The sequence below is a fragment of the Rhodococcus sp. T2V genome (assembly GCF_029269925.1).
In the GTDB taxonomy this organism is placed as follows: Bacteria; Actinomycetota; Actinomycetes; order Mycobacteriales; family Mycobacteriaceae; genus Rhodococcus_F; species Rhodococcus_F koreensis.
The window spans coordinates 1-57,671 of the sequence record NZ_JARJBD010000056.1; the positions used below are offsets into that span (position 1 = coordinate 1).

At 68.3% G+C, this 57,671-nt stretch carries 52 protein-coding genes, 2 tRNA genes and 2 pseudogenes (1 of these 56 running past the window's edge); 40 read left to right on the forward strand and 16 right to left on the reverse strand.

Features of this window, described 5'->3' with window-relative positions:
• Positions 1-137: 137 nt before the first annotated feature.
• Entirely contained in the window at positions 138-1,037 is a 900-nt protein-coding gene (gene mmsB, locus P3H15_RS34570) for a 3-hydroxyisobutyrate dehydrogenase (RefSeq protein ID WP_276141376.1), read from the forward strand.
• Entirely contained in the window at positions 1,034-1,810 is a 777-nt protein-coding gene (locus tag P3H15_RS34575; protein WP_276141378.1) for an enoyl-CoA hydratase, read from the forward strand. The genes mmsB and P3H15_RS34575 overlap by 4 nt, the downstream gene beginning before the upstream one ends.
• Positions 1,811-1,867: 57 nt before the next feature.
• Here P3H15_RS34575 and P3H15_RS34580 read toward each other — a convergent pair whose 3' ends face one another.
• Complete coding sequence (locus P3H15_RS34580) at positions 1,868-2,401, reverse strand: MarR family winged helix-turn-helix transcriptional regulator (RefSeq protein ID WP_072946034.1); 534 nt, start codon at positions 2,399-2,401, stop codon at positions 1,868-1,870.
• A gap of 54 nt (positions 2,402-2,455) precedes the next feature.
• Complete coding sequence (locus tag P3H15_RS34585; protein WP_276141379.1) at positions 2,456-3,706, reverse strand: multidrug effflux MFS transporter; 1,251 nt, start codon at positions 3,704-3,706, stop codon at positions 2,456-2,458.
• Between the two features lie 92 nt (positions 3,707-3,798).
• Here P3H15_RS34585 and P3H15_RS34590 point away from each other — a divergent pair.
• Positions 3,799-3,870, forward strand: a tRNA-Cys gene (locus P3H15_RS34590).
• A 55-nt stretch (positions 3,871-3,925) separates the two neighbouring features.
• Here P3H15_RS34590 and P3H15_RS34595 read toward each other — a convergent pair.
• Together P3H15_RS34595 and P3H15_RS34600 are read right to left on the reverse strand one after the other, a co-directional pair.
• A complete protein-coding gene (locus tag P3H15_RS34595) occupies positions 3,926-5,887 on the reverse strand; it encodes a glycosyltransferase family 39 protein (protein WP_276141380.1) in 1,962 nt (653 codons plus the stop codon).
• Positions 5,888-6,000: 113 nt separating this feature from the next.
• On the reverse strand, positions 6,001-6,609 hold the full coding sequence (locus P3H15_RS34600; protein ID WP_276141382.1) for a TetR/AcrR family transcriptional regulator: 609 nt from the start codon (positions 6,607-6,609) through the stop codon (positions 6,001-6,003).
• A gap of 99 nt (positions 6,610-6,708) precedes the next feature.
• Between P3H15_RS34600 and P3H15_RS34605 the strand changes: the two genes are divergently transcribed.
• The 3 genes from P3H15_RS34605 to P3H15_RS34615 all read left to right on the forward strand — a co-directional run bounded on the left by P3H15_RS34605 (position 6,709) and on the right by P3H15_RS34615 (position 9,753).
• Positions 6,709-8,496 (forward strand): amidohydrolase family protein, encoded by a 1,788-nt coding sequence (locus P3H15_RS34605; RefSeq protein ID WP_276141383.1) that lies wholly within the window; start codon positions 6,709-6,711, stop codon positions 8,494-8,496.
• Positions 8,493-9,341, forward strand: coding sequence for an alpha/beta fold hydrolase (locus P3H15_RS34610; RefSeq protein ID WP_276141384.1), 849 nt, complete (start codon positions 8,493-8,495; stop codon positions 9,339-9,341). Before P3H15_RS34605 ends, P3H15_RS34610 begins: the two co-directional genes overlap by 4 nt.
• Positions 9,342-9,405: 64 nt before the next feature.
• Complete coding sequence (locus tag P3H15_RS34615; RefSeq protein ID WP_276141385.1) at positions 9,406-9,753, forward strand: helix-turn-helix domain-containing protein; 348 nt, start codon at positions 9,406-9,408, stop codon at positions 9,751-9,753.
• A 9-nt stretch (positions 9,754-9,762) separates the two neighbouring features.
• On the opposite strand, the pseudogene P3H15_RS34620 reads toward P3H15_RS34615, so the two are convergent.
• Positions 9,763-10,152, reverse strand: a pseudogene (locus P3H15_RS34620) (ATP-dependent Clp protease proteolytic subunit); the annotation flags it as partial.
• A gap of 84 nt (positions 10,153-10,236) precedes the next feature.
• Here P3H15_RS34620 and P3H15_RS34625 point away from each other — a divergent pair.
• Positions 10,237-11,379 carry an RNA-guided endonuclease TnpB family protein gene (locus P3H15_RS34625; protein ID WP_276141386.1) on the forward strand — a complete coding sequence of 381 codons (1,143 nt, stop codon included), beginning with the start codon at positions 10,237-10,239 and terminating at the stop codon, positions 11,377-11,379.
• Between the two features lie 87 nt (positions 11,380-11,466).
• Here P3H15_RS34625 and P3H15_RS34630 read toward each other — a convergent pair.
• Positions 11,467-11,643 (reverse strand): annotated as a pseudogene (locus P3H15_RS34630) (ATP-dependent Clp protease proteolytic subunit); the annotation flags it as partial.
• A 208-nt stretch (positions 11,644-11,851) separates the two neighbouring features.
• Between P3H15_RS34630 and P3H15_RS34635 the strand changes: the two are divergent.
• Positions 11,852-12,544: a low molecular weight phosphatase family protein gene (locus P3H15_RS34635; RefSeq protein ID WP_276141387.1), complete on the forward strand. Its 693-nt coding sequence runs from the start codon at positions 11,852-11,854 to the stop codon at positions 12,542-12,544.
• Here P3H15_RS34635 and P3H15_RS34640 read toward each other — a convergent pair.
• Genes P3H15_RS34640 through P3H15_RS34650 form a run of 3 tightly spaced genes read right to left on the reverse strand, consistent with a single transcriptional unit; the run spans position 12,528 to position 15,665 of the window.
• Positions 12,528-13,685: a sulfotransferase gene (locus P3H15_RS34640; RefSeq protein ID WP_276141388.1), complete on the reverse strand. Its 1,158-nt coding sequence runs from the start codon at positions 13,683-13,685 to the stop codon at positions 12,528-12,530. The genes P3H15_RS34635 and P3H15_RS34640 overlap by 17 nt on opposite strands.
• A gap of 19 nt (positions 13,686-13,704) precedes the next feature.
• Positions 13,705-14,502, reverse strand: a complete 798-nt coding sequence (locus tag P3H15_RS34645) for an SDR family oxidoreductase (RefSeq protein WP_276141389.1) — start codon at positions 14,500-14,502, stop codon at positions 13,705-13,707.
• Positions 14,499-15,665: a hypothetical protein gene (locus P3H15_RS34650; protein ID WP_276141390.1), complete on the reverse strand. Its 1,167-nt coding sequence runs from the start codon at positions 15,663-15,665 to the stop codon at positions 14,499-14,501. The genes P3H15_RS34645 and P3H15_RS34650 overlap by 4 nt, the downstream gene beginning before the upstream one ends.
• 91 nt (positions 15,666-15,756) lie before the next feature.
• On the opposite strand from P3H15_RS34650, the gene P3H15_RS34655 reads away from it, so the two are divergent.
• From P3H15_RS34655 to P3H15_RS34680, 6 genes are all read left to right on the forward strand, one after another.
• Complete coding sequence (locus tag P3H15_RS34655; RefSeq protein ID WP_276141391.1) at positions 15,757-16,680, forward strand: helix-turn-helix domain-containing protein; 924 nt, start codon at positions 15,757-15,759, stop codon at positions 16,678-16,680.
• A gap of 123 nt (positions 16,681-16,803) precedes the next feature.
• On the forward strand, positions 16,804-17,721 hold the full coding sequence (cysD, locus tag P3H15_RS34660) for a sulfate adenylyltransferase subunit CysD (protein WP_276141392.1): 918 nt from the start codon (positions 16,804-16,806) through the stop codon (positions 17,719-17,721).
• Complete coding sequence (gene cysC / locus P3H15_RS34665; RefSeq protein ID WP_276141393.1) at positions 17,721-19,571, forward strand: adenylyl-sulfate kinase; 1,851 nt, start codon at positions 17,721-17,723, stop codon at positions 19,569-19,571. The genes cysD and cysC overlap by 1 nt, the downstream gene beginning before the upstream one ends.
• Entirely contained in the window at positions 19,561-20,691 is a 1,131-nt protein-coding gene (locus P3H15_RS34670; protein ID WP_276141394.1) for a 3'(2'),5'-bisphosphate nucleotidase CysQ, read from the forward strand. The genes cysC and P3H15_RS34670 overlap by 11 nt, the downstream gene beginning before the upstream one ends.
• Positions 20,688-21,089: a limonene-1,2-epoxide hydrolase family protein gene (locus P3H15_RS34675; RefSeq protein ID WP_276141395.1), complete on the forward strand. Its 402-nt coding sequence runs from the start codon at positions 20,688-20,690 to the stop codon at positions 21,087-21,089. Before P3H15_RS34670 ends, P3H15_RS34675 begins: the two co-directional genes overlap by 4 nt.
• 90 nt (positions 21,090-21,179) lie before the next feature.
• On the forward strand, positions 21,180-21,818 hold the full coding sequence (locus tag P3H15_RS34680; RefSeq protein ID WP_276141396.1) for a TetR/AcrR family transcriptional regulator: 639 nt from the start codon (positions 21,180-21,182) through the stop codon (positions 21,816-21,818).
• A gap of 7 nt (positions 21,819-21,825) precedes the next feature.
• Here P3H15_RS34680 and P3H15_RS34685 read toward each other — a convergent pair whose 3' ends face one another.
• Positions 21,826-22,452, reverse strand: a complete 627-nt coding sequence (locus tag P3H15_RS34685; RefSeq protein WP_276141397.1) for a TetR/AcrR family transcriptional regulator — start codon at positions 22,450-22,452, stop codon at positions 21,826-21,828.
• A 192-nt stretch (positions 22,453-22,644) separates the two neighbouring features.
• On the opposite strand from P3H15_RS34685, the gene P3H15_RS34690 reads away from it, so the two are divergent.
• Positions 22,645-24,021: an MFS transporter gene (locus tag P3H15_RS34690; protein WP_276141398.1), complete on the forward strand. Its 1,377-nt coding sequence runs from the start codon at positions 22,645-22,647 to the stop codon at positions 24,019-24,021.
• Between the two features lie 69 nt (positions 24,022-24,090).
• On the opposite strand, the gene P3H15_RS34695 is transcribed toward P3H15_RS34690, so the two are convergent.
• From P3H15_RS34695 to P3H15_RS34705, 3 genes are read right to left on the reverse strand one after another with little or no spacing between them, the layout of a single operon-like run.
• Complete coding sequence (locus tag P3H15_RS34695) at positions 24,091-25,098, reverse strand: NADP-dependent oxidoreductase (RefSeq protein ID WP_276141399.1); 1,008 nt, start codon at positions 25,096-25,098, stop codon at positions 24,091-24,093.
• Positions 25,099-25,103: 5 nt separating this feature from the next.
• Positions 25,104-26,696, reverse strand: a complete 1,593-nt coding sequence (locus P3H15_RS34700) for an AMP-binding protein (RefSeq protein WP_276141400.1) — start codon at positions 26,694-26,696, stop codon at positions 25,104-25,106.
• Between the two features lie 5 nt (positions 26,697-26,701).
• Complete coding sequence (locus P3H15_RS34705) at positions 26,702-27,181, reverse strand: MaoC family dehydratase (RefSeq protein WP_276141401.1); 480 nt, start codon at positions 27,179-27,181, stop codon at positions 26,702-26,704.
• Between the two features lie 160 nt (positions 27,182-27,341).
• Here P3H15_RS34705 and P3H15_RS34710 point away from each other — a divergent pair, with 160 nt between their 5' ends.
• From P3H15_RS34710 to P3H15_RS34755, 10 genes are read left to right on the forward strand one after another with little or no spacing between them, the layout of a single operon-like run.
• Positions 27,342-28,160, forward strand: a complete 819-nt coding sequence (locus P3H15_RS34710; protein ID WP_276141402.1) for an SDR family oxidoreductase — start codon at positions 27,342-27,344, stop codon at positions 28,158-28,160.
• Positions 28,157-28,969, forward strand: coding sequence for an enoyl-CoA hydratase-related protein (locus tag P3H15_RS34715; RefSeq protein WP_276141403.1), 813 nt, complete (start codon positions 28,157-28,159; stop codon positions 28,967-28,969). Before P3H15_RS34710 ends, P3H15_RS34715 begins: the two co-directional genes overlap by 4 nt.
• On the forward strand, positions 28,956-30,206 hold the full coding sequence (locus tag P3H15_RS34720) for an acyl-CoA dehydrogenase family protein (RefSeq protein WP_276141404.1): 1,251 nt from the start codon (positions 28,956-28,958) through the stop codon (positions 30,204-30,206). Before P3H15_RS34715 ends, P3H15_RS34720 begins: the two co-directional genes overlap by 14 nt.
• A gap of 1 nt (position 30,207) precedes the next feature.
• Entirely contained in the window at positions 30,208-30,990 is a 783-nt protein-coding gene (locus tag P3H15_RS34725) for an SDR family oxidoreductase (protein WP_276141405.1), read from the forward strand.
• Positions 30,983-32,017: a phosphotransferase family protein gene (locus tag P3H15_RS34730; protein ID WP_276141406.1), complete on the forward strand. Its 1,035-nt coding sequence runs from the start codon at positions 30,983-30,985 to the stop codon at positions 32,015-32,017. Before P3H15_RS34725 ends, P3H15_RS34730 begins: the two co-directional genes overlap by 8 nt.
• A gap of 17 nt (positions 32,018-32,034) precedes the next feature.
• Positions 32,035-33,225, forward strand: coding sequence for an acyl-CoA dehydrogenase family protein (locus P3H15_RS34735; protein WP_276141407.1), 1,191 nt, complete (start codon positions 32,035-32,037; stop codon positions 33,223-33,225).
• The gene (locus P3H15_RS34740; RefSeq protein WP_276141408.1) at positions 33,222-34,322 is read left to right on the forward strand and encodes an acyl-CoA dehydrogenase family protein; all 1,101 of its coding nucleotides are present in this window, start codon (positions 33,222-33,224) and stop codon (positions 34,320-34,322) included. Before P3H15_RS34735 ends, P3H15_RS34740 begins: the two co-directional genes overlap by 4 nt.
• 35 nt (positions 34,323-34,357) lie before the next feature.
• Positions 34,358-35,341, forward strand: a complete 984-nt coding sequence (locus tag P3H15_RS34745; protein ID WP_276141409.1) for an NADPH:quinone oxidoreductase family protein — start codon at positions 34,358-34,360, stop codon at positions 35,339-35,341.
• Between the two features lie 28 nt (positions 35,342-35,369).
• A complete protein-coding gene (locus P3H15_RS34750; protein WP_276141410.1) occupies positions 35,370-36,158 on the forward strand; it encodes a RhlG family 3-oxoacyl-ACP reductase in 789 nt (262 codons plus the stop codon).
• A 53-nt stretch (positions 36,159-36,211) separates the two neighbouring features.
• Positions 36,212-37,870, forward strand: a complete 1,659-nt coding sequence (locus P3H15_RS34755; protein WP_276141411.1) for an AMP-binding protein — start codon at positions 36,212-36,214, stop codon at positions 37,868-37,870.
• Positions 37,871-37,990: 120 nt separating this feature from the next.
• Here the strand turns inward: P3H15_RS34755 and P3H15_RS34760 are convergent.
• Positions 37,991-38,063 (reverse strand) — tRNA-Arg (locus P3H15_RS34760).
• 166 nt (positions 38,064-38,229) lie between these two features.
• On the opposite strand from P3H15_RS34760, the gene P3H15_RS34765 reads away from it, so the two are divergent.
• Positions 38,230-40,632 (forward strand): phosphoketolase, encoded by a 2,403-nt coding sequence (locus tag P3H15_RS34765; protein WP_276141412.1) that lies wholly within the window; start codon positions 38,230-38,232, stop codon positions 40,630-40,632.
• 9 nt (positions 40,633-40,641) lie between these two features.
• Here P3H15_RS34765 and P3H15_RS34770 read toward each other — a convergent pair whose 3' ends face one another.
• Positions 40,642-41,376: a DUF305 domain-containing protein gene (locus tag P3H15_RS34770; RefSeq protein ID WP_276141413.1), complete on the reverse strand. Its 735-nt coding sequence runs from the start codon at positions 41,374-41,376 to the stop codon at positions 40,642-40,644.
• A complete protein-coding gene (locus P3H15_RS34775; protein WP_072946102.1) occupies positions 41,369-42,289 on the reverse strand; it encodes a DUF3105 domain-containing protein in 921 nt (306 codons plus the stop codon). Before P3H15_RS34775 ends, P3H15_RS34770 begins: the two co-directional genes overlap by 8 nt.
• Positions 42,290-42,497: 208 nt before the next feature.
• Here P3H15_RS34775 and argS point away from each other — a divergent pair, with 208 nt between their 5' ends.
• The 14 genes from argS to P3H15_RS34845 form a co-directional block, all read left to right on the forward strand.
• Positions 42,498-44,150: an arginine--tRNA ligase gene (gene argS / locus P3H15_RS34780; RefSeq protein ID WP_276141414.1), complete on the forward strand. Its 1,653-nt coding sequence runs from the start codon at positions 42,498-42,500 to the stop codon at positions 44,148-44,150.
• Positions 44,147-45,568: a diaminopimelate decarboxylase gene (gene lysA / locus P3H15_RS34785; protein WP_276141415.1), complete on the forward strand. Its 1,422-nt coding sequence runs from the start codon at positions 44,147-44,149 to the stop codon at positions 45,566-45,568. Before argS ends, lysA begins: the two co-directional genes overlap by 4 nt.
• Positions 45,565-46,878: a homoserine dehydrogenase gene (locus P3H15_RS34790; protein WP_276141416.1), complete on the forward strand. Its 1,314-nt coding sequence runs from the start codon at positions 45,565-45,567 to the stop codon at positions 46,876-46,878. The genes lysA and P3H15_RS34790 overlap by 4 nt, the downstream gene beginning before the upstream one ends.
• Entirely contained in the window at positions 46,875-47,957 is a 1,083-nt protein-coding gene (gene thrC, locus P3H15_RS34795) for a threonine synthase (protein WP_276141417.1), read from the forward strand. The genes P3H15_RS34790 and thrC overlap by 4 nt, the downstream gene beginning before the upstream one ends.
• A gap of 44 nt (positions 47,958-48,001) precedes the next feature.
• The gene (gene thrB / locus P3H15_RS34800; RefSeq protein WP_095865910.1) at positions 48,002-48,946 is read left to right on the forward strand and encodes a homoserine kinase; all 945 of its coding nucleotides are present in this window, start codon (positions 48,002-48,004) and stop codon (positions 48,944-48,946) included.
• Between the two features lie 328 nt (positions 48,947-49,274).
• Complete coding sequence (rho, locus tag P3H15_RS34805; RefSeq protein WP_276141418.1) at positions 49,275-51,335, forward strand: transcription termination factor Rho; 2,061 nt, start codon at positions 49,275-49,277, stop codon at positions 51,333-51,335.
• Between the two features lie 229 nt (positions 51,336-51,564).
• Positions 51,565-51,807 carry a 50S ribosomal protein L31 gene (rpmE, locus tag P3H15_RS34810; protein ID WP_109328687.1) on the forward strand — a complete coding sequence of 81 codons (243 nt, stop codon included), beginning with the start codon at positions 51,565-51,567 and terminating at the stop codon, positions 51,805-51,807.
• A 92-nt stretch (positions 51,808-51,899) separates the two neighbouring features.
• Positions 51,900-52,979 carry a peptide chain release factor 1 gene (gene prfA / locus P3H15_RS34815; RefSeq protein ID WP_072946113.1) on the forward strand — a complete coding sequence of 360 codons (1,080 nt, stop codon included), beginning with the start codon at positions 51,900-51,902 and terminating at the stop codon, positions 52,977-52,979.
• A gap of 54 nt (positions 52,980-53,033) precedes the next feature.
• Complete coding sequence (gene prmC, locus P3H15_RS34820) at positions 53,034-53,963, forward strand: peptide chain release factor N(5)-glutamine methyltransferase (RefSeq protein ID WP_072946115.1); 930 nt, start codon at positions 53,034-53,036, stop codon at positions 53,961-53,963.
• Complete coding sequence (locus P3H15_RS34825) at positions 53,960-54,616, forward strand: L-threonylcarbamoyladenylate synthase (protein WP_276141419.1); 657 nt, start codon at positions 53,960-53,962, stop codon at positions 54,614-54,616. The genes prmC and P3H15_RS34825 overlap by 4 nt, the downstream gene beginning before the upstream one ends.
• Positions 54,613-55,797, forward strand: a complete 1,185-nt coding sequence (locus tag P3H15_RS34830; RefSeq protein WP_276141420.1) for a glycosyltransferase family 4 protein — start codon at positions 54,613-54,615, stop codon at positions 55,795-55,797. Before P3H15_RS34825 ends, P3H15_RS34830 begins: the two co-directional genes overlap by 4 nt.
• A 38-nt stretch (positions 55,798-55,835) precedes the next feature.
• A complete protein-coding gene (locus tag P3H15_RS34835; RefSeq protein WP_072946122.1) occupies positions 55,836-56,309 on the forward strand; it encodes a hypothetical protein in 474 nt (157 codons plus the stop codon).
• 312 nt (positions 56,310-56,621) lie between these two features.
• A complete protein-coding gene (gene atpB, locus P3H15_RS34840; RefSeq protein ID WP_276141427.1) occupies positions 56,622-57,416 on the forward strand; it encodes a F0F1 ATP synthase subunit A in 795 nt (264 codons plus the stop codon).
• A gap of 84 nt (positions 57,417-57,500) precedes the next feature.
• A protein-coding gene (locus tag P3H15_RS34845; RefSeq protein ID WP_012688412.1) for an ATP synthase F0 subunit C crosses the window boundary here: on the forward strand, positions 57,501-57,671 show its 5' portion. It continues 78 nt past the right edge of the window; only the first 171 of its 249 coding nucleotides appear in the window; the start codon lies at positions 57,501-57,503; its stop codon lies off the right edge, out of view.

Genomic DNA, 57,671 nt, shown 5'->3' on the forward strand with positions numbered 1-57,671 from the left:
CACCCGCCACCCTCGACGACGTGACCGACGCCGCCGTCGCACAGTTCTTCACCCCCCTCGGCGACCTCGAACTCGGCCTCACGGCCCCGCAGCCGCAGCACTGAACCATCAGCCACACGCGTCCAGGAGGGACTGCTATGAGCACTACCGTCGGATTTCTGGGACTCGGCCACATGGGTGGCCCCATGGCGGCCAACCTCGTCAAGGCGGGACACACGGTGGTCGGCTTCGACCTCGCCCCCGCCGCACTCGAGCAGGCAGTGAAAGACGGTGTCACTGTCGCTGATTCGGCTGTCGATGCCGTACGCGAGGTGGACGTCGTGATCACGATGCTGCCGAGCGGCAAGCACGTTCTCGGGCTCTACGCGGAGATCCTGTCCGCCGCGAAACCGGGAACCCTGTTCATCGACTCGTCCACCATCGACGTGGCGGACGCCCGGGCCGCGCACGACGAGGCCGTCGAGGCCGGACACCGCTCGGTGGACGCACCCGTCTCCGGTGGCGTCGTCGGCGCCACCGCGGGAACTCTCGCGTTCATGGTCGGCGGCACGGCGGACGACTTCGAGGCCGCGAAGCCGCTGCTCGACGTGATGGGCAAGAAGGTCGTCCACTGCGGCGACCCGGGCAACGGTCAGGCCGCGAAGATCTGCAACAACATGATCCTCGGTGTGTCGATGATCGCCGTCAGCGAGGCGTTCGTCCTCGGCGAGAAGCTGGGCCTGAGCAACCAGGCCCTGTTCGACGTCGCATCCAACGCGTCGGGTCAGTGCTGGGCGCTTACCACCAACTGTCCTGTGCCCGGACCGGTTCCGACGAGCCCGGCCAACAACGACTACCAGCCGGGGTTCGCCGCAGCGCTGATGGACAAGGATCTCGGTCTCGCCGCGAACGCGCTGAAGACCAACGGCGTCGAGGCCGAACTCGGGCTCCGCGCTGCCGAACTGTACAGCCGGTTCCACGCCGCCGGCGGTGGTGGCCAGGACTTCTCGGCCATCATCAACGACATCCGCGAACGTTCCACCGAGGGAGAGCAGTGACCGACTTCGAGACCATCCTCCTGGAGCGCAAGGGCCGGGTGGGGATCATCACCCTCAACCGTCCGAAAGCGCTCAACGCACTGAACTCCGAACTGATGCGCGAGGTCGTGTCGGCGGTCGAGGAGTTGGAGAAGGATTCGGAGATCGGAGCCATCCTGATCACCGGCTCCGACCGGGCCTTCGCGGCGGGCGCCGACATCAAGGAGATGCAGCCCAAGTCGTACATGGACGTCTACCTGGACGACTTCTTCGCCGCGTGGGATCGCCTCGCCGCGGCCCGCAAACCCATCGTTGCCGCCGTGGCGGGATACGCGCTCGGCGGCGGCTGCGAGCTGGCGATGCTCTGCGACATCCTGATCGCCGCCGACACCGCGAAGTTCGGTCAGCCGGAGATCAAACTCGGCGTCATCCCCGGCATCGGCGGCTCACAGCGCCTGACCCGCGCCGTGGGCAAGGCCAAAGCCATGGAACTGTGCCTGACCGGTCGGAACATGGACGCCGAGGAGGCCGAGCGCGCCGGGCTGGTGTCGCGGATCGTGCCTGCCGCCGATCTCATGGACGAGGCGCTGCAGACGGCGACCACCATCGCCGAGATGTCCCTCCCGGTCGCGATGATGGCGAAGGAAGCGGTGAACCGCTCCTTCGAAACCACCCTCACCGAGGGCGTCCGCTTCGAGCGCCGGGTGTTCCACTCGACGTTCGCCACCGAAGATCAGAAGGAAGGGATGGCGGCGTTCGTCGAGAAGCGTTCGCCCGTCTTCAAGCACCGCTGAAAGCCCTGAAACGACTGTCGCCCCGCACCGGACCAGGTGCGGGGCGACAGTCGTGCTTCACCACTTGGTGGGCGCGTCTCCGGTGTCGAAATCGCCTGCCTCGCGGCGCAGTTCGGCGAGGATGGCGACCAGTTGCTCCAGCTTGTCACCGGACACACCGGGGCGGGAGAACACCTGGGCGTTGAGCCGCTCGGTGGATTCGACTGCCAGTTTCCTTCCCGCGTCGGTGATTTCGATCAGCGTCGCCCGGCGGTCGCTCGGATGCGGAACACGCCGCACGAGATTCGCCGTCTCGAGCCGGTCGACGGCGTTGGTGACGCTCGTCGGGTGAACCTGAAGACGCGCGCTGGCCTTCGCCATCGGGAGTGCGCCGGTGCGCGTGAACGTCAGCAGTGTCAGCAATTCGTACCGTGCGAACGTGAGCCCCGACGGTTTGAGCACCTCTTCCACCCGCGCGATCATGATCTGATGGGCGCGCATCACCGAGGTCACCGCGGCCATGCCGTCGGCAACGTCACCCCAGCCGTGCTTGGTCCATTGCCGGTGGGCCTCTTCGATGGGGTCGAGATGAAGTGGTGACGGTGGTGGCATGCGTCGATCATCCCATGTCGGGTGATGGGCCGTGAAAGTCTGCCGAGCGTGTCGTCAGCGCGCGTCCGCCTTCGCTGCGGCCGCCAGCGCCGCCAACCCCAGTCCTGTGCACGCGGTCATGGTGACTGCAAGCGCGACGCCGGTGTTGCCGAGCACGCCGACCAGGGGAGCGATCAGGGCGCCGACAACGAATTGCAGGGCGCCGAGCAGCGCGGCAGCCGTGCCCGCGGCCTCCCCGTGCCTGCCGAGGGCCAGGGCCGGGGCATTCGGCAGGACGAAGCCGACACCGCCGAGGAGGAACCACAGGGGAACGACGAACCCGGCGAGCCCGCCGAACTCGAAATGCGCGGTGGTGATCAGCGCCAGCCCGGCCACCGTCGCGAAGCCGAGGGCCGACACCGTGATCTGCAGCGGTGACCAGCGCGCGAGGGCGCGGACGTTGAGTTGCGAGGCGCCGATCAGGGCGATCGCGCCGGAGCTGAACAGCAGCGCGAACTGCTGCTCGTCCAGGCCGTACTGGTCCTGGAACACGAACGACGCACCGGAGACGTACGAGAACAGCGATCCCATCGCCACGCTCGACACGAGCGCGAGCACCATGAACGCCCGGTCCCCGAGCAGGCCCGTGTAGGTGCCCAGCACGGCGACGAGGTTGCTTTTGCGGCGACGCTCCGGCGGCAGCGTCTCCGTTAGACCCCATGCGCCGATCAACGCAGTCAGAGTGCCGATCACGGCGAGGACGACGAAGATCCCGCGCCAGTCGAGGGCGATGAGGAGCGCCCCGCCGATACTCGGGGCGAGCACGGGTGCGACGCCGAGGACGAGCATCAGCCGCGACATCACGACGGCGACGGTGTTCCCCGAGAACAGGTCGCGGACCACGGCGAGCGCAACCACCGCTGCTGCGGCGGCGCCGATGCCCTGGAAGACGCGGAGCACCCCCAGCACTGCCACGGTCGGTGCGAACACCGCGAGCACGGACGCGGCGACGTGCACACCGATACCGGCGATGAGGGGGCGTCTGCGTCCGAGGCTGTCCGCCAGCGGTCCGACGATCAACTGTCCCAGCGCGAGGCCGAGCAGAGTTCCCGTGATGGTCAGCTGGACTGCGGACGAGGACGCGCCGAGGTCGGTTCCGATGTCCGGTAGCGCCGGCAGATACATGTCGATGGTGAAGGGGCCGAGGGCCACCATCGCGCCGAGTACGAGGATCACCCGAAGGCTGGGCCGAGTGGTTGTCCGCTCGCCGGTCGGGGCGGCGCGTTCTTCGGTGTCGGTCATGAAGCAACACAGCAACGAGGGCACGTGGTTTGTTCCCGCCCCGGCGTGTCGGTTCAGAATCACCGTGAGCACAACCCTCGCGCCCTCGGCGCCGGCCGGGCACAGTGGTCATCGATGCGGGTGTGACTGAGTGGTTGAGGTACCGGCCTGCAAAGCCGTTCACACGGGTTCGAATCCCGTCACTCGCTCGACGAGGACCGGCAGGTGATGCACCTGCCGGTTCTCCGCGTGCTCAACGGCGAACTATCCGGTGTAACCGGAGAGGTCGTACACGGTCGTGCCGCCCACTGTGACGGGCGTGAAATTGGCGGTCACCCACTCCTCGATCGCGCCGGACGTGCTGTCACCGGCGCGACCACCACCACCCGCGATGTAGTAGTGCACCTGACCGTTCTCGACGTAGGAGACGAACTGGTCGAGTGTCGGCGTGGGGTCGGAGCTCCATCCGCCGATGGCCATCACCGCGGTGTCGGCGGCCAGTTCATAGGTGGCAGCGCTCTGCGAACCGTTGGTCGCGGCCGACCACGTGGTGCCTGCCTCGGCGAGCAACGTCGTGAGCTCGGAACTCCTCCCACCGTCGTTGCCGCCCATGCCACCGCCCGGTGCCCGACCGCCGATGTCACCGCCCGGTGCCTGGCGACCGCCGATGTCACCGCCCGGTGCCTGGCGGCCGCCGCCTCCCATTCCGGTATCGGCGACTGCCCCGGACGGGCCGGCCGTGGGTATCGATCCGCTGTGCGCGGTGGCGGCGGTGGCGATCGCGTAGGACGCGGAGCCTCCGATTCCGGCGAGCGAGCCCAGCAGCACGCCGGTGACGGCGAGTTTCCGGACGCGGTTCCCGTCGCCGAGCGCGATCAGGGCGGCGCCGAGAACGGCGCCGGCGAGCAGGACCCACTTCAGGGCGGGTATCCACTCGGTGTTGCGGTGCAACAGGACCCAGCTCCACGTACCTGCGGCCACCATCATGAATGCGAGGCCGAACCGTCCGAGAATGCTGCCGCGCTTCTGCCACAGGGCGTACCCGCCGGTGCCGACCATCCCGGCGATCGCGGGGGCGAGCGCCACCGTGTAGTACGGGTGGATGGTGCCGGACATGTAGCTGAAAATCAGTCCCGTGACGAGGAACCATCCACCCCACACGATCAGGGAGGCCCGCACGCGGTCCGTCCGCGGAGCGCGTCCACGGGCGAGCAACCCGAAGACCAGGGCGACCAGCGCCGCCGGGATCAGCCACGAGATCTCGATGCCCATCTCGCTGCCGAACAGGCGATCCAGACCGGTGCTCCCGCCGAAGCTCGATCCCGCACTGCCGCCGGTCATTCCGCCGCCGCTGCCGGTGTTTCCGAAGATCCGGCCGAGTCCGTTGTAGCCGAGCACCAGATCCATGACGCTGTTGTCGGTGGAACCGCCGATGTAGGGGCGCGAGTCCGCGGGCCACAGCCACACGGCGAGAACCCACCATCCGGCCGCGGCGACGACAGCGGCGACACCCCCGGCCAGGTGCAGCAGGCGAAACCGCAACCGGGCATGTCCGGCAACCAGATAGGCCAGACCGAACGCGGGCAGCACCATCAGGCCCTGCAACATCTTGGTGAGGAACGCGAAGCCGAGCGCGACCCCGGTGAGGGCGATCCACATCGCGGCGCGGCGGCCGGTCTCCGTCTCGATCGCGCGGACCACGAAGTATCCGGCCGCGGACATCAGGAGCACGAGCAGCGCGTCGGGGTTGTCGAAGCGAAACATCAAGGCGGCCGCGGGAGTTGCGGCGAGAACGGCGCCGGCGATCAACCCGGCGGCCCTGTTCGTGACGCGGGTGACGGCCGCGTAGACGAGGGCGACCGACCCGACCCCCATGAGGGCCTGGGGGACGAGGAGGCTGGCGCTGGAGAACCCGAAGATCCGCCCGGACAGTCCCATCACCCACAGCGACGCGGGCGGTTTGTCGACCGTGATGAAATTCGAGGTGTCGAGCGAGCCGAAGAACCACGCCTTCCAACTCTGCGAACCGGCCTGCGCCGCCGCGGCGTAGAAACTGTTGGCGTAGCCGCTCGCGGTGAGATCCCACAGGTACAGCGCCGCGGTGGCGGCGAGTAGTGCGGTGAGGGCGAGTGCGGAACCGCGTCCGCGGATCCACGATTCCGACTCGGCGCGGTGGCCGGGCGATCCTGTTCTCCGGGGCGGAGCCGGAGTGAGAACGGCAGTCATCAGGTGGTCCCTTCGCGAGTTGCTGTCCTGACAACGTTCTCGCGTGGGGGCGTCACCCGGCTGGGAGGCGGCTGGAAGGTTCCTGTGAACCCGGACTCCGATCGCGATCCGGTTCAGCGTGTCGTGTCGAGTACGTCGACGTCGACGCCTGCTGCGGGAAGCAGGTGGTAGAAGGCGCGTTCGCAGAGGTCGATCATCTCGGTGCGTTCCATGGTCGGCTCGTCGAGCCAGGACAGCACGATCTCCTCCATGAACGCCTGCCAGCCCGAGATCGCGGCCTCGAGCGCGGGCGTCGTCGGCACGCCGAACTCGGCCAGCGACACGCCGATCCACAGGGTGAACGTCCGACGCATGCCGCGGTAGATCTGCCGCATCCTCTCGTCGCCGCTCCCGGCCATCCGCATGACCGCGAGATAGATGGTGGGGTGCTCGATCACCGCGTCCGCGAACGTTTCGACGCCCGCCCGGAGTTGCCCGTACACCGGGAGCGTCGCGTCGGGTGTCATTCGCCGCTGCAGTTCGGACGCCGAGGCTTCGAGGACGGCGTTGCGAAAGCCCTGCTTGTTCCTGAAGTAGTGGAACAGCAGTGGTGCCGAGACGCCCGCCTCGGCCGCCACCCGGTCGATCGAGAGGTCGTCGAACGGCACCGTCTCGAGGAGTCGGACGGCCACGTCGAGGATCTGCGCGCGCCGATCTTCGGGAGAGCGGGGTGCGGCGGCCACCCCTGCACTCTATTGACGACCCCCCGAGCCGTCCATTGACTTTTACTCAACCACATACGTAACCTCGGGTAACACATACAGAGTGTGAGGAGCGCAACAATGCCGGATTTCGATGTGGTCGTCAATGGTGGGCTGTGGTTCGACGGAACCGGATCCGCGCCGCTGCGCCGCAATCTCGGCATCCGCGACGGAATCGTCGTCCGGGCATCGACTCGCCCGCTGCCCGTCGGCCCCGACACCGAGGTCGTCGACGCCGCAGGCAAGTGGGTGCTCCCCGGATTCGTCGACGTGCACACCCACTACGACGCGGAGGTGCTCGTCAGCCCCGGCCTGCCGGAGTCGGTACGACACGGCGTGACCACCGTCGTCCTCGGAAACTGCTCCCTCTCCACCGTGTATTCGACGCCGCGCGAGTGCGCCGACCTGTTCAGCAGGGTCGAGGCCGTGCCGCACGACTCCGTGCTCGGGATCCTGGAGGAGAACAAGATCTGGCAGAGCCCGGCGGAGTACGTCGAGGCACTCGAGTCGTTGCCGCTCGGCCCCAACATCGCCGGGTTCATCGGACACTCCGACATCCGCACCCACGTCCTCGGTCTCGGCCGCGGCACCGACAAGCGGATCGAGCCGACCGCGCGCGAACTCGAGCAGATGGGTGCGATGCTCACCGATGCCGTGGACGCCGGCTTCCTCGGGCTCTCCTCGATGACCAACGCACTCGACAAGATCGACGGAGACGAATACCGTTCCCGCTCACTGCCGTCCACGTACGCGCGGTGGAAGGAGTTCCGCTTCCTCAATCGCATCCTGCGCGAGCGCGGCAAGATCCTGCAGAGCGCGCCGACGATCAACCTGCACCCGAACATCGCCGGATTCTTCGCAGAGAGTTCGGGCCTCGGGCGGCGCAAGCCCCTCAAGACGTCGCTGCTGTCGGCAGCGGACTCGAAGGCCTACCCGCCGATCGTGTACTTCATGCTCGCCGCGGCGCCGCTGCTGAACCGCTTCGCCAAGACCGATTTCAAGTGGCAGCACCTGCCGGTGCCGTTCACCGTCTACGCGGACGGGATCGACCTCGTGGTGTTCGAGGAATTCGGCGCCGGCGCGGCGGCCCTGCACCTCAAGGGCCAGGTGGAGCGAAACGCCTTGCTACAGGACGAGTCCTACCGACGCCGGTTCCGCACGGACTACGACAACAAGTTCAGCCCCCGCATCTGGCACCGCAACTTCTACGACGCCGAAATCGTCGGGTGCCCCGACGAGACGCTGATCGGCCAGACGTTCGGCGCCGTGGGTGATCTCCGCGGTGTGCACCCGGTCGACGCATACCTCGATCTCGTCGTGAAGTACGGCACCGACCTGCGGTGGCGAACCACCATCGCCAACCATCGCCCCAGGTTCGCGAAGAAGCTCGCGGCCAGTTCCGGGGTGCAGATGGGATTCGGCGACGCCGGCGCCCACCTGCGCAACATGGCGTTCTACAACTACCCGATCCGGTTGCTGAAGAAGGTCAAGGACGCGCAGTCCGACCGCAAGCCGTTCCTGACCGTCGAGCGGGCCGTTCACCGGCTGACCGGCGAGCTGGCCGACTGGTACGGCATCGACGCCGGCCACCTCCGCGAAGGTGACCGCGCCGATCTGGTCGTCGTCGACCCGGCGGGTCTCGACGCCACAGTGGACGGATTGTTCGAGGCGGAGGTCCCCGAATACGGCGGGTTGCGGCGGATGGTGAACCGCAGCGACGGCGCCGCGGTCGCGACGGTGATCAACGGCAGGCTCGTCTACCGCGACGGCGAATTCACCGGTGGATTCGGCGTGACCAAGACGGGACGCTTCCTCCGCGCCGGAGAGTCGGCCTCAGACCGCAGCGAGCGTGAGACGATCGTCGGATGAGTCGCACGGAGCGGATCGGCACGTTCACCCGCGACGGACTGGTGTTCGACGTCCGCGACGAGGGCCCGATCGACGGCACACCGGTCGTGCTGTTGCACGGGTTTCCGCAGGACTCGCGGTCGTGGGAGGCGCTGGCGCCGCTGCTGCACCGGCGCGGGTTCCGCACCCTGGCCCCGGATCAGCGCGGCTATTCGCCCGGTGCCAGGCCCCGCGCCCGCCGGGCGTACCGCAGCACGGAACTGATCGCGGACGTCGTCGCGCTCATCGACCGGGCAGGCCTCGGCCCGGCGCACGTGGTCGGACACGATTGGGGCGCGGCCGTGGCCTGGGGTCTCGCCGCCGAACGCCCGGACCGGGTCCGGACGCTGACGGCGCTGTCGGTGCCGCACCCGGCGGCGTTCGTGCGGGCGATGCTCACCAGCCGTCAGATCCTGAAGTCCTGGTACATGTTCGCGTTCCAGCTGCCGTGGATCCCGGAGCGGGTGCTCACCCCGGACGGCTTCGGCTACCGGGCCCTGGTCGCCAGCGGCCAGTCGCCGGACGACGCGAAGCGCGACCTCGGGCCCATGCGCGACCGGACGCGCGCCCGGGGCGCCCTGAACTGGTATCGCGCGATGCCGTTCACCGCCCCCCGATTCGCCTCGCGGAAGGTCCGGGTGCCCACGCTGTTCGTGTGGAGCGACGGCGACACGGCGATCGGTCCGGTGGGGCCGAAGCTGACCTCCCGATTCGTCGACGCCCCGTACACATTCGAGGTGCTCCGCGGCGTGAGCCACTGGATCCCGGACGAGGCCGCCGAACGCGTCGACGAACTACTCGGAAACCACCTGCTCGATCAGTCGTGATCGGTTGTCCGCTGTCGGTGAACGTCGCGGCGTCAGGGTGCGTGGTCTGGAAGACTCCGGAGGTATGGAAGCTCAGCGCAGACTGACGCTGGTCGCGGCCGCCCCCGAGCGGTCGCGGGAGGAGCCGCTGGTGCGCGAGCTCTACGGGCGGGTGCTCCGCGAGGCGCGCCGGGACCAGGACCGGAGTCTCGAGGACGTCGCCGCCGCGGTCGGTATGTCGAAGCAGTACCTCTCCGAGATCGAGCGCGGGAAGAAGGAGCCGTCCTCCGAAATGCTGCGCGCAGTGTGCGGCGCCCTCGGTCTCCCGGTCGAGCACCTGCTGTTCCGGTCCGGGCGCCGGCTCGGCGCGGCGAACCGGAACTCGGCGACCGGGAACCCGAACCGGCAGGTCCCCACCGTGCTCGCCGCCTAGTCTTCGCAGTCACTCCGCGACGAGCGTGTCGGCCAGGCCGTAGTCGATGGCCTCCTGGGCCGTGAAGATGCGGTCCCGGTCCGTGTCCCGGCGCAGGCGTTCGACGGTCTGGCCGGTGTGTTTGCTCAGAATCGTCTCGGTCTGCGAACGAACCCGCATGATCTCGGCGGCCTGCAGCGCCAGGTCGGAGATCGTGCCGTTGCCCTGCGTCGACGGCAGGTGCAGCAGTACCCGGGAATGCGCCAGGACGTGGCGGTGTCCCTTGGTTCCCGCTGCCAGGAGCACCGCCGCCGCGGACGCGGCCTGCCCCATGCAATAGGTGGCGATGGTCGGGCGCAGGAACTGCATCGTGTCATAGATGGCGAGCATCGCGGTCGTGGAGCCGCCGGGGGAATTGATCCGTGAGTCTTCGGTGCAGCCAAGTCCTTCAGGTCCGGGATAGCCGATCTGGTTTTGTCGGACTGTGTGGCTAGTGTCTGGGTTGTGACGGGGAGGGTGGTGAAGCGGGCGTTCAAGTTTCGTTTCTATCCGACTGTGGTGCAGGCGGAACAGCTTGCTCGGACGTTCGGGTGCACCCGGTATGTCTACAACCGGGCGTTGGCCGAGCGGTCCCGGGCGTGGTCGCAGGAGCAGCGGCGGGTGACCTATGCGGATACCTCGAAGATGCTCACCGGATGGAAGCGGGATGCTGAGACGGAGTGGTTGGCGGAGCCGTCGAAGGGGCCGTTGCAGGAGTCGCTGCGGCAGTTGCAGGGTGCGTTCGAGAGGTTCTGGCGCGGGCAGGCCCGTTACCCGCAGTTCAAGAGGAAGGGGCGGTCGAAGGATTCGGCGACCTACTTCGCGAACTGCTTCACCTATCGCGGTGGGCAGGTCCGGTTGGCCAAGCAGTCCGAACCGCTGGATATTCGGTGGTCGAGGCCGCTGCCGGAGGGGGCGGTGCCGTCGCAGGTGACGGTGTCGCGTAATGCGCGTGGTCAGTACCACATCTCGATCCTCGTCGAAGACGTGATTCCCGAGCTCGCGTCGACTGATCGGGTGGTCGGGCTCGACGCCGGGATCACCAGCCTGTACACGCTGTCGACGGGGGAGAAGATCACCAACCCGCGTCATGAACGCGCGGATCGTGCGCGGTTGGCGAAGGCGCAGCGGGTTCTGGCCAGGAAGGAGAAGGGGTCGCGTAACCGGGCCAAGGCCCGACTGAAGGTCGCGAAGGTTCATGGCCGGATCGCTGATCGGCGGCGCGATTATCTGCATAAACTCTCGACTCGTTTGGTGCGCGAAAATCAAGTGATCGCCATCGAGGATCTGAGTGTGCGGAACATGGTGAAGAATCGGTCGTTGTCTCGGGCGATCTCGGATGCGGGGTGGTCGGAGTTCCGGTCGATGCTCGAGTACAAGGCCGACTGGTACGGGCGGCGGGTGGTGGCGATCGACCGGTTTCATCCGTCGTCGAAGACCTGCTCGGTGTGCGGGGAGGTCGCGTCGACGATGCCGCTGGACGTGCGGGAGTGGACGTGCCGGTGCGGCGTCGTCCACGATCGGGATGTGAATGCGGCGAGGAACATTTTGGCCGTCGGACTGACGGTGGCAGCCTGCGGAGACGGTGTGAGACCACCTCGCACATAACGTGCGGGGCGGCGACTGTCGGTGAAACAGGAACCTCGGGACGCGAGTCTGGAGGGGATTCTCGGTCGTTCACGGCCGAGAGGAAGTCAAGTACAGCACGATGTCGCGTTTGGGATCGGCGGCCGCGAGCAGCACCAGTTCGGAGCAGGCGCGCTCGGCCATGGCATCGTCCACCTCGCCGGTGAGGAGGATCGTGCGCTGGCGAAACAGTCTGTCCGCCAACAGGTCGCGGTAGTTCAGGTCGGGTAGTGCGGCTGTGGTCATGTCTCCAGTTCTACTGCCGCGCCGGCGCAGGACCGCCAGTTGTCTGCTGTGGGCAGACGACGGGGTGCCGGGTGTTCGTGAATCGACGTGACCGTGAGGAGTCCAGCAGATGAACGACCCACCACTTGTGGGTGAACTGTAAGAACAGACCGCTCGGACAGTGGAATCGGGCTCGCATGTGGGCGAAGTCGCTGGTTAGGGTTCCCTCATGCACGTTCTGTTCGTCTGTAGCGGGAACGTCTGCCGCTCGCCGATCGCAGAGCGGCTGACATACGCGTACGCACTCGCCCGCGATCTGCCGCACCTCACCGCGGAGAGCGCCGGCGTCCGTGCCCTCGTGGGCTTTCCGATCGAACCCGTCGCCGCCCGCGTCATCGAGGGCCTCGGTGCGAGCGCCGACGGCTTCCGGGCGCGCCGCCTGCAGCCCGAGATGATCAAACGCGCCGACCTCGTCCTCGCGATGACCGAGCAGATCCGGGACCGTTCGATGGAACTGCTCCTCGGGACGAGCCACTGCACGTTCACCCTGCGGGAGGCACGCAGGATCGCCGTCGCAACCGGGGCCCGCACCGTCGCCGAACTCGCGGTTGCCCGCCGGGACTACGGGACGGTCGAGGAGCCGAACATCAGCGACCCGGTGGGTCTGGCCGAGTCGGCGTTCACCGAGGTGGGCGACCGGATCGCCGCCGAGTTGATACCGCTGCTCGACGCTCTCGACCTCGACAGCGGTACGACGTGGTCGCCGGAACCGGAAGCCGAACCGGATCCCCGACCCGAGCCCGAGCCCGAACCCGAGCCGCCGCTTCCCCCGGTCGTCCACCTGCCGCTGTCACCCAGGCCGCTGATCGCGGCGCGGGCGGCGTCGTCGATCCTCGACTATCCGGTCAGCTGGACGCGCTGAACTGGTAATCGGCGAATCTCTCGTCCACCTGCTCGGCCGTCAGCCCGAACTCCTCGAGCGTGTACTTGTGCGAGGGGCGTCGGTCGCCGCTGCGGCTCTCGGCGTGCATCGCCTCCATCGCCGCCCGGGCGGGCCCACCGAGATCGAGCCCGAAGTGCGTGTAGACCCCCTCGACGGTGCCGAGCGGATCGGCCACGAAATCCCGGTAGTCGACGTCGACGAACTGGGCGGGGTCGTGCCGGGCGCGGGCCGCGGTGAATTGTTCGAGCCCCCGGGCCCACAGCTCGAGCTGGCTCTCCCCGATGACGCTGCCCCGGAACTTCGCCGACCACCCGTCCGTCGCCTGTTCCGCGAGGCTGCACACCGACGGGACGATCGTGCGCGGCGGCCGGTGGGTCTGGACGATCAGCGCGTCCGGGTAGACCTCGAGCAACTCGTCGAGCGCGAACAGGTGACTGGGGTTCTTCAGCACCCAGCGGCGGTCCCGGTCGGGCAGTCCGATCAGCTGAAGGTTCTTCTTGTGCCGCTGATAGGCGTTGGTCCAGTCCTGATGTTCGAGCCAGCGGGAGTACGTCGGGAGCGACGCCAGGCACTCGTAGGAGATCGACTTGAACGTCTGCCGCAGCAGTTGCCAGCATTCCTCGACCTCGCTCGCCGACATGTAGTGGACGCCCATGAATTCGGGACGTTCGATGTGGTGGCGGCTGAAGCCCTCCTCGATCTTCTGGAACACCGGATTCGATTCCCAGGTCTCACGCGGCGGCCGGGGTTGCGGCATCTCGGTCAGCCACATCTCCAGGCCCTGATGGGACGGGTCCGCGGTGAGCAGTCGGTGCAGCGCGGTCGTCCCCGTGCGGGGAAGACCGGTGACGAAGATGGGCCGCTCGATCCGCACGTCCGCGTGCTCGGGTTTCTGCTTCCACGCCGCCTCACTCAGCAGCCTGGCCACCAGGGCGCCGCGGAGGAACACCCGGGACACCTTGCTGCCGAGCGGTGTCAGTTGCTCGTCGGTGTGATACGAATCCAGCAGGACGCCGAGGGCTTCGGTGTAGTCGTCCACGCCGAAGTCGGTGAGACCGGTCAGCCGGGTGGCCGAGGCGTGCAGGTCCTCGACCGTGCCGACCGTGGTGCGCTCGCTCATGATGCTCCGGTTCTGTTCGCTAGTGGTGGAATTCGCCGCAGTTGACGTCGAGGCACTGGCCGGTCACGGCGCTCGCCAACGGGGAGGCCAGGAAGATCACGGCGTCGGCGACCTCCTCGGTCGTGGGGAGCCTCTTCAGATCGGTGTTCGCGGCGGTGTGCTCGTAGATCTGCTCGACGGTCGTCCCGTACTTCTCGGCCTGGTGCGTGAAATACTGTTTCAACGTGTCTCCCCAGATATAGCCGGGAGCAACGGAATTGACGCGGATGCCCTGCGGTCCCAGTTCCGTGGCGAGCGACTGCGACGTCGCGAGCAGAGCGGATTTGGCCATCTTGTAGCTGCCGTACCGTTCCTGGGAGTGCCGGAGCACCATCGAGTTGATGTTCACCACCGCGCCGTTCGCCTCGGCGAGTGCGGGAGTGAACAGCTGGGTCAGCCGCAACGCCCCGAGCACGGTCAACTCGAAACTGCTGCGGATGTGATCGAACTCCGTGCGGGCCAGCGGTTTCATCGACGGAACCGAGAACGCGTTGTTGATCAGCACGTCGACCGTGCCGTACGCGTCGACGGCCGCGGACACCAGGTTCTCGGCCGAGGCCTGGTCGGTGATGTCGGTCGGGACGGTCACCGCGCGCCGACCGACGGCGATGATCTCCTTGCCCACTTCGTCGAGGCGCGACGCGGTCCGGGCGGCCAGCACCACGTCGGCGCCGGCGGTTGCGCAGCGGACGGCGAGGGTGCGGCCCAGGGCCGGTCCGACGCCGGAGATGACGACGACCTTGTCCTGCAGCAGTTGTGGAGTAGTCATGGCGGTCATCCCAGCATCCGGTCGGCCACCGCGGCCTGGCGTGCGGCGATGCGTGCGGCGAAGTCCTCGGGGGAGATCTTGTTGGAGTCGTAGTACGGCAGGCTCCGGTGGATCTCGTCGAACTTCACGACCTCGACCCGGGGACCGTCGTCCGGGGTCAGTTCGCGGGAGACGCGCTGCCAGCGGAACTGCAGGTAGCCCCGGAGATGCCCGACGGTGGCGATCCAGTTGGCGACGCCGGGATTGCGCTCGCACACGACGAGACGGATGTGGTCATCGGGATCCACCTGCGACTGCGCGACGTTCAGCGACGTCTGGTGGTTGACGTAGTCGAGGGAGATGTACCACATGCTGCCGAGCTGAAAGCCCTGGTAGGGCACGTCGGCTTTGGGGACGGTGATGACGACGGCTTCGTCCTCGGCGAGTTCGTAGTGCCCGACGGACGAGTACTGGGTGGCGAGACCGCCCGGAGTGAGCCGCGGTTCGGTCATCGTGTTCACCGGCAGGTTCAGGTAGAACCACTCCGGGAACTGCAGCCACGTCTTCACCCGCGCGACGAGGGCCTTGCCCGCACGCGCGTACCGCTTTTCGACGGTCTCGCGGGTGAGCGGGCCCGGGGCGGTGCCGACCGTATCTGCCCTGGCGATGCGAATGGTGCCGCGCCGCTGACTCCAATCGCTGTACACCTCCCGGACCACCAGTTGTGACGAATCCGGCGCGAGGGTGAAGTAGTTTCGCCGGCCCGCACTGTCGTCCGGGCCGAACCGCACCTCGAACGAGCCGTCGGGTTCGATGTCGATCTCCCGGTCGTCGAATGCCGTGACGCTCCCGGGAACGTGTGCGGCCGTGTAATTTCCGTTCAGCACCTGGAAGCTCAGGTCCGCCGTGGTGCCGCGTCGTCCGGTGACCACGTATTCGACGTCGTCGTCGATCCGCGCACCGAAGTACAGGGTGTCCGGGTTGTCCAGGCCCATCTTCATGTACGGGCCGGTGCCCGAGATGAACGTCGGGTGCGACCGTTCGGTGGCCCAGGCCGCGTGCGTCGTCGCGAGGATTCCGCCGGCGAGGTACTGGTAGCCCTCCAGCAGGTCCTGTTCGGTGCGGATGTGGGGGGCGCTCTCGATCAGTTTCTCGGCCTCGGCCATGGCGTCGGCGAATGGGTCGGTCAGCACACCGTGCTCCTCACGAGGGGTGGTACAAATATGTACCTGCGTGGTAGAACATTGATGAACCGACAATAGAACGTGTTCTAAGGAGTGGTCAATGGGGCACGAGGGCGAGATGTCCGACCGGGCGCAGGGCCGGCGGTCGCCGCCGACCGAGCGGGTGGTGCAGGTGCTGGACTTCCTGGTGGCCCGCAAGGAGCACCGATTCGGGCTGTCGGAGCTGGCCCGGCAACTCGACATCAGCAAGCCGACGTGCCTGGGCATCCTCACCGAGCTGGCCCGCGGCGGCTACCTCGTCCGGGATCCGGCCACGAAGACGTACGGTCTCGGGCCTGCCCTCATCGCGGCGGGCCGCGCGGCCCAGCAGGGGTTCGCCGCCGGGCCGGTGGCACGCAGGCATCTCGCCGTGCTCAGCGACGAGTTCCGGACCACCTGCACGGCGTCGGCGGTGGTCGGCGACCGCATCGCCGTCCTGGAGCTGACGAGTCCGCCGGGGGTGCGGGCTGCCGCCAAGGTGGGGGAAATGTACCCGTTCGCGCCGCCCGTCGGCCTGATGTACGTGCTGTGGGACGGCGACGACGCCCTGCAGTCGTGGCTGCGGCGCGAGCCCACACTGCCGGTGCGCCTCGACCGCGACCGGTTGCGCACGGTCGTGGACGAGTGCTCCCGCACTGGGTACCTCGTGGAGACGCTCACCCCGGTCGGGCAGCGCCTGCACACGCTCATGGCGGGGGTGGCCGCGCACGATCTGCCGCCGGAGCTGCGCGACGTGCTCGGCGAGATGGTGTCCAGCCTGGGGGAGCGGGTGTACCTGGACGCCGAGCACGCGGACCCCGCGTCGCCGCACCCCGTCAGCCTCATCGCGGCGCCTACGTACGACGCCGAGGGTCACCAGGCCATGGTCCTCACCCTCTACGTGGGTACCGAACTCGCCCCGTCCGAGATCGCGCGGCGGGGCAAGGCCCTCGCCGCGGCCGCGGACGCGATCACGACGGAGGTGGGTGGCCGCCGGCCGCGGTGACGGGCGGGAGGCATTGACCGCAATCTGAAACACGTTCTATTCTCGGAGGTGCATTCGTTTTCGACCGGGCTGGTCCAAATATGGAACAGCGACCGGTAAGGAACTCGCGACGAGGAGTCGCCCATGACCGCACCGCCCGTATACGAGTTGTCCCACCTCGGCGCGCTCGAAGCCGAAGCCGTGCACATCTTCCGAGAAGTGGCCGCCACATTCGAGCGACCGGTCCTGCTGTTCTCCGGCGGCAAGGACTCGGTGGTAATGCTGCACGTGGCCGCCAAGGCGTTCTGGCCCGCGCCGCTCCCGTTCGCCGTCATGCACGTCGACACCGGCCACAACTTCGACGAGGTCCTCGAGTTCCGCGACCGGACCGTCGAACGCCTCTGCCTGCGGATGGTGGTGTCGAGTGTGCAGGACGACATCGACGCCGGTCGCGTCAGCGAGGAGACGGGTCCGCGGGCCAGCCGCAACCGGCTCCAGACCACCGCGCTGCTGCGCGGCATCCGCGCCCACGGGTTCGACGCCGTCTTCGGCGGCGCCCGGCGCGACGAGGAGAAGGCCCGCGCGAAGGAGCGGGTCTTCAGCTTCCGGGACGAGTTCGGGCAGTGGGATCCGCGGGCGCAGCGCCCGGAACTGTGGAGCCTGTACAACGGCAGGCACCGCAAGGGGGAGCACATCCGGGTGTTCCCGCTGTCCAACTGGACCGAGCTCGACATCTGGCAGTACATCAGCGAGGAGGGGATCGAGCTTCCGTCCCTGTACTACGCGCACCGCAGGGAGGTCGTGCTCCGCGACGGAATGCTGTTGGCGCACACCCGGTTCCTGACCCTGCTCCCCGGTGACGAACCGTACGAGGCCCTCGTCCGCTTCCGGACCGTCGGCGACGCCACGTGCACGGGTTGCGTCGAATCGTCGGCAACCAGCCCCGAGGCCGTCGTCACCGAGGTCGCCGCGAGCAGGCTGACCGAGCGCGGGGCGACCCGGGCGGACGACCGGATCTCCGAGGCCGGCATGGAAGACCGCAAGAAGGAAGGGTACTTCTGATGCCGCAGTTACTCCGGGTCGCGACCGCGGGCAGCGTCGACGACGGCAAGTCCACCCTCATCGGCCGGCTGCTCTACGACTCCAAGGCGATCTTCGAGGATCAGCTCGAGGCGGTCGAACGCACCAGCCGCGAACGGGGCGACGAACACGCGAATCTGGCTCTGCTCACCGACGGCCTGCGCGCCGAACGCGAGCAGGGCATCACCATCGACGTCGCGCACCGCTATTTCGCCACGCCGCACCGCAAATTCATCATCGCGGACACGCCAGGGCACGAGCAGTACACGCGGAACATGGTGACCGGCGCGTCGACTGCCGACCTGGCCCTGATCCTCGTCGACGCCCGCAAGGGGATCCTCGAGCAGACCCGCCGCCACGCCTTCATCGCCAGCCTCCTCGGGATTCCGCACCTCGTGCTGTGCGTCAACAAGATGGATCTCGTCGGGTGGTCCGAGGAACGCTTCGAGGAGATCAAGGAGGAGTTCCGGCAGTTCGCGATCAAACTCGAGGTCCACGACCTCACGTTCATCCCGGTGTCGGCGCTGCGCGGCGACAACATCGCGCAACGTACCGTCAACATGCCCTGGTACGAGGGAGCGTCGCTGCTGCACTACCTCGAGCAGGTGCACGTGGCGTCCGACCGCAACCTGATCGACGCGCGGTTCCCGGTGCAGTACGTGGTCCGTCCGCAGCGCCAGACCGATTCGGCGTTGCACGATTTCCGCGGCTACGCGGGGACGGTCGCCAGCGGGGTGTTCAAGCCGGGCGACGAGGTGGTGGCCCTGCCGTCGGGATTCACGTCCACCGTCAGTGCCATCTGGGGTCCCGGCGGAACCCGCCTCGACGAGGCGTTCGCACCGTCGGCGGTGTGCGTGCAACTCGCGGACCAGTTGGACGTGAGCCGCGGAGACGTGCTGTGCCGTCCCAACAACCGTCCGCTCGTCGGGCAGGAACTCGACGCGATGGTCTGCTGGTTCAGCGAACAGTCCGCGCTGACACCGGATGCCCGGTACACGCTGCTGCACACCACCCGTGCCACCACGGCGTCGATCACGCGGCTCGACTACCGGCTGGACGTGAACACACTGCACCGCGACGAGTCCGCACAGTCGCTGTCGCTCAACGAGATCGGCCGTGTGCAGCTGAGAACGTCGCAGCCGCTGATGTTCGACCCGTACCGCCGCAACCACGTGACGGGCAGTTTCATCCTCGTCGACGAGTCGACCCACAACACGGTCGCCGCCGGCATGATCACCGGGCCGACGCTGTCGCGGTCGAAGGTGGTGTGGCACGCGGCGGCCGTGTCGCGGGAGGAGCGGGCGACGCGAGGTCGCACCGTGTGGCTGACCGGACTGTCGGCGTCGGGAAAGTCGACGGTCGCGGTGGAACTCGAGCGCCGCCTGGTCGCGTCCGGGGTGCCCGCCTACCGGCTCGACGGCGACAACCTGCGGCACGGCCTCAACGCCGACCTCGGGTTCAGCGCGCAGGACCGCGCCGAGAACGTCCGGCGCGTCGGCGCCGTCGCGCAACTGCTCGCCGACTCCGGGGTGGTCGCGATCGCATCGCTGATCAGCCCCTACCGCGAGGACCGGGATCGCGTCCGGGAACAGCATCGGGCTGCCGGGCTCGACTTCGTCGAGGTGTTCGTCGACACGCCGGTGGACCAGTGCGAGGCGCGCGATCCCAAGGGCATGTACGCGAAGGCCCGCGCCGGGGAGATCACGGGATTCACCGGGGTCGACGACCCGTACGAGGCGCCCCGGAACGCCGAACTCGTGCTGCGGCCCGAGGACGGCACGCCGACCGAACAAGCCGCGAGAATTATGGAATTGTTGACACGTGATCACTGACGCACGACTCGCGGCCGACATCGCCTCCGGTGCCGGCGCCCTGCTGCTGGACATCCGCACCGCGGGACTGGGATCGGCCGACGGTCGTGAACTCGGCAGGCGTGGCGACATCGCCGCCGATGCGTTCATCCTCGGCAAGCTCGCGGCGGAGCGACCCGAAGACGCGATCCTCTCCGAGGAGTCGGCCGACGACCGGTCCCGGCTGGAGCGGTCCCGGGTGTGGATCATCGACCCGCTCGACGGGTCCAAGGAGTACGGACTGCCCGGGCACTCGGACTGGGCGGTGCACGTCGCGCTGTGGGAACGCGGTCGCGGCATCACGGCGGCCGCGGTCGCGCAACCGGCACTGGGCGCCGTGTACGCCAGCGACGACGACAGCCACGCGGTCCATGCCGAACAGCTGCCTGCCCGCCCGCGGATCGTCGTGTCCGCCAGCAGGCCGCCCGCGTTCGTCGACGCCGTCGCGACGGACATCGGTGCCGAGGTCTCCACCATGGGTTCTGCGGGCGCGAAGGCGATGGCGGTGCTCCGCGGGGACGTCGACGCGTACATCCATGCGGGCGGGCAGTGGGAATGGGACTCGGCGGCCCCCGTCGGCGTCGCCGTGGCCGCGGGCCTGCACTGCTCGCGGATCGACGGAACCCCGTTGGACTACAACGAATCCCACCCCTATCTCCCCGACCTGCTGATCTGCCGGCCGGAACTCGCCGCGCCCCTGCTCGCGGCGATCGCGAAACACGCCACCGACACGGCCGACAGTGGACGCGTCGCGATGGCCAGGGCCTACATCGACGCCCTGGTCAGTCACGACGCCACCAAGGTGCGTCTCGCGGACAACGCGTGGCGGGTGGAGAACGGGCAGCACACGGGCGAATCGGGGGCGTTCATCCGGGACGAGCTCGAGAACGGACTGCAGTACCAGGCCATCCAGGCCGTGCGCGACCTCTCCTTCCACGAATGGGGCGACAACGTGGTGGCCCGGTTCGTGCTCGACCTCGGGGCCACACCTACCGAGGTGACGTCGGTCCGGATCACGGAACATTTCGACATCCCGGCCGGGGCGATCCAGTCCGTCATGGCCATCATCGAACCGTTCGCGATCGAGAGGGAGAACCGATGACCCCGGACCAGCTGGTCACCCAATTCTGCGCCGAGTGGATCGAGCCCGATCCGGCGAAGATCGCCGAATACTTCGCGGAAGACGCCGTCTATCACAATATTCCGATGGAACCGGTCATCGGTCGTGACGCGATCCGCGAGTTCGTCGCCGGCTTCACCGCGGCCTTCGGCGGCATCGACTTCCGCGTGCACCGGCAGGTCACCGACGGCGGCCAGAGTCCCAACGCCGAGGAGTCGAGCGGGGTGGTGATGAACGAGCGGATCGACGTGTTCACCCTCAACGGCACCGTCGTCGAACTGCCCGTCGTCGGGGTCTTCGAGATCACCGGCGGCAAGATCACCACCTGGCGCGACTACTTCGACATGGCGCCGATCCAGGCCGCGGCCGGTGGTGGGTGACTCACCGCAGTAAATGTTGACGTCAGGTTCAAGTTGGCTCTACGCTGACCCCGGGGGTATGACGACCGTCACACCGGAGAGGCGAATGGCATGTCGCGCCCGCGAACCGCACCCACACCGCCGGTCACCGCCCGGGGTGTCCGCACCCGCGATCGCCTCGTCGCCGCGGCCCGGGTGGTGTTCGAGCGCGAGGGATACCTCGACGCCCGCCTCGTCGACATCAGCAAGGAGGCCGGACTCTCGACCGGCTCCTTCTACACCTACTTCGCCGGCAAGGAGGAAGTGTTCGCGGCGGTCGTGGAGGTGACGCAGAACGACCTGCTGCATCCCGGGATGGGGCGGGTCGAGGACGAGGACGACGTGCACGCGGTCGTGGAGGCGAGCATCCGGGCATACCTGCACGCGTGCCGCCGGAATGCGCGTCTGCTGGCCCTGCTCGAGCAGGTCGCGCACGTCGACCCCGCATTCCGTGAACTGGAGCGCACTCGGGACGAGACGTTCTACCTGCGCAACGCGAGGGCGATCGCCGATCTGCAGGCTCGGGGTCTCGCCGACGCGTCGCTCGACCCGATGCTGACGTCGAAGGCGTTGTCCGCCATGGTCGGGAGAATGGCCTACGGCTATTTCGTCGGACCGCCGAGCGAGCGGCGAGCACTCACGTTCGAAGAACTGAACGCCGGGCTCGCGCGGATGTGGACGAACGCGCTGCGCGTCCCGGACCGCGTGTGAGGGGCCGTCAGAAGCCGGGGGCGTGGAGGATGCGCAGAACCAGAGCGGCGTTGATGTCGCCCAGTTCCTCCGGCGTGAATTCGCCGTCGGGGCTGTACCAGCGGCAGATGTCCACCGCGAGGGACATGATCGCCAGAACGGCGACGCGGGGGTCGGGAATGAGGAACACACCCTGATCGAGCCCGTTCTGCACCTCGCGCATCGCGGCGACCCGGATCTGGAGCCGGGTCTCGGCTACCGTCTCGCGATGTTCGGGACTGAGATGCCTGCTCTCGTACTGGGCGATGCGCGCCCGGCGAAAGTTCCGGGCGTGCATGATGCTGAACTCGCGGACCAGGGCCCGGACGCGGTCGATCGGGTCGGTGAACGGTGCGACCGCGCTGAGCACCAGCGCGAGGGCGCGCTCGTTCGACCGGCGGACCAGTTGGAAGAGCAGATCCTCCTTCGACGGGAAGTGCACATACATCGCGGAGGGGCTCATTCCCGCCGTCGTGGAGATGTCCCGCGTGCGGGTGGCTTCGAAACCCTTGTCGGAGAACAGCGTCGTCGCCGCGCGGAGCAGGCGCTCCTCGGAGGTCGGCGGACCCGGGCTGGCCTGCTCGGTCGCGAACACGTCGTCTCGCAGTTCGGTCATCGGTGGTCCTCTCCGCCGCATCGAGCTTCGTCCGTGCCGGCGGGATTCGGCAAGACCAATCCCCTCGAGTGATTGACATCACATCACTGTTCACACACACTAAGCAAGCGCTCACTGACTTGAAGTTGGCGTCAGGTTCTGAAAAATCGCGATCCCACATCCACCCGTAGACCTATCTCGAGGAGTGATCGGATGACTTCATCCGCGGTGCAGCCGAGTAAGGACGCGGCCGGCGACACGGCCGTCTCGCGCACGCGTGCACATCGGAAACTGCTGGCGGCGGGCCTGGTCGGCAGCTCGATCGAGTGGTACGACTTCTTCCTGTACGGAACCGCTGCGGCACTGGTCTTTCCCCACGTCTTCTTCCCCGGCGCGTCGGCGTTGGTGGGCACCCTGCTCTCGTTCAGTACCTTCTGGGCCGGCTTCGTCGCCCGCCCGCTCGGCGGCCTCGTCGCCGGTCACTTCGGTGACAAGTACGGCGGCAAACCGGCGGTCGTGACCTGCCTGCTGTTCATGGGGCTGGCGACGTTCCTGATCGGCTGCCTGCCCGGCGCCGCGACCATCGGGATCGCGGCCCCGATCCTGCTGGTGGTCCTGCGGTTCGTCCAGGGCCTCGCGTGCGGGGGTCAGTGGGGTGGGATCGTGCTGCTGCTGACCGAATCGGCCAGTCCCAAGCGCCGGGGATTCTCCGGCACCTTCGGGCAGATGGGTGTCTCGTTCGGTGTCCTGCTCGGCAACCTCGTGTTCCTCGGCGCCACCGCGGCGATCTCGAACGAGGCGTTCCTCAGCTGGGGCTGGCGGATCCCGTTCTTCGCCAGCGCACTGCTGTTCCCGGTCGTGCTGTACATCCAGACCAAGGTCGAGGACACCCCCGAATTCCGTCACCTGCAGGAGGAGGCGGAGAAGAAGAACGGGACCGTCGTCCGCGCACCGCTGACCCAGGCGATCAGGGACCACTGGCGCAAGATCCTGCTCGGCTGCGGCCTGCTCGCGGCCACCAACTCGCTGTTCTACATTTCCATCGCCGGGGTGCTCAGTTACGGCACCGCGGAACTGGGGATGAAGCGCAACGACCTGCTCGCGATCTCGCTGCTCAGCGCGGCGCTCACGGTCGGTGTGGTGCTGTGGTCCGGGCACATGTCCGACAAGATCGGGCGCAGGCCGATGATCCTGATCGGTGCGGCGATGATCATCGTGTGGGCGTTCCCGTATTTCTGGTTGATCAACACCCGGAACCTGGTGCTGTTCTTCATTGCCGTCACGGTTGGCAGCGTCTTCCAGTCCATGACGTACGGGCCGATCGCCGCGTACATGGGTGAGTTGTTCGCTCCCAACGTCCGGTACTCCGCCGCCTCGCTGGCGTATCAGCTGGCCGCGATCACGGTGAGCGGCGGCACCCCGTTCATCATGACCGCGCTGATCGCCAAGACCGGGACCACCACGTTCGTCGCCGTCTTCGTCGCGTTGATGGGGCTGGTCACCTTCCTCTGCGCGTGGAAGCTCCGCGAGACCAACACTGCCGAGGTCCGCAGCGATCCGACTGCCGTGCCCGGTGCCCAGTTCTACTAGACGGCCCGCCCCTTTCACGACGATGCCCACCGCCGGATCTCGGCGGTGGGCATCGTCGTCACCTCTCGCTCAGCTGATCTTCAGTACCAGCTTGCCGGTGTTGGCGCCGTCGAACAGCAGGTTGAGGGTGCGGCCGAACGCCTCGACGCCCCCGGTCTCGACCTGTTCGCGGGTCACGATCTCGCCGGCACGGATCCACTCCGACATCGCCTCCATGCCCTCGGGGAACCGGTCGAGGTAGTCGAACACGATGAACCCCGTCATCGACGCACGGTTGACCAGCAGCGACAGGTACCGGGACGGCCCGGGCTGCGGGTCGGTGGCGTTGTATCCGGAGATCGCGCCGCACAGCGCGACCCGGGCGTTCTTGCGAAGCCGGGCCAGCGCGGCGTCGAGGATCTCCCCGCCGACATTGTCGAAGTAGATGTCGATCCCGCCCGGTGCGGCGGCGCGCAGCGCCTTCCCGACCGATTCGGACTTGTAGTCGATCGCCGCGTCGAAACCCAGATCCTCGGTCAGCCACGCGCACTTCTCGGGGCCGCCTGCGATGCCGATCACCGTGGCGCCCTTCAGTTTGGCGATCTGTCCGGCGATGCTCCCGACCGCTCCTGCCGCGCCCGAGATGAGCACGGTGTCGCCCTTCTCCAGTCTGCCGACGTCGGTGAGGCCGAAATAGGCGGTCATGCCGGGAAATCCGAGTGCGCCCAGCCACGTCGGTGCCGGGGCGAGCGACTCGTCGACGGTGAGCGCGCCGCGGCCGTCGGAGAGCGCGTACTCCTGCACGCCGAACTGCCCGGACACGAGCTGTCCTTCGGGGAACTTCGCGTTCTTCGACGCCACCACCCGGCCGACGGCGTGGGTGCGCATCACCTCGCCGATCGCGACCGGCGGCACGTACGACTTCACGTCGTCGAGCCACCCGCGCATCGCCGGGTCGAGGGACACGTAGTCCACCTTCACGGTGAATTCGCCGTCCGAGGGTTCGGGTATCGGCTCCGACGTGATCTCCCAGGTGGAGTCGTCGGGACGGCCGACCGGACGCTTCGCCAGTCGGACCTGCCTGTTCACGGTTGTCACGGTGTTCACCTTTCGGGTGCTTCTGCGGTCAGTGCGTCGTTTCTCAGCGCGGTCCTGTCGATCGACCGTTTGAGGATCTTTCCGGTCGAACCCTTCGGAAGGGAGTCGACGATCGCGACGATCCGGGGAATCTTGTATGCGGACAGCCGTTCCCGGGCCCAGCCGGTCAGTTGGGCGCCGTCCAGCCCGGAACCGGGGACGGTGGCCACGACCGCAGCCACCTCCTCGCCGTAGTGATCGTCGGGGACGCCCACGACGGCGGCCTCGACGATGTCGGGGTGCGTGTACAGGACCTCCTCGACCTCACTCGGGTACACGTTGTAGCCGCCCCGGATAATGAGATCCTTCACCCGATCGACGATGCGCAGATCCCCGTCCGCATCGATCTCGCCCAGGTCCCCGGTGCGCAGCCAGCCGTCCGGGTCCAGGACGGCGGCGGTGTCGGACGGCCGGTTCCAGTAGCCCTTCATCACCGTCGCCCCCTTCACGAACACCTCGCCGACGGTCCCGGGCGGGCAGGCGAGCCCGTCGTGGTCCCGCGCCTCGACCGCAAGCCGGGGCACCGCGCGACCCGTGTAGCCGATCTTCCCGCCGCGGTCGATGTCGTTGAACGTGCCGAACGCGGTGGTCTCGGTGAGCCCGTAGCCCTCGAGGATGGTGCACCCGAAGTGGGACTCGAATTCGCGGGCCACCTCACCCGGAAGTGACGCGCCCCCGGAGATGGCGATGCGCAGTTGCGTGAAATCCTGCGAGTCGGCGCCGTCCGCGGCATGCAGCATGGCGTTCCACATCGTCGGCACACCGGCCATGATCGTCAGGCGGTCGCGGCGGAGCAGGGCGAGCATCGCCGCCGGATCGAATCGGGCCAGCAGCGTCAGCGACCCACCGCCGGTGAACGTCGCCATCATGACCGAGGCCTGGCCGAACACATGAAACAGGGGAAGTCCGGTGCCGGTCCGGTCTTCGCTCGAACCGCGACTGCATTCGGCGCCGATCTCGCCGCCGGACAGCAGGTTCCCCACCGTCAGCTCCGCGCCCTTCGGCCGCCCGGTGGTGCCGGACGTGTAGAGGATGGCGGCGGTGTCGTCGCGGTCCCGCTCGGCGACGGCAGCCGGCTCGGTGTCCGGCGACGCACTGTCGGGGGTGAGCGTCCAGACCGGGATGTGCAGTGCGGCGGCCGCGTCGGCGATCGCGGGCCCGAGTTCGTGCCACACGATGGCGATCGCGGGCCCGAGTTCGTGCCACACGATGGCGAGTGCGGCGCCGGCATCGGTGAGGACGTACTCGGTCTCGGGCCGGGTCGACATCGTGTTCACCGGCACCACGACGCACCCCGCCGCCTGAATGCCCAGGTACGCGACCACGAACTCGGGCACCGAGGGTGCGGCCAGAAGGATTCGGTCGCCGGGGGACAGGCCCGCTTCGGTGAGCGCTCCCGCGTACCGGGTGCTCGCGGCGCGCAACTGTCCGTAGGTCAGGGTGCTGTCCGCACCTCTCAGCGCGATGTTGTCGGGAGTGGCGTCGGCGTGGCGGGACACCGGATCGAGCACATTCGCCCGTGAGTAGTTGTCAACCGCGGGCGGTTCACAAGTGCTCACGGCTGCTAGCCGGCCTCGACGACGCGGGCGACGGACTCGGACACGACCACCGGTTTGTCGGAGCCCTCGCGCTCGACGACCTGGGACATGGTCACCTGGATGCCGCCCCCGACCTGTTCCGCGGATCGGATGGTGGCACGCATCCGGATGCGCGAACCTACCGGCACCGGCGCGGGGAAGCGGACCTTGTTGTAGCCGTAGTTGAGGCTGTGTGCGAAGCCGTCGAAGCGCAGCAGGGTAGCCGACAGGGCCGGTCCGAGGGACAGGCTGTAGAGGCCGTGCGCGATGGTGCCGCCGAGCGGGCCGGCGGCAGCGCGCTCGGTATCGATGTGGATCCACTGGTGGTCGCCGGTGGCGTCCGCGAAGGCGTTGACGCGTTCCTGGGTGACGTCGTGCCAGTCGGTGGGGCCCAGCTCCTTGCCGATCAGCGCCGTGAGCTCGTCGAAGCTCGCGGGGCGAACGGGCAGTGCGGTGGTGTCGGTCATCTGTCTCCCTCGATTCCGGGTGGTGCAGGGCCTGGATGTGTCACGTTGGCTGCATCGGAAGTCGTGTGTTGCCGACCCCAAACACTTGAACTTGACGACGGATTCAACTATACAAAAGAGAGACGCGAGTCACAACGCACGGCGAAGGAGAGGACACCTCGTGAAGGTTGCACAGAAGGTCGCCATCGTGACCGGCGGTGGCGGCGGAATCGGCGGGGCGATCGCGGACCGTCTCGCCGAACAGGGCGCCAAGGTGCTGGTCGCCGATCTCGACCCGGACGCAGCCGCCGTCGTCGCGGACGGCATCAACGCCCGCCACCCGGGATCCGCCGTCGCCGACGGTGGCGACGTCGCGGACGCCGATCAGATCCGGCGCATCATCGACCGTGCGGAGACCGAGTTCGGGCCGGTCGATCTCTACTTCGCCAATGCCGGCATCGCGGGAGCGCCCGGCCTCGACGCCGGCGACGCCGACTGGGACCTCGCGTTCGACGTCAACGTCCGCGCCCACATTCGCGCCGCCCGGCAACTCGTGCCGAAGTGGATCGCGCGCGGCGAGGGCTATTTCGTGTCGACCGCCTCTGCCGCCGGCCTCCTCACCCAGATCGGCTCGGCGACCTACGCGGTCACCAAACACGCGGCCGTCGCGTTCGCCGAATGGCTGTCGGTCACGTACGGGGACGACGGGGTTCGCGTCAGCTGCCTCTGCCCGATGGGAGTCGAGACGAAGTTGATGCGCTCGGGCGAGAACTCGGGTGATCCCCTCGGCGTCGCCGCCACGAAGGCCGTCGTCTCGGCGGGGGAGGTGCTGCAGCCCGAGCAGGTCGCCGACATCGTGCTCGACGCCGTGGACCGGGAGACGTTCCTGATCCTGCCGCACGAGAGCGTCCTCACCATGTACCGGCAGAAGGGGTCCGACTACGACCGCTGGCTGCGCGGAATGCGCCGTTTCCAGAGTTCGCTGCTGGAGCACGCGTGACCGACGAGCCCGCAGACCTGGTCCTCGCCGAGCGGCGCGGACCGGTCCTGGTACTGACATTCAACCGGCCCGGCAAGCTGAACGCCTGGACCGACGACCTCGAGGACCGCTACTTCACGCTGCTCGTGGACGCCGAGGACGACCCGGACGTGCGCGCGATCGTCGTGACCGGAGCCGGGCGCGGGTTCTGCGCCGGCGCCGACCTCGGCCGCCTGCAGGCCGTCGGTGACGTGTCCGACGCGGACCTCCTCCGCCCGCGCCCCCGCGACCTTCCCGCAACGCTGCGGAAACCGCTCATCGGGGCGATCAACGGGGTCGCGGCCGGACTCGGCATGGTGGAGGCCCTCTACTGCGACGTCCGGTTCGCGTCCGCATCGGCACGGTTCACGACCGCGTTCGCCAAGCGCGGGCTGATCGCCGAATACGGCATCTCCTGGCTGCTGCCCCGACTCGTGGGGCGCAGCCGGGCCACCGACCTGCTGCTGTCGAGCCGCATGGTGGACGCCGAGGAGGCGCTGCGCATCGGACTCGTCGACCACCTCGTGCCGGACGGTTCGGTCGTCGACGCCGCGGTCGCCTATGCCGCGGACCTGGCGGCGAACTGCTCGCCGACGTCGATGGCCGTCATCAAGGACCAATTGCACCGCGATGCGGACGGCACCTACGCCGACTCCGTGGCCCGAGCGGAAGGCCTGATGGTGCAGGCGTTCCGCGGGGCCGATCTCGTCGAGGGAGTCCAGAGCCACCTCGACAAGCGCACACCCGTGTTTCCCTCACTACCCGTCAGGAGTTCCCATGTCCCTGTTTGACATTTCCGCACGCGCCCAGCAGTTGCAGGTCGTTCTGCTCGAGTTCATGGATTCGCACGTGTATCCGGCGGAGGCGGTGTACGAGAAACAGATGCGGGAGTCGGGGGATCCGCATTTCCAGCCGCCGGTTCTGGAGGAGCTCAAGGCGGAGGCACGGCGCCGGGGGCTGTGGAATCTGTTCCATCCGCACCCGGGCACGGGCGCGGGGTTGACCAACCTCGAGTACGCCCCGTTGGCGGAGATCATGGGGCGCAGCCACATTGCGTCGGAGGCGTGCAACTGCAATGCGCCGGACACGGGCAACATGGAGGTACTGGAGCTGTTCGGCACGGCCGAGCACAAGGAGAAGTACCTGAAGCCGCTTCTCGACGGGACGATGGCGTCGGCGTTCGCGATGACCGAGCCCGCGGTGGCGAGTTCGGACGCGACCAACGTGGAGTTGTCGATGGTGCGTGACGGCGACGAGTACGTGCTGAACGGCCGCAAGTGGTTCGCGTCGAACGCGTTGCACCGCAACTGCAAGGTGCTGATCGTGATGGGCAAGACGGATCCGTCGGCGGCGCCGCACCGGCAGCAGTCGATGATGGTGGTGCCGATCGATGCGCCCGGGGTGACGGTGATGCGGGGGCTGCCGGTGTTCGGGTATCAGGACCGTGAGGGGCACGCGGAGATCGATTTCGCCGATGTGCGGGTGCCGGTGACGGACGTGCTGAAGGGCGAGGGCGAGGGATTCGCGATCTCCCAGGCCCGGCTGGGGCCGGGCCGGATCCACCACTGCATGCGGGCGATCGGGATGGCGGAGCGGGCACTCGAATTGATGTGCCGCCGGGCGTCGTCGCGGGTGACGTTCGGGAAGCCGGTCAGTGAGAACGCGAACATCCAGGACTGGATCGCGGAGGCGCGCATCGAGATCGAGATGATCCGGTTGCTGACGCTGAAGGCGGCGTATCTGATGGACACGGTGGGAAACAAGGAGGCGCGGACGGAGATCGCGGCGATCAAGGTGGCGGCTCCGAACATCGCGTTGAAGATCGTGGACCGGGCCATTCAGGTGCACGGCGGTGCGGGCGTCACCGACGACTTCCCCCTCGCCATGGCCTGGGCGCATCTGCGCACCCTGCGCCTGGCCGACGGTCCCGACGAGGTCCACAAGCGCGCCATCGCGCGGCAGGAACTGCGGCAGTACCGCGACGCCGCCCACGCTTCCACCAACGGACACAAGGTTGCGGTGAGCTGACATGGCCGGACTCGACCTCACCGGACGCACCGCGATCGTCACCGGCGCCTCGCGGGGTATCGGCCTGGCCGTCGCCCGGGCCCTCGCGGCCGCCGGTGCCAACGTGGTGCTCACCTCACGCTCCCAGGAATCGGCCGACGCCGCCGCAGCGCAGGTCGGGGGGACCGCGATCGGCGTCGCCGCGCACGCCGTCGACGAGGACGCCGCCCGGCGCTGCGTCGACACCACCGTCGAACGCTTCGGCAGCCTGGACATCCTCGTCAACAACGCGGGAACCAACCCCGCCTTCGGACCGGTCATCGACCAGGACCACGCACGGTTCGCCAAGACCTTCGACGTGAACCTGTGGGCGCCGGTGCTGTGGACCGGCCTCGCCACGAAGGCGTGGATGGGCGAGCAAGGCGGCGCCGTGGTCAACACCGCGTCCATCGGCGGCATGGCGTTCGAGGCGAACATCGGCCTGTACAACGCATCGAAGGCCGCCCTGATCCACCTCACCAAGCAACTGGCACTGGAACTCTCACCCAACGTGCGGGTCAACGCCGTCGCTCCCGGTGTCGTGCGGACCAAGCTGGCCGAGGCGCTGTGGAAGGACCACGAGCAGGCCGTGTCGGCGTCCACGGCGCTGGGGCGGATCGGCGAACCCGAGGACATCGCGTCCGCGGTCGCGTTCCTCGTCTCCGATGCCGCGAGCTGGATCACCGGCGAAACCATGGCGATCGACGGCGGGCAACTGCTCGGCGACGCAACTCCGTTCCGGCAGGGGGCTCAGCTCGGTGTCTAGCGTGGACGTCGTCGGCATCGACACCGAGGCCGTGAGCCGCTGGATCGGCGCGCTCGGCATCGACACTGCCGGACCGCTGACCTTCGACCGGATCGGCCTCGGCCAGTCGAACCTCACCTACCTGGTCCAGGACCGGGCGGGTCGCAGATGGGTGCTCCGGCGCCCACCCCTCGGGCACCTGCTCGCGTCGGCCCACGACGTCGCCCGCGAGGCGCGGATCCTCTCCGCCCTCGAGGACACCGCGGTGCCCACCCCGCGGGTGTTCGGGCTCACCGACGACCCGGAGGTCACCGAGGTACCGCTGCTGCTGATGGAGTTCGTCGACGGACAGGTCGTCGATCGCATGTCGATCGCGGAGTCCCTGACCCCGGAACGTCGCCGGGCGATCGGCCTGTCGCTGCCGCGGACGCTGGCGAAGATCCATGCGGTGGACCTCGAGGGCACCGGTTTGATCGACCTGGCCAGCCACAAGCCTTACGCGCAGCGTCAGCTCAAGCGGTGGTCGGGTCAGTGGGAGAAGTCGAAGACCCGCGAGCTGCCCGCCCTCGACGACCTGACCGGACGACTCACCGACTCGGTGCCGGAACAGCGGGAACTGACTCTCGTGCACGGCGACTTCCACCTGCGCAACGTCATCACCTCCCACGCGACCGGAGAGGTGACCGCCGCCCTGGACTGGGAGCTGTGCACGCTGGGCGACCCGCTCGCCGACGTCGGCAGCCTGCTCGCGTACTGGCCGGAGCCGGGTGAGACCACCGGCGGCGACTTCCCGGCGTCCACCCTCGACGGTTTCCCGGACCGGGTGGAGATCGCCGGGGTGTACCTCGACGAGACCGGACGCGACCCGAAAGCCCTGGCGTTCTGGCACGTCCTCGGCCTGTGGAAGGTGGCGGTCATCGCGGAGGGCGTCATGCGCCGCGCCCGGGACGAACCGGAGAACAAGGCGGCCGCGGGCACCCCGACCGTCGAGCGCATCGACGACCTCGTGGCCAAGGCGTGCGACATCGCCGCCCGGGCCGGAATCTGACCGAAGGACTGAGGACGATGAGCACTGACGAACAGGCGATCGCACGCGACCTGAGCGGCCGCATCGCGACCCTCCTGGAACAGAACGAACAGTCGGATCCGGCCCGGTTCCTCGGGGCCCGATTCGACGCCGGCCTCGCGTGGGTCCACTTCCCGCCCGGGCGCGGCGGTCTGGGCCTGCCGCAGAGCTTCCAGGCGCAGGTCGACGCCGAACTCGCGGCCGCAGGGGCGCCCGGCCCGGCGAAGAGCCGCAACGGGATCGGGCTGGGCATGGCGGCGCCGACCATCGCCGCGTTCGGCACCGGCGAACAGCAGCAGAAGTACCTTCGGCCGATCTTCACCGGCGAGCACATCTACTGTCAGCTGTTCAGCGAACCGGGGGCGGGTTCCGACCTCGCCGCCGTCGCGACGCGAGCCGTCCGTGAGGGTGACGGATGGACGGTCAACGGGCAGAAGGTGTGGACGTCGGGGGCGCAGAACGCGCAGATGGCCATCCTTGTGGCCCGCACGGATCCGTCGGTGCCCAAGCACGCCGGGCTGACCTACTTCCTGTGCGACATGAGCGATCCCGGAATCGACGTCCGGCCGCTGCGGCAGATCACCGGTGAGGCCGAGTTCAACGAAGTGTTCCTCACCGACGTCCACATTCCCGATTCCGATCGGCTCGGCAGCGAGGGACAGGGCTGGAAGGTGGCCACCGCGACCCTCAACAACGAACGGGTCGCGATCGGCGGTTCCGCGGCCGTCCGCGAGAGCGGCATGATCGGACCGGTCGCCCGCGCCTGGCGCGAACAACCCGAGCTCCGCGACCCCGCGATGCACGACGAACTGCTCCGGCTGTGGGTCGAAGCGGAAGTCGCCCGGCTGACCGGCGAACGGCTGCGGCAGCAACTCGAGGCCGGGCAGCCCGGCCCCGAGGGATCCGGCCTGAAGCTGGCCTTCGCACGGCTCGCGCAAACCATCTCGGGTTTCGATATCGAACTCCACGGTGAGGCCGGGCTGCGCTACGACGACTGGACCATGCGCCGCCCGGACAGGGTCGACTTCACCGGCCGCGAACCCGGATACCGGTACCTGCGCGCGAAAGGCAACTCGATCGAGGGCGGCACGTCCGAGATCCTGCGCAACGTCATCGCGGAACGCGTCCTCGGCCTCCCGCCGGAGCATCGCGTCGACAAGGACATCGCCTGGAAGGACCTGCCCCGATGAACACCGCAGATCTGCTGTACTCCGACACGGAAGACGCCCTGCGCGACAGCGTCCGCCGGCTGCTCGCCGACCGCTGCTCGCACGAACTGGTCATCGGGGCGTACGACGGGACGCCCGCCGACTTCTCCGGGGTGTGGAAATCCCTCGCCGTCGAACTCGGCCTGGCCGGTCTGCTCGTCCCCGAGGAACTGGGCGGCGCCGGGGCGAGCGCCCGTGAGGCCGCGGTGGTCATGGAGGAGATCGGGCGCGCCGTCGCACCCGTCCCGTATCTGTCCAGCGCCGTACTCGCGACGGTCGCGCTGCTGAAGGCGGGCGACACCGAGACGGTCGGCGCACTCGCCGACGGCACCACCACCGGTGCGCTCACGGTCGGGCTCGCGACCGCACCCGGCCGGTTCACCCCGGCCGTGCGCCGGGACGGCGACTCCCTCACCGGGACCGTGACCGGTGTCGCGGGCGCCGCGGATGCCGACATCCTGATAGTGCCGGTCGAGGGTCCGGCCGGGCTCGAACTGCACACGGTGCCCGCGGGCACCGCCGGGGTCACCGTCACCCCCGTGCTCGCGCTCGACATGACCCGGCCGCTGTCCGACGTCGCGTTCGACGCCGCAGCGTCCGCCCGCATCGACCACGGCAACGCCGCGGACGCGGTCCGGGAGGCCCTCGTTCTCGGCGCCGCACTTCTCGCCTCCGAGCAACTCGGGCTCGCGCAGTGGTGCTTCCAGACGACGCTCGCGTACGTCAAGGACCGAACCCAGTTCGGCCGGGCCGTCGGGTCGTTCCAGGCGATCAAGCACCGCCTTGCCGACCTGTGGCTCGAAGTGACGTCCGCGGCCGCCGCCGCCCGCTACGCCGCCGACACCGCCGCCCGGGGCGACGCCGACGCCGAGGTCGCGGCCGCCGTCGCGCAGGCGTACTGCAGCGGGGTCGCGGTCCACGCCGCGGAGGAGTGCGTTCAGTTGCACGGCGGGATCGGCATGACCTGGGAATACCCCGCCCACCTGTATCTGAAGAGGGCGAAGAGCGACCAGTTGGCATTCGGCACCGCCTACCGTCACCGCGCGCACCTCGCCGGCCTGATCGACCTGCCCGCGTAACCCGGGCCCCACCACCGACAGTCAGGAAGCAATCCATGAAGGCATGGCGAGTCCACGAACTCGGCGAGCCGCGCACCGCGCTGCAGCTCGAGGAGGTTCCGGATCCCACGGCAGGCCCCGGGCAGGTACTGGTCCGGGTCCTCGCCGCACCGGCGAACTTCCCCGACGTGCTGCTGTGCCGCGGCGAATACCAGATCAAGCCGCCACTGCCGTTCACGCCCGGAGTCGAGCTGTGCGGCGAGGTGGTCGCGGTCGGTGACGGTGTGACCCGCTTCGCCGCCGGCGACCGGGTGATCGGCAACCCGAACCTGCCCGGCGGCGCATTCGCGCAGATGGCCGTGATGGACGAGGTCAATACGTTCGCGGCCCCGTCCACACTCGACGACGCCGAGGCGTCGGCGTTGAGCATCGGCTACCAGACGAGTTGGTTCGCGCTGCACCGGCGGACGCAACTGAAGCCGGGGGAGACGCTGCTCGTGCATGCTGCCGCGGGCGGAGTGGGCAGCGCCGCGGTGCAACTGGGCAAGGCGGCGGGAGCGAAGGTCATCGGCGTCGTCGGTGGCGCAGACAAGGCCGACTATTGCCGGCGGCTGGGCGCGGATCTGGTGATCGACCGGCGCACCGAAGATTTCGTCCCGCTGGTCAAGGAATTCACCGGCGGACGCGGCGCGGACGTCGTCTACGATCCGGTCGGCGGCGACGCCTACGCGAAGTCCACCAAGTGCATCGCGTTCGAGGGCCGGATCCTCATCATCGGCTTCGCAGGCGGCACCATCCCGACGCCCGGCCTCAATCACGCCCTGATCAAGAACTACTCCATCATCGGACTGCACTGGGGCCTGTACAAGCAGTACAACCAGCAGGCGATCGCCGACTGCCACGAGGAGTTGACCCGCCTCGCCGAGTCCGGGGCGATCAGGCCGCTCATCAGCGAGCGGCTCTCGCTCGCGGACGTGGCCGACGGAATCGGCCGGCTCGGCGACGGCAGCACCGTCGGCCGCCTCGTCTTCCAACCCTGAAGTCTTCCAGCCCTGAAAGGGAACGCACATGGATGCAGGTTCGCTGTTCGACGTCGCAGGCAAGACCGTGGTGGTCACCGGAGGTTCGCGGGGTATCGGCCGGATGATCGCGCAGGGGTTCGTCCAGGCCGGGGCGACCGTCGTGATTTCCGCCCGCAAGGCGGAGCCGTGTGAGAAGGCCGCGGCCGAACTGTCCGCCCTCGGCCCGGGCACGTGCCACGCCCACCCCGCCGACCTGTCCACCGAGGCGGGGATCGCGGGGCTGGTCGCGCGGGTCGCCGACATCTCGCCCCGACTGGACGTCCTGGTGAACAACGCCGGCGCGACGTGGGGTGCGCCGATCGACGACTTCCCCGCCGCCGGGTTCGACAAGATCTTCGACATCAACGTCAAGGGCGTGTTCCTGCTCACCCAGGCGCTGCTGCCGAGTCTGCGGGCCGCGGCGACGGACGGCGACCCCGCCCGGGTGATCAACATCGGGTCGATCGACGGACTGGTGGTGTCCGGTACCGAGAACTTCTCGTACGGTGCGAGCAAGGCCGCGGTCCACATGCTCACCCGCAAGCTCGCCGCGGCGCTGGCCGCGGAGCGGATCACCGTCAATGCCATTGCGCCGGGACCCTTTCCGAGCAAGATGATGGCCTTCATTCTCGACGACCCGGAGCGGAAGGAGGCGATCGAGGGATCGGTGCCGCTCGGCCGGGTCGGCACACCGGAAGACGTCGCGGGCACCGCGATCTTCCTCTCCTCACGCGCCGGGGCCTACGTCACCGGCACCGTCGTCCCCGTCGACGGCGGTATGTCGGGCACACGCTGAACAGCAGGTCACGCAGTCGGAACACGGAACGAGCGAGAGGCGGCACGGCGACGATGAGCTGGTACGACGACAGGCCCTGGATGGACCGGTACGACGAGAACACGCGCTCCGTGGGGGAGATCCCCGCCCGGACAGCGCTCGACATGTTCTCGGCCGCGGTCGAGTCCGCCCCGGACGGGCCCGCCGTCCGGTACCTCGGCGGCACCCTGAGCTACCGCGAGGTCGACGAACTCAGCGACGGCGTGGCCGCATACCTCGCGGAGAACGGATTCGGGACCGGCGACCGGCTCGCGATCTACCTGCAGAACGTCCCGCAGTTCGTGCTGGCGTTGATCGGCACGTGGAAGGCCGGCGGGGTCGTCGTCCCGCTGAACCCGATGTACAGGGACGAGCTCGCCCACATCCTCACCGACGCCGGAGTCACCGCGATCGTGTGCAGCGAGAACGCGTGGGCCGATCGGGTGGGGGAGCGCGCGTCCGCCGCCGGCGTGCGGATCGCGCTGACCGCCAGTGAACTCGACATCCAGACCTCGGACGACGCGCGGGTGTTCGGGGGCGTGACCCGGGCGCGCGCCGAGGGCGTGCCCGACCTGCTCGAGGTGGCCCGGGCCCGCGCGGGCGCCGACCTGCCGGATCCCGGGCTGGTTCCGGACGACATCGCGCTCGTGTCCTACACGTCCGGAACGAGCGGAGTCCCCAAGGGCGCCACCAACACGCACCGGAACCTCACCGTCAACAGTTCCATCCTGCGCCTGTACGAGAGCAAACCCGCCGGTTCGCCGATCTTCGCGCTCGCCCCGCTGTTCCACATCACCGGCATGGTGTGCCAGTTGCTCACCGCGATCGACCTGGCGTCGCCGTTGATCCTCGCATACCGGTTCGAGGCCGGCGTGGTGCTCGACGCCCTCGAGCGGGAGCGGCCGGTGTTCATGGTCGGCCCGTCCACCGCCTACATGGCGCTGATGGCGCACCCCGACTTCTCCGGCGAGCGCTTCGCCTCGCTGGAGGCCGTGATGTCCGGTGGCGCCCCGCTGCCACCCGCCATCGTCGAACGATTCCGGGACCTCACCGGAAAGTACATCCGCAACGGGTACGGGCTCACCGAGACCAGCGCGCCGTGCGTCGTCGTCCCACCGAATCTGGAGGCGCCCGTCGATCCGTCGTCCGGCACGCTGGCGATCGGCCTGCCGCTGCCCTCCGCCGTGATCCGCATCGTCGGGGAGGACGGCGCCGACCTCGACCCACTCGAGGTCGGGGAGATCGCCGTCGACGGACCCATGGTCGTGCCCGCGTACTGGAACAAGCCGGACGCCACGGCGCAGTCGCTGCCCGGCGGCCGGTTGCTCACCGGCGACGTGGGATTCATGGACGACCAGGGCTGGGTGTACGTCGTCGATCGCAAGAAGGACATGATCAACGCGTCCGGTTTCAAGGTCTGGCCGCGTGAGGTGGAGGACGTCCTCTACCGGCATCCCGCCGTCCGGGAGGCGGCCGTCGTCGGCGAACCGGACAGCTACCGCGGCGAGACCGTCGCCGCGTTCGTCAGCCTCCGCCCCGGGCAGACGGTGGAGACGGACGACCTCGTCGAGTACTGCCGGGAGCGGCTCGCCAGTTACAAGGCACCGCGGCGGGTCGAGATCGTCGACGAACTACCCAAGACGGCCAGTGGGAAGATCCTCCGACGCGAGATGCGCCGCAGCACCCCGGCCTGAACCCGCCACCGTCTCCGACGAACGGGACGCTCGTAGCGTCAGATCGAACGAGCGTCCCGTTCGTCCCGTCGATCAGGCACGAAAAAAGCTGCACCGCCGGAGCGGTGCAGCTTTGTCGTGTGCCCCCGGCAGGATTCGAACCTGCGACCTTTCGCTCCGGAGGCGAACGCTCTATCCCCTGAGCTACGGGGGCGCACCGGAAAACCGGTGTGCCGATTGGGCTGGCCAATGGTAGCGCATAGGTAGGGGGATCGACCAAATCGGTCCCCCTACTTCGTGGACTCGCCCCGGTAGAGGCCCGAACACGCCTAGTGTCGGGAGGACGTGGACGCTCGCGAACTCTCGGGGAGGGGTCGAGAATGACCGATGTACGGCAGCCGGGGTCGCAGGATTCCGACGGGCACTATTCCGATGCCGACCTCGAGTCGGACCTGCGGTGGTGGGCGGCGGCCAACTATCTGACGGTGGCGCAGATCTACCTGCAGGACAACACGCTTCTGCGGGAGCCGTTGCGCCCGGAACACATCAAACCCCGGTTGCTCGGGCACTGGGGAACGAGTCCGGGGCTGTCGATGATCTACGCCCTGCTGAACCGCCTGATCCGCCGGACCGACACCGACTGTCTCTACGTGACCGGTCCCGGTCACGGTGGTCCGGCGCTCGTCGCCGCCACGTACCTGGAGGGGACGTACTCGGAGGTGTATCCGGGCGTGTCCCGCGACGCCGCCGGTATCCACCGGCTCTGCAGGCAGTTCTCGACGCCGGGCGGCATCCCGAGTCACGTCAGCGTGCAGACTCCGGGCAGCATCCACGAGGGCGGCGAACTCGGCTACGCGCTCGCACACGCCGCCGGGGCGGCGTTCGACCACCCGAATCTATTGGTGGCGTGCGTGATCGGGGACGGAGAGGCGGAGACGGGACCGCTGTCCGCGTCGTGGAAACTGCCCGCATTCCTCAATCCGGAACGCGACGGTGCGGTGTTGCCGATCCTGCACGTCAACGGTGCGAAGATCGCCGGGCCCACCGTCCACGGCCGCAGCAGCGACGCCGACGTCGAAGCGTTCCTCGGCGGTCAGGGGTGGGCGCCGGTCGTCGTCTCGGGCGACGACCCGCGGCAGGTCTTCCCCGCGCTGCATCGCGCGCTGACCGACGCCCACACCGCGATCTCCGACCTTCGGCGGGAGGCGCAGGCAGGCAGGCGCAGCGCCGCCCAGTGGCCGGCGATCGTGCTGCGCACCCCCAAGGGCTGGACCGGTCCGCACACCGTCGACGGCGTGCTCGTCGAGGGCACGCACCGGGCGCACCAGGTTCCGCTGTCGGGGGTCCGCACCGACGAGGCCCATTTGCGTCAACTCGAGGAGTGGATGCGGTCGTACCGCCCGGACGAACTGTTCGACTCGTCCGGCGCACTCGTGCCGGACCTCGTGCGGCTGGCGCCGCAGGGTGACAAGAGGATGGGTTCGTCGCCGTACGCGAACGGCGGCCGCCTGCGCGCGGATCTTCCGGTGCCGCCCCTGGAGAAGTACGCGCTCCCGATCGAGAAACCCGGCACCACCCACCACGAGACCACCCGGGTGCTCGGGGAACTGCTCCGCGACCTCTACGCCGCCACCACCACGACCGACGGCGGTGGTTACTTCCGGTTGTTCTGCCCGGACGAGACGTCCAGCAACCGGTTGGGCGCCGTCTTCGAGGTGACCGACCGGTGCTGGCAGCTTCCGGTCACCGACTACGACGACGGACTGTCGGCCCGTGGCCGGGTGATGGAGGTCCTCAGCGAGCACCTCTGCGAGGGCTGGCTGGAGGGGTACCTGTTGTCGGGGCGGCACGGACTGTTCGCGAGCTACGAGGCCTTCGCGATGGTGAGCGTGTCGATGCTCGTCCAGCACACCAAGTGGCTGCAGCATGCGGTGGATCTGCCGTGGCGCGCGCCGGTGGCGTCGCTGAACGTCCTGCTGACCAGCACCTGCTGGCGCAACGACCACAACGGGTTCAGCCACCAGGGGCCGGGAATGATCGACGCCGTCATCCCGCTCGCACCGGACGTGGTCCGCGTGTGGCTCCCACCGGACTCGAACACCCTGCTCTCGATCGCCGACCACTGCCTCCGCAGCACCGATCACGTCAACCTCGTCGTGGTCGACAAGCAGCCGCACCTGCAGTACCTGACCCTCGCGGAGGCGCACGCGCACTGCGCGGCCGGGGCGTCGGTGTGGGAGTGGGCGGGAACGGAGTCTTCTGCGGGCACCGAACCGGACGTCGTGCTCGCCGCCGCCGGGGACGTCCCGACCCAGGAAATTCTCGCCGCCGCGCAGTTGCTGCGCGAACACACCCCGGAACTGGTCACCCGGGTGGTCAACGTCGTCGACCTGATGGGGCTGCTCACACCCACCGAGCACCCGCACGGATTCGACGCGCGCACGTTCCTCGACCTCTTCACCGCGGACACCCACGTGGTGTTCGCGTTCCACGGGTACTCGCGCGCCGTCCACGAGTTGATGCACGGACGTCCCGCACCGGACCGCTTCCATGTCCGCGGCTTCAGCGAACAGGGCACCACGACCACACCGTTCGACATGGTCGTGCTCAACCGGATGAGCCGCTACCACCTCGCCCTCGCCGCGCTGCGCCGCACGCGGCGCGAACCGGCCGGTGCCACGGAGTTGGCCGACTTCTGCCTCCGGCAACTCGAACGGCACGGCGAATACGTCGTCGCGCACCTCGAGGACATGCCCGAGGTGCGCGACTGGACGTGGTCGTGACGCCGGACGTCAGTTCATCGGCAGGGGAGCGGCGCCCTTCGAGGTGAGCATGTTCGTCATCACCGTCGCCTCGCTCTGCTGGGTGTCCACCATCGTCTGAGCGAGGCTGCGGACCGCGTCTTCCGACGCGTGCTGGGCCGCGTACTCCATCATCGGGAGCCCGCCCTGGTGGTGCCGCAGCATCAGCTGGAGGTACAGGACGTCGACGGCCGGGCCGGTGGCCTGACGCAACGCGGCCATGTCCTCCGACGACGCCATGCCGGGCATCTTCGACATCGACCCCATGTGCGTGTTCTCGGCGGTCCCGTGGGTGTGACCGTCCGAGTGCTCCGATTCCATCCAGCCCATGTAGCCGCCCGACGGCAGCGCCGGCTGATCCCACAGCGCGAGCCAGCCCTGCATCTGTCCGAGCTGGTTCTGCTGCGTGGTGAGGATGTCGTATGCGAGGCTGCGGACCGCCGGGTCGGTGGCATTGGCCAGCGCGATCGCCGACATCTCCACCGCCTGGCTGTGATGCACGCTCATGTCCTGCGCGAATCCGACATCGACGGAACCGGCCTCGGGAACCGGGGTACCGGAGTCCTCGAGCGGAAGCCGGGCGAGGAACCCGAGCGCGAATCCGAGGGCGATGGCGCCGATCAGCCCGATGACCAGGAGCGCTGTGCGCTGACTGGGCCGGGCCGGGGTCGCCTCGTCGACGGAATCGGTCTCGGGTCCGTGCCCGGTGCCGGCGGAACTAGCCATTGCCGCCCTCGGCCGGGGCCTGCTGCAGATCTGACGGCAGCTGCAGGTCGGACGGGAGCTGCATGCCGCTCGGCAGCTGCGCTCCCGCGCCGCCGGATTCCGACTGGTCGGGGTTGATACCGCCACCGTCCATCGGCACCGCGTCCGCACCCGGCGTGGACGGGTCGAACGGCGGCGGGTTGTCCGGGTCGAAACCGGAGCCCGGGATGGACGAGCAGCTCGCGCCGACCTCGGGATACGTGTTCTTGTTGATCCGCAGCGCGGTGATGAACTGGTCGATGCGCTCGTCGTCGACGCTGTCCACCTTCAGCTGGTGGCCCCACGACTGCACGGAGACGGGGCTGTCGAGGCCCGGGTACGGCGACAGCAGCGTGTACGTCTCGCCGTCCACCTTGTCCTTCAGCGTCTCGACCTGGTCGGCGGACAGCTCGTCCGGGTTGTAGGCGATCCACACGGCGCCGTGCTCGAGCGAGTGCACCGCGTTCTCGGTGCGGATCGCGTTCGGGTAGACCGTGCCGGTGCACGTCGCCCAGATGGCGTCGTGCGGGCCGCCGAACGGCGGCGACTGGTCGTACGCGACGCGCTGCGTCGGCTGGATGTGGATGCCTGCCGGGTAGTCGACCTTCACGACGCCGTCGATGTTGACCGACGGATCGGGGTTCTCGGCGCTCGGCGCGTACTTCGCGGCCTCTTCCTTGGCCTGATACTTGGGAACCAGGTTGATCGCGAGGACCGCCACGAGCGCGAGAACGGCCGCTCCGGCGCCGATCGTCAGCCACGGGATGTTCCGCGGAGCGGACGCGCCGCCCTTGACTTTCGCGCCGCCGCTCTTCTTCTTGGCGGCCTTGATGGCCTTCGCCGACTTCGCGCCCGAGTTCTTATCGGGACCGCGACTTTCCGAACCGCTTGGCATCGATTGTGATCTTTCGGTGTGTGGGTTACGGGCGCTCGACCCCCCGGTGACCGGGAGTTGAGAGCCGGGACTCAGGGCGATCCCACTGTACTTACCCACCCTGAGCGCAACCTGGGAGAGTGGCCGGGCCCACGCTCGCCGGCGGTCGCCGGGACTCGCGGGAAGCCGGATCACCGCTCGGGACGCGTTGGCCATAGGATAGATACCTGTGACTCCAGCTGACCTTGCCGAACTGCTCCGCGGAACCGCCGCGAAAGTGCTCGCCGAACGCGGACTCGACGTGTCCGTGCTTCCCGAAACTCTCACGGTCGAGCGTCCGCGCAATCCCGAGCACGGCGATTACGCCACCAACGTCGCGATGCAGGTGGCCAAGAAGGTCGGTACCAACCCGCGTGAGCTGGCCGGCTGGCTCGCCGACGCGCTGACCGCGGCCGAGGGCATCGACAGCGCCGACATCGCGGGCCCGGGCTTCCTCAACATCCGCCTGGCCGCCGACGCGCAGGGCGCGATCGTCGCGAAGATCCTCGAGGCGGGTGCCGCCTTCGGGTCCGGCCACACGCTCGACGGCAAGAAGATCAACCTCGAGTTCGTCTCCGCGAACCCCACCGGCCCCATCCACCTCGGTGGAACCCGATGGGCCGCGGTGGGCGACGCGCTGGGGCGGATCCTGTCCACCCAGGGCGCGGCGGTCACGCGCGAGTACTACTTCAACGACCACGGCGCCCAGATCGACCGGTTCTCCCGCTCGCTGATCGCCGCCGCCAAGGGCGAACCCGCACCCGAGGACGGATACGCGGGCGCCTACATCGCCGACATCGCCACCGCAGTGCAGCAGCAGCGCCCCGACGTGCTGGACCTGCCCGCGGGCGAGCAGCAGGAGGTCTTCCGCGCCATCGGCGTCGACCTGATGTTCGCGCACATCAAGCGCACCCTGCACGAGTTCGGCGTCGACTTCGACGTCTACTTCCACGAGAACTCGCTGTTCGAGTCCGGCGCGGTGGAGAAGGCCGTCGAGACGCTGAAGGATTCCGGCAACCTCTTCCAGGAGGACGGCGCCTGGTGGCTCAAGAGCACCGACTTCGGCGACGACAAGGACCGGGTCGTCATCAAGAGCGACGGCAACGCGGCGTACATCGCCGGTGACATCGCCTACTTCCAGGACAAGCGCTCCCGCGGCTTCGACCTGTGCATCTACATGCTCGGTGCGGACCACCACGGGTACATCGGCCGGCTCAAGGCGGCCGCGGCCGCGTTCGGCGACGACCCCGACACCGTCGAGGTGCTCATCGGCCAGATGGTGAACCTGGTCCGCGAAGGCGTGGCCGTGAAGATGAGCAAGCGTGCCGGCACCGTCATCACCCTGGACGACCTGGTCGAGGCGATCGGCGTCGACGCGTCGCGGTACGCCATGATCCGGTCTTCGGTGGATTCGAGCATCGACATCGACCTCGAACTGTGGACGAGCACCGGCAACGAGAACCCGGTGTACTACGTGCAGTACGCGCACGCCCGGCTGTCGGCCATCGCCCGCAACGCCGCCGACCTCGGCATCGCCGTCACGGATCCCGACTTCTCGCTGCTGATCTCGGAGCAGGAGGGCGATCTGATCCGCACCCTCGGCGAGTACCCGCGGGTCGTGACCAGCGCCGCGAATCTGCGTGAGCCGCACCGCATCGCGAGGTATCTGGAGGAACTGGCCGGTGCCTATCACCGGTTCTACGGTGCCTGCCGCATCCTGCCCCAGGGCGACGAAGAGGTCGGCCCGCTGCACATCGCGCGACTGGCGCTGTGCGACGCGTCCCGTCAGGTTCTGGCCAACGGTCTCGCCCTGCTCGGCGTCAGCGCACCGGAGCAGATGTGAACGCGCACCCCGCCGGTCCCAAGCACGCCGAGCAATTGCACGCGCCCGGTCTGCCCGAACGTCCCGCCGACGCCGCCGCATTCGCGGCGCTCTCCCCCGAGGTGTGGCCCCGCAACGCCCGCCGCGCCGCGGACGGAGTGGTGAGCCTCGCGGGCATCCCGGTCACCGAACTGGCCGAGAAGTACGGCACCCCACTGTTCGTCGTCGACGAGGACGACTTCCGGTCCCGCTGCCGCGACATGGCCCGGGCCTTCGGACCGACGGCCAAGGTGCACTACGCGTCCAAGGCGTTCCTGTGCGGCGAGATCGCCCGCTGGGTCGCCGACGAGGGCCTGTCCCTGGACGTCGCGTCGGGCGGCGAACTCGCGGTCGCGCTGCACGCCGGATTTCCGGCGGAACGAATTGCCATGCACGGCAACAACAAATCGGTCGCCGAGCTGACCGCCGCCGTATCGGCCCGGGTCGGGCACATCGTGCTCGACTCCGCCACGGAGATCGACCGGCTCGACAAGGTGGCCGCCGAAGCCGGTGTGGTGCAGGACGTCCTGATCCGCGTGACCGTCGGAGTCGAGGCGCACACCCACGAGTTCATCTCCACCGCCCACGAGGATCAGAAGTTCGGGTTCTCGCTCGCCGGCGGTAAGGCGATCGACGCGGTCCGGCGGGTCTTCGCCGCCGACAACCTGCGTCTCGTCGGTCTCCACAGTCACATCGGCTCGCAGATCTTCGACGTCGACGGCTTCGAGGTGGCCGCGCACCGCGTGATCGGGCTCCTGCGGGACGTGGTCGCGGAGTTCGGCGTCGAGAAGACCGCCCAGATCTCGATCATCGACCTCGGCGGCGGCATGGGAATTTCCTACGTCCCCACCGACGACCCGCCGCCGGTCGACCAGCTCGCCGCCAAACTCGGCGACATCGTGCGCCACGAGTCGGCGCTCGCCGGTCTGCCGGAGCCGACGCTGGCCGTCGAACCCGGCCGCGCGATCGCCGGACCGGGAACGGTGACGCTGTACGAGGTCGGCACCATCAAGGACGTCACCGTCGGCAGCAACCTCACCCGCCGGTACGTCAGCGTCGACGGCGGTATGAGCGACAACATCCGCACCGCGCTGTACCAGGCGGAGTACGAGGCCAAACTGGTCTCGCGGGTCAGCGACGCGGCGCCGGTGGTGTCCCGCGTCGTCGGCAAGCACTGCGAATCCGGTGACATCGTGATCCGCGACACCTGGATGCCCGAGGACATCGACGCCGGCGACTTGCTCGCCGTCGCGGCCACCGGTGCATACTGCTATTCGATGTCGAGCAGGTACAACCTGCTCGCCCGCCCTGCCGTGGTGGCGGTGCGCGACGGACAGTCGCGCGTGATCCTGCGGAGGGAAACCGTGGAAGACCTGTTGAGCTTGGAGGTACAAGAGTGACGAGCGAATCGGCGCATCGCGCTATCGGTGTGGCCGTCCTCGGCCTCGGCAACGTCGGGAGCGAGGTCGTGCGCATCCTGCAGGAGCACAGCGAAGACCTCGAGGCTCGCGTCGGCGCCCCGCTGGAACTGCGTGGAGTGGCCGTCCGCCGCCCCGGCAAGGACCGCGGAATTCCCGAGGAGTTGCAGACCACCGACGCGGAGTCCCTCGTGGCCCGCGACGACGTCGACCTGGTCGTCGAGGTGATCGGGGGCATGGATCTGCCCCGCAAGCTGATTCTCTCGGCGCTGAACTCCGGCAAGTCCGTCGTCACCGCCAACAAGGCGCTCCTCGCCGATCACACCGGTGAACTGGCCGAGGCCGCGGAACTGCACAACGTCGACCTCTACTTCGAGGCCGCCGTGGCGGGCGCGATCCCCGTGATCCGCCCGCTCATCCAGTCGCTCGCGGGCGACCGGGTGAACAAGGTCGCCGGAATCGTGAACGGGACCACCAACTTCATCCTGTCGGCGATGGACGAGACCGGCGCGGACTACGCCGCGACACTCGCCGAGGCCGGACGCCTGGGATACGCCGAGGCCGATCCGACCGCCGACGTGGAGGGCTACGACGCCGCGGCCAAGGCCGCCATCCTCGCGTCGATCGCGTTCCACACCCGGGTCACCGCCGCCGACGTGTACCGCGAGGGGATCTCCAAGATCACCGCGGCCGACCTGACGTCGGCACGCGCACTCGACTGCACGATCAAGCTGCTGTCCATCTGCGAGCGGATCACTACCCCCGAGGGCAAGGAGCGGATCTCCGCGCGGGTCTACCCGGCTCTCGTGCCGCTGGAGCACCCGCTGGCCTCGGTCAACGGTGCGTTCAACGCGGTCGTCGTCGAGGCGGAGAACGCCGGGCGCCTGATGTTCTACGGTCAGGGCGCCGGCGGCGCCCCCACCGCGTCGGCCGTGATGGGCGACCTGGTGATGGCCGCGCGCAACAAGGTGAACGGCGGCCGCGGACCCCGCGAGTCCAAGTACGCCAAGCTGAAGATCGCGCCCATCGGCGACATCCCCACCCGCTACTACGTCAACATGCAGGTAGCGGACAAGGCCGGGGTCCTGTCGGCGGTGGCCGCCGAATTCTCGCAGCACGGCGTCAGCATCTCCACCGTGCGGCAGGAAGGCGCCGGCGACGGCGCCCGCCTCGTCGTCGTGACCCACGTCGCGACGGATTCTGCCCTGTCGGAAACCGTTGAGGCCCTGAGCAAACTCGAATTCGTCACCGCTGTGACCAGCGTGCTGCGACTGGAAGGCACCGAACAATGACCGGCACCCGTAATCCCGTTCACACCCCCTGGCCGGGGCTGATCGAGGCTTACCGCGACCGCCTCGCCATCGGACCGAACTGGAAGACGATCACCCTGCGCGAGGGCGGCACACCGCTGCTGCCCGCCGGGCACCTCTCGGAGATCACCGGTTGCGACGTCTACCTGAAGGTCGAGGGGCTCAACCCCACCGGTTCGTTCAAGGACCGTGGCATGACGATGGCCGTCACCGATGCGCTGGCCCGCGGTCAGCAGGCCGTCCTGTGTGCGTCCACGGGTAACACGTCGGCCTCCGCCGCCGCGTACGCCGCCAAGGCGAAGATGACCTGCGCCGTGCTGGTGCCGCAGGGCAAGATCGCGATGGGCAAGCTCGCGCAGGCCGTCATGCACGGTGCGCGGATCATCCAGGTGCAGGGCAACTTCGACGACTGCCTCGAACTGGCCCGCAAGACCACCGCGGAGTTCCCCACGATCGGGCTCGTGAACTCGGTCAACCCGGTCCGCATCGAGGGTCAGAAGACCGCGGCGTTCGAGATCTGCGACGCCCTCGGCAAGGCGCCCGACGTGCACGCCCTCCCGGTCGGCAACGCCGGCAACATCACCGCCTACTGGCGCGGGTACTCCGAGTACTACGCGGACGGGCTCACCAGCGTGAAGCCCCGCATGCTCGGAGTCCAGGCCGCGGGCGCGGCGCCGCTCGTCCACGGTGCGCCGGTGAAGGACCCGGAGACCATCGCGACCGCGATCCGCATCGGCTCGCCGGCATCCTGGAACGGCGCGGTCACCGCCAAGGAAGAGTCGCACGGCGCCTTCCGGGCCGCCACCGACGACGAGATCCTCGAGGCGTACCGGCTGATCGCCAGGACCGAAGGGGTCTTCGTCGAACCGGCATCGGCCGCGAGCGTCGCGGGCCTGCTCGCCGCCCGCAAGGAGGGCTGGCTGGACTCCGGGCTGACCGTCGTCTGCACGGTCACCGGTAACGGCCTCAAGGACCCCGACACGGCGTTGGCGGGTATGCCTGAGGTCCAACCGATCCCGGTCGACCCGGTCGCTGTCGCCTCGGCCCTCGAGCTGGCGTAGTGGGGGCGCCCACGCCCACCACGCCGCAGGACCAGACCGCCACCATGACACAGACCCTCCCCGCGGGCCTCACCGTGACCGCTCGCGTGCCTGCGTCGAGCGCCAACCTCGGCCCGGGTTTCGACACGCTGGGCATCGCGCTCGGACTGTACGACGAGATCACCGTGACGACGACGGCTTCGGGGCTGAACATCCGGGTCGAGGGCGAGGGTGCCGACGACGTGCCGTGGGGTCCGTCCCATCTCGTGGTCCGGGCGATCGAACGCGGCCTGGAATCGGCCGGTGTGTGGGCCGACGGCCTGGACGTGGTGTGCCGCAACGTGATACCCCACTCTCGGGGTCTGGGGTCCTCCGCATCCGCCGTCGTGGGGGGACTCGCGGCCGCCAACGGCCTGGCGATCAAGCTCGACCCCGAACTCGGACTGTCGCTCGATCAGCTCGTCCAGCTGTCGTCGGAATTCGAAGGGCACCCCGACAACGCGTCGGCGAGCGTGCTCGGCGGCGCGGTCGTGTCGTGGAGCTGCGCGGGTGAGCAGGCCGACGGAGCCCCCGCTGCCACCGACATCTACTCGGCCGTCCCGCTGAAGGTGCACCCCGCGATCCGGGTCGTCGCACTGGTTCCGGGGGAGCGCTCGTCGACGGCCCACACGCGGGGTCTGTTGCCGGAGACGGTTCCCCACCGGGATGCCGCGTTCAACGTCAGCCGCGGGGCCCTCGCTGTGGTGGCGCTCACAGAGCGTCCCGACCTTCTGATGTCGGCCACCGAGGACCGACTGCATCAGACGCAGCGCGCTCCGGCCCTCCCTCTGACGACGCGATGGATCGCCGTCCTCCGCAAGGCGGGTATCGCCGCCACCGTCTCCGGAGCCGGACCGACCGTACTCGCATTGACCACGGAGCCTTTCCCCGTGGATCTTCGAGCACAGGCCGAGGCCGAGGGGTTGCAGGTTCTCGAACTGGACGTAGCCGACGGCGTCCGGACCAGCTGACACGCCGTAGGGGCGTCTCCTTGCCCCTACGGTCGTTCACAGCTATCCTGGGCAATGTCCGTACATCGTGCGCATCAGACGCCGGTGCTTCACCAGGGCAATTACTCCAGGTCAATCGGGGTTGACGGCTCCTGGCACGATCCTCCGCACTATCTGTCGTGTAGGGATTGCGAGTACGCGCCTGTTTCAAGGGTGATGTGATGGCGGGCAAGCCGGCAGTTCTTCACATGCAACTACGTACGGCACATCCGAATTCGGTATTCGAAACCGAATTACGGGACGAACCCTCGACTCTGCGCAGCGCGAGTGAGGGAAGGAAAGGACCTCCGTGACCGATACGGACCTCATCGCCGCTCCTGTGCGCGCCTCCTCGGTGGATACCGTTGGCGCGCAGGCAGGCGACTCTTCACAGGCGTCATCAGTGACGGCCTCCACAAAGCGCGCCGACGCGCGCCGAGGTGCCGGGCTGTCCGGAATGGTGCTCACCGAGCTCCGCTCTCTCGCAGGTGAGCTGGGCATCAAGGGCATTTCGGGGATGCGCAAGGGCGACCTGATCGCCGCGATCAAGGAGCGTCAGGGCGGCTCTGCGGCCCCGGCCGCTGCCGCGACCGAAACCGCTCCCCGGACCCGGGCGACGCGCGCCAAGCGCGAACAGTCCGCTCAGACCGAACTCGAAGTGATTCCGCAGGCGGAACCCGCCGAGAAGGCCGCCGAGCCCAAGACGGCCGAACCTGCGACGGCCGACGGCGCAGCAGGCGACACGGACACCGCCGAAGGCGGACGTCGTGGTCGCCAGCGCCGCGGATCCGCACGTCGGGCAGGCGCTCCCGAGCAGGGTGACCAGGGCGGCAACGCCCAGGACACGGCCTCGGCGACTGCCACCGACACGCAGCAGGCCGAGCGCAAGCAGGTCGAGGACCGTCAGGATTCCGCCGAGAAGCCGGCGAAGCAGGACGGCTCCGGCGAGCAGGGCGGCGACCGCAACCGACGTGAGCGCGGCGACACCCGTGGTGATCGCGGCGAGACCCGCGGTGACCGGGGCGACCGCGGCGACCGCGACCGTGGCGACCGTGGCGACCGCAGCCAGGGCGGCAACGGCCCGCGCACCAGCGACAACCGCCCCGGCGACGACGAGGAAGGCGGTCGCGGACGCCGCGGACGTCGCTTCCGCGAACGTCGTCGTGGACGCGACCGCGGTGAAGGCGGCGGCGGTGACGCTCGCGAGACCGAGATCCGTGAGGACGACGTCCTGCAGCCGGTCGCGGGCATCCTGGACGTCCTCGACAACTACGCGTTCGTGAGGACCTCCGGCTACCTGGCCGGACCGAACGACGTCTACGTGTCGATGAACCTGATCCGCAAGAACGGCCTCCGTCGCGGCGACGCCATCACCGGCGCCGTCCGGGTGGGACGCGAGGGTGACCAGGGCAACCAGCGGCAGAAGTTCAACCCGCTGGTCCGCATCGACACCGTCAACGGCGGCGACGTCGAAGCGGCCAAGAAGCGCCCCGAGTTCGGCAAGCTCACCCCGCTGTACCCGAATCAGCGGCTGCGTCTGGAGACGACGCCGAACATCCTGACGACGCGTGTCATCGACCTGGTGATGCCGATCGGCAAGGGACAGCGTGCGCTGATCGTGAGCCCGCCGAAGGCCGGTAAGACCAGCGTTCTGCAGGCCATCGCGAACGCCATCGCGACCAACAACCCCGAGTGCTACCTCATGGTGGTGCTGGTCGACGAGCGTCCCGAAGAGGTCACCGACATGCAGCGTTCGGTGAAGGGCGAGGTCATCTCCTCGACCTTCGACCGCCCGCCGGGAGACCACACGTCGGTCGCCGAGCTCGCCATCGAGCGTGCGAAGCGCCTGGTGGAGGCGGGTAAGGACGTCGTCGTCCTGCTCGACTCGATCACCCGCCTCGGCCGTGCGTACAACAACTCGTCGCCGGCGTCGGGACGTATCCTCTCCGGTGGTGTCGACTCGACCGCGCTGTACCCGCCGAAGCGTTTCCTCGGTGCTGCGCGCAACATCGAGAACGGCGGTTCGCTCACGATCATCGCGACGGCAATGGTCGAGACCGGTTCCACCGGCGACACCGTGATCTTCGAGGAGTTCAAGGGCACCGGTAACGCGGAGCTGAAGCTCGACCGCAAGATCGCGGAACGCCGCGTGTTCCCGGCCGTGGACGTGAACCCCTCGGGCACCCGTAAGGACGAGCTGCTGCTCAGCCCGGACGAGGCGGCGGTGCTGCACAAGCTCCGGCGCGTGCTCTCCGGTCTCGATTCGCACCAGGCCATCGATCTGCTGATCGACCGGCTCAAGAAGAGCAAGAGCAACCTCGAATTCCTCATGCAGGTGTCGAAGACTGCTCCGGGCGCGATCGACGACTGATCATCGACCCGAAGCGGGGCCCGGCGACTTTCGGTCGCCGGGCCCCGCTGTTTCGCCCTCCGGAATCACCGTGGAACAAAACGTGGGCCACCCGCGTTGACCACACCGCAAGCACAAATTGCCGATTGGGATCGAGAACCTGCGATCTGGCATACTGAGCGGCTGAGTCCGGTTCCGGTTCACGTCTTCGAACGGCGAAGGCGACCCGGCGACCATTGAAAGGGACACCATGAAGTCAGGCATTCACCCCAATTACGTGGCCACCACCGTGGTCTGTGGTTGCGGCAACACCTTCGAGACCCGCAGCACCAAGGAGACCGGGCGTATCAACGTCGAGGTCTGCTCGCAGTGCCACCCGTTCTACACCGGCAAGCAGAAGATCCTCGACACCGGTGGACGTGTCGCCCGCTTCGAGGCTCGCTACGGCAAGCGTGCCGGCAAGGGCGCAGCCAAGGAATCTGCAGAGTCCTAGCTGTTCCGCCGACGCCCGTCCTGCGATAATTGCAGGCCGGGCGTCGGCTTTTTTGTGCCTACTTCCCGAACGAACGCAGAGCGGAGCGAATCATGGCAGGGACCACCCAGCCTTCGGCCATCGACGACATCCTGGCCGAACATGCCGGCCTGGAGCAGCAGTTGGCGGACCCGGCCCTGCACAACGACGCCTCCGCGGCCCGCAAGGCGGGCAAGCGATTCGCCGAACTCGCACCGATCATGGCGACGTACACCAGGCTCAAGTCGGCGCAGGACGATCTGGAGGCTGCGCGGGAACTCGCCGCCGACGATTCCAGCTTCGCCGCCGAGGTGCCCGCACTCGAGGAGCAGGTCCTCGAACTGGACAAGACCCTCACCGATCTCCTGGCTCCCCGCGACCCGCACGACGGTGACGACGTGGTCCTCGAGGTGAAGTCGGGGGAGGGCGGCGAGGAATCCGCGCTGTTCGCCTCCGACCTGGCCCGGATGTACGTCCGGTACGCCGAGCGTCACGGTTGGCGCGTCGAGATCCTCGACGCGACCGTGTCCGACCTCGGCGGATACAAGGACGCGACGCTGTCGATCAAGTCGAAGGGCGATGTGCGTGACGGGGTCTGGGCGCGGCTGAAGTTCGAGGGCGGCGTCCACCGTGTGCAGCGTGTGCCCGTGACGGAATCGCAGGGACGCGTCCACACGTCCGCCGCCGGTGTCCTCATCTACCCGGAACCGGAAGAGGTGGAGGAGGTGCAGATCGACGAGACCGACCTGCGCATCGACGTCTACCGCTCCTCGGGCAAGGGTGGTCAGGGTGTCAACACCACCGACTCCGCGGTCCGGATCACGCACCTGCCCACCGGCATCGTCGTGACCTGCCAGAACGAACGCTCGCAGCTGCAGAACAAGGCCCGCGCCATGCAGGTGCTCGCCGCCCGGTTGCAGGCTGCGGCGGAGGAGGCCGCGGACGCGGAGGCGTCGGCGGGCAGGCAGAGCCAGGTGCGCACCGTCGACCGTTCCGAGCGGATCCGCACATACAACTTCCCGGAGAACCGCATCACCGATCACCGGATCGGGTTCAAGTCCCACAACCTGGATGCGGTCCTGGACGGCGAACTCGACGCCCTGCTCGATGCGCTCGGCAAGTCGGACCGTGAGGCGAGGCTCGCCGCGGAGTAACCGCGAAGCCGGGACCGCGCCACCGGGCGGCGGGCCGCGTGGCAGTCTGTACCTGTGAGTCGCCTTCCTCTTCGCCTGGCCCTGATCGACGCAACCGCGCAACTCGACGAGGCCGGGGTGCGTAGCTCCCGTGCGGACGCCGAACTGCTCGCGGCACACCTGCTGGGGGTGGAGCGGACCCGGCTCGGGCTCGTCCCGCTCGTCGACGAGTCGGTGATCGACGCCTACAAGAAGATGGTCGACCAGCGGGCCAAGCGGATTCCGTTGCAGTACATCCTCGGTACGGCCGCCATGGGAGACATCGACATCGAGGTCGGCCCCGGCGTTTTCGTGCCGCGCCCGGAGACGGAACTGCTGCTCGGGTGGGCGCTCGCATTCCTCGGAAGCTGCGATCAGCATCCGCCGGTGGTCCTGGACCTGTGCACCGGGTCGGGCGCGCTCGCGCTGGCGATCGCCAACGCCCGCCCCGACGCCGTCGTACACGCCGTCGAACTGGAACCGCATGCGCTCGCGTGGGCCCGGCGCAACGCCGACGCCCGCGAACAGGCAGGTGACGCGCCGATCCGGCTGTACCAGGGCGACGTGACCGATCGGACGCTGCTCGCCGGGCTCGAGGGCGGGGTCGACCTGATCGTCGCGAATCCGCCGTACATCCCGGAGGGTGTGGAACTCGAACCCGAGGTGGCCGACCACGATCCGCACAGCGCGCTGTTCGCCGGACCGGACGGTCTGTCCGTCATCAAGCCGATGATCTCGAACGTCGCGCGCTGGCTGCGCATCGGGGGAGCGGTCGGAATCGAGCACGACGACTCGAACGGCTCCGACGTGGCGGCACTGTTCGCGTCCCGCCGGGTGTTCGGCGAGGTCGCGGAGCATCCGGACCTGGCGGGGAAGCCGCGCTTCGTCGTGGCCCGGCGCGTCGCAACGGATATCGAGGCGCAGCGTGCAGGGGCCGACGCCGAGGGTGAAAGAATGAACCGGTGAGTACCGTTTACGACTGTGGCCTTCCCGATTCACGCTCCGCCGGACTGAGTGCGGCCAAGAATGCGCTGAAAGCCGGGCGTCTCGTCGTGCTCCCCACGGACACGCTGTACGGAATCGGTGCGGACGCATTCGACGGCGAGGCCGTCGCCGCCCTCCTGCGGGCCAAGGGTCGCGGGCGGGACATGCCGGTGCCCGTGCTCGTCGGCTCGTGGAACACGATCGACGGCCTGGTGTACAGCGTGCGCCCGCAGGCGCGCGACCTCATCCGGGCGTTCTGGCCCGGCGGGCTGAGTCTCGTTGTGGAGCAAGCGCCTTCGCTGGCATGGGATCTCGGCGACACCCGGGGCACAGTCATGCTGCGCATGCCGCTGCACCCGGTCGCCCTCGAACTGCTGCGTGAGGTCGGACCGCTCGCGGTGTCGAGCGCGAACGTCTCCGGGCGGCCGCCCGCCACGACGGTGGAGGAAGCCCGCGAGCAACTCGGCGGATCGGCGAGCGTGTACCTCGACGGCGGCCGGGCGGAACAGGGGCAGGCATCGACCATCGTCGACCTCACCGGCGCCACCCCGCGGATCCTGCGTGCAGGCGCGGTGCCCACCGGCGATGTCGCCGACGTGCTCGGAGTGACGGCGGAGAGTCTGTCCGCCCAGTGAGTGCTGCCGACTCGGCCGGCGTGGTGCTGGCCCAAGCAGGTGGGGGCGGCGCGGGTGTCCCGCTGCGCGAACTCCTGCTCGTCCTCTTCACGGCCGCGGTGGTGACCTACCTCGCCACCGGAGCCGTGCGGCTGTTCGCACTGCGGTTCGGGGCAGTGGCGGTGCCGCGGGACCGGGACGTCCACGTCACCCCGACGCCCCGCCTCGGCGGGGTCGGCATGTATCTCGGCATGCTCGTCGCGTTGTTGTTCGCGCAGCAGCTACCCGCGCTCACCAGGGGATTCGAGTTCACCTCCGACATTCCCGCGGCCCTGGTGTCGGGGTTTGTGATCGTGCTGGTGGGGGTGGTCGACGACCGCTGGGGCCTGGACGCGCTCACGAAGTTCGTCGGCCAGGTCACCGCGGCCGGGATCCTCGTCGTGATGGGGGTGAGCTGGTTCATCGTCTACATGCCGTTCGGGGACGGCAGCACGGTCATCCTCGACCAGCTGCAGGCCGGTCTCGTCACCGTGGGTGTCGCGGTGGTGATGGTGAACGCCATGAACTTCGTCGACGGCCTCGACGGCCTCGCCGCGGGCCTCGGCCTGATCTCGTCGCTCGCGATCTGCGTGTTCTCGGTGGGACTTCTGCACGATCAGGGCGGCGACGTCAGCGCCTATCCGCCCGCCCTGATCGCCGCCGCCCTGGCAGGTGCGTGTCTCGGTTTCCTTCCGCACAACTTCCAGCCCGCCAAGATCTTCATGGGCGACTCCGGCTCCATGCTGATCGGACTGATGCTGGCGGCCATCTCCACCAGCGCGTCCGGTCGCATTCCGTTGACCGCGTACGGCACCCGCGACCTGCTCGGTCTGCTCTCGCCGCTGCTGTTGGTCGGTGCCGTCATGTTCATTCCGATCCTCGACCTGTTGCTGGCCGTGGTCCGGCGAACCCGCGCCGGGGTGAGCCCGTTCAGCCCCGACAAGATGCACCTCCACCACCGGCTCCTGCAGATCGGGCACTCGCACCGCCGCGTCGTGCTGCTCATCTACTTGTGGGTCGGTGTGCTGGCGTTCGGTGCGGTCGGTTCGGCCCTGTTCGACCGTCGCGTCGTCGTGCTCCTGGTTGCGGGAGGCCTGGTCTTCGCGCTGGTCGTGACGGCTGTCCCGTCGATTCGCGGACAGCAGCACGATCGTCGGGGCTGACGGGAGGGTTGCCGCGGCCCGGCGAGGATCCACTACCCTTGGCGACCGTGACGTTCACCCCTGCCTCCGCCCCTGATCACACCGCGTCGTTGCGGGCTGCCGTCCGCTACGGAGTTCTCGGTCTGATCGTGCTGGCAGTGGTCGGTTCGATCGTCGCTTTTCTCGTCGCGGGTAAGCCGGGCCTGTACGGGGCCCTTCTCGGTGCGGCCGTCGGGGGAGGATTCATCCTCTGCACCGCACTCGGTGTGCTGTTCACCGCGAAGCTTCCGGCGCTGACGGCGGGAGCGGTACTGCTCGGTACGTGGTTGCTGAAGATGATCCTCGCGATCACGGTCCTCGCGATCCTCAAACCGCTCGACTTCTACGACAAGACGGCATTGGTGCTGGTCATGGTGCTTTCGCTGGTCATCGTGCTGGGAGCGGAAACGTTCGGAGTGCTCGGTACCAAAGCGCCGTACGTCGAACCCACGCCCTCGGACGACGCCGGCTCGCCCGATTCGGACGATAAGTAGTACTACGAGATGTAGTAAAATTGAATCGACCCCGACCCCGTCTACACAACGTCGTAGATGACTTGCTAAGGTCTGGGTCAAGCGAGAGCAATGAGGGTGCGAGTCAGTTACTCGCCGGTATTGCATGCTTGTAGGTGGCCGCACTTCCAGGGCCGCCGAGTCGACGAGAGTCGCCGACACCGACAGACGCTGGACTCGAACAGTCCGCAGCAGCTGACGAATACGCGAGTCGAGCTTGTCGACTTGTTTGATCGTCAATGTCCGATCGAACCGCAGTCAACGAAGGCTGCGGACCGACTACGGGAGAGAACGCTGAGCGTCATCAACGTGGCCGCGGAAGAATTCCACGCGCCTTCCCTGAACGACTTCTTCCCGCCCGCGGTCCTGTTCGAAGGGACTCCGTTCGAACTCGACCGCCTGATGCTGGTTCGCATCCTGCTGTCCGCGCTGATGATGCTCTTCTTCGTCATCGCGATGCGCAGCCCGAAGCTGATTCCGCGCGGTGTCCAGAACATCGGCGAGATCGCGCTCGACTTCGTCCGGATCAACATCGCGGAAGAGATTCTCGGCAAGGAGCAGGGCAAGCGCTTCCTGCCGGTCATCACCACCATCTTCTTCCTGGTGCTCGCCAGCAACCTCGGCAGCATCATCCCCTTCATCAACATCTCGCCGAACGCGCGTATCGGCATGCCGCTCGTGCTCGCCTCCCTGGCGTACATCGTGTTCAACTACGTCGGCATCAAGAAGTACGGCTTCTTCAAGTACGTGAAGAGCAGCATCGTCGTCCCGGGTGTGCCGCTTCCGCTGCACTTCCTGCTCGTGCCGATCGAGTTCATCTCGACGTTCGTCCTCCGGCCGTTCACGCTCATGGTTCGTCTCATGGCCAACATGCTGGCCGGCCACATTCTGCTGGTGCTGTTCTTCAGCGCCACCCAGTACTTCTTCTTCGTCTCCGGTGGGTTCCAGGCCGTGTTCGGTGTGGCCTCGCTTGCCGCCGGCATTGCATTCACCTTCTTCGAACTGCTGGTGATCTTCCTGCAGGCCTACGTTTTCGCGCTGCTGACGTCGGTGTACATCGATCTGGCACTGCACGCGGATTCGCACTGAGAACCACAAGCTTCACGACCAGCTACACCAAGAACTGAGCCTCGCCGAACACGGTGGAGGTCAACAGAAAGGGAACGAAACACCATGAGCCTCGCGTACCTGGCACAGGAAGCGGTCGAGACCACCACCACGGCGAAGGGCTTCGGAGCCATCGGCTACGGCCTCGCCGCGATCGGCCCCGGCATCGGCGTGGGTATCGTCGTCGGTAAGGCAATCGAGGGCATGGTTCGCCAGCCCGAGATGGCCGGACAGGTT

Bases quoted from the DNA above. Each gene is read 5' to 3' on its own strand.
- prfA (WP_072946113.1), top strand. From the start codon at position 51,900: ATGGCAGGGACCACCCAGCCTTCGGCCATCGACGACATCCTGGCCGAA.
- P3H15_RS34720 (WP_276141404.1), top strand. From the start codon at position 28,956: ATGTCCCTGTTTGACATTTCCGCACGCGCCCAGCAGTTGCAGGTCGTT.
- P3H15_RS34580 (WP_072946034.1), bottom strand. From the start codon at position 2,401: ATGCCACCACCGTCACCACTTCATCTCGACCCCATCGAAGAGGCCCAC.
- P3H15_RS34640 (WP_276141388.1), bottom strand. From the start codon at position 13,685: ATGAGCGAGCGCACCACGGTCGGCACGGTCGAGGACCTGCACGCCTCG.
- P3H15_RS34775 (WP_072946102.1), bottom strand. From the start codon at position 42,289: ATGCCAAGCGGTTCGGAAAGTCGCGGTCCCGATAAGAACTCGGGCGCG.
- thrC (WP_276141417.1), top strand. From the start codon at position 46,875: ATGACCGGCACCCGTAATCCCGTTCACACCCCCTGGCCGGGGCTGATC.
- P3H15_RS34615 (WP_276141385.1), top strand. From the start codon at position 9,406: ATGGAAGCTCAGCGCAGACTGACGCTGGTCGCGGCCGCCCCCGAGCGG.
- P3H15_RS34645 (WP_276141389.1), bottom strand. From the start codon at position 14,502: ATGACCGCCATGACTACTCCACAACTGCTGCAGGACAAGGTCGTCGTC.
- P3H15_RS34725 (WP_276141405.1), top strand. From the start codon at position 30,208: ATGGCCGGACTCGACCTCACCGGACGCACCGCGATCGTCACCGGCGCC.
- P3H15_RS34675 (WP_276141395.1), top strand. From the start codon at position 20,688: ATGACCCCGGACCAGCTGGTCACCCAATTCTGCGCCGAGTGGATCGAG.
- P3H15_RS34605 (WP_276141383.1), top strand. From the start codon at position 6,709: ATGCCGGATTTCGATGTGGTCGTCAATGGTGGGCTGTGGTTCGACGGA.
- P3H15_RS34690 (WP_276141398.1), top strand. From the start codon at position 22,645: ATGACTTCATCCGCGGTGCAGCCGAGTAAGGACGCGGCCGGCGACACG.
- P3H15_RS34735 (WP_276141407.1), top strand. From the start codon at position 32,035: ATGAGCACTGACGAACAGGCGATCGCACGCGACCTGAGCGGCCGCATC.
- P3H15_RS34595 (WP_276141380.1), bottom strand. From the start codon at position 5,887: ATGACTGCCGTTCTCACTCCGGCTCCGCCCCGGAGAACAGGATCGCCC.
- rpmE (WP_109328687.1), top strand. From the start codon at position 51,565: ATGAAGTCAGGCATTCACCCCAATTACGTGGCCACCACCGTGGTCTGT.
- P3H15_RS34685 (WP_276141397.1), bottom strand. From the start codon at position 22,452: ATGACCGAACTGCGAGACGACGTGTTCGCGACCGAGCAGGCCAGCCCG.
- thrB (WP_095865910.1), top strand. From the start codon at position 48,002: ATGACACAGACCCTCCCCGCGGGCCTCACCGTGACCGCTCGCGTGCCT.
- P3H15_RS34745 (WP_276141409.1), top strand. From the start codon at position 34,358: ATGAAGGCATGGCGAGTCCACGAACTCGGCGAGCCGCGCACCGCGCTG.
- P3H15_RS34755 (WP_276141411.1), top strand. From the start codon at position 36,212: ATGAGCTGGTACGACGACAGGCCCTGGATGGACCGGTACGACGAGAAC.
- mmsB (WP_276141376.1), top strand. From the start codon at position 138: ATGAGCACTACCGTCGGATTTCTGGGACTCGGCCACATGGGTGGCCCC.
- P3H15_RS34750 (WP_276141410.1), top strand. From the start codon at position 35,370: ATGGATGCAGGTTCGCTGTTCGACGTCGCAGGCAAGACCGTGGTGGTC.
- P3H15_RS34635 (WP_276141387.1), top strand. From the start codon at position 11,852: ATGCACGTTCTGTTCGTCTGTAGCGGGAACGTCTGCCGCTCGCCGATC.
- P3H15_RS34770 (WP_276141413.1), bottom strand. From the start codon at position 41,376: ATGGCTAGTTCCGCCGGCACCGGGCACGGACCCGAGACCGATTCCGTC.
- P3H15_RS34610 (WP_276141384.1), top strand. From the start codon at position 8,493: ATGAGTCGCACGGAGCGGATCGGCACGTTCACCCGCGACGGACTGGTG.
- cysC (WP_276141393.1), top strand. From the start codon at position 17,721: ATGCCGCAGTTACTCCGGGTCGCGACCGCGGGCAGCGTCGACGACGGC.
- cysD (WP_276141392.1), top strand. From the start codon at position 16,804: ATGACCGCACCGCCCGTATACGAGTTGTCCCACCTCGGCGCGCTCGAA.
- P3H15_RS34705 (WP_276141401.1), bottom strand. From the start codon at position 27,181: ATGACCGACACCACCGCACTGCCCGTTCGCCCCGCGAGCTTCGACGAG.
- P3H15_RS34655 (WP_276141391.1), top strand. From the start codon at position 15,757: ATGGGGCACGAGGGCGAGATGTCCGACCGGGCGCAGGGCCGGCGGTCG.
- P3H15_RS34680 (WP_276141396.1), top strand. From the start codon at position 21,180: ATGTCGCGCCCGCGAACCGCACCCACACCGCCGGTCACCGCCCGGGGT.
- P3H15_RS34740 (WP_276141408.1), top strand. From the start codon at position 33,222: ATGAACACCGCAGATCTGCTGTACTCCGACACGGAAGACGCCCTGCGC.
- P3H15_RS34765 (WP_276141412.1), top strand. From the start codon at position 38,230: ATGACCGATGTACGGCAGCCGGGGTCGCAGGATTCCGACGGGCACTAT.